Below are 57,671 nucleotides of genomic sequence, written 5' to 3' on the forward strand. Positions count from 1 at the left end.
AAATAGCAACGGCCTTCTGAGGCAATATGTGCCCAAAGGTACTGATTTAAGAAGTGTTACAGAGGAGAGAATAGACTTCGCGATGAGACGAATAAACAATCGTCCAAGGAAGTGTTTAGGGTTTAAGCAACCAGCCGTAGTTTTTAAAGACATGCGCTTAGTTGCTTGAAGTGAAAAGTGTCGCACTTCGGACTTGAATTCAGGCTTAATTTATTGATAGTTAGTTGGATTTAATTCATGGCTAGAAGGCATCGAGTGTCTAGTGCTGGAGTAGATGAACACATCATTCAAAGAGGTAATAATCGACAAGTCATATTTGCTTCTGAAGAAGATATACAAGCTTATGTAGGCTGGCTAAAAACCTATTCTAAAAAATATAACGTCAGCATTCATGCATGGGTTCTAATGACCAACCATGTTCATATTTTATGTACTCCAAGTAATATCAGCGGGATTTCCCAAATGATGCAGTCTCTTGGACGAATGTATGTGGCTTATTTTAATCGTCGTTATAAACGCACGGGTACATTGTGGGAAGGACGCTTCAAATCCTGTTTGGTACAAGAAGAAACCTATCTTTTGCAAGTTTCCCGCTATATAGAACTAAACCCTGTTAGAGCTTCAATGGTTGACGACCCAGCTGACTACTTCTGGTCAAGTTATCAATGCAATGCTCTGGGTAAAAAGAGTGAGTTACTGACACCTCATCCAATCTATACTCGGCTTGGGGGAAATGAAAAAGAGCGACAAGCTTCATACCGTAGCTTGTTTGCAAGTCAAATTGAGGATAAGTTGTTAGAGGATATTCGCCAGGCTACAAACAAAGGGTTAGCTTTAGGTAATGAACATTTTTTGGCTGACATAGAAGCACTAACAGGGCGTCGGGTTAGTGAAGGAAAGCGTGGTAGGCCAGTAGATTGGCGAAAGAACAAAATATGGGCTAGTACAAAGTAAAGCCTCGTCATTTGAAATTTAAAGTGACTCTGACCCTGTTATTTATGACCCTGTTATTTACATTTTATTACATCATGCTGCCCATTTAGGGTCTATCTATATAAAAAATTACATGGAAATTTCTTCGATACCCCCCATTGTACCCCCAGCCGAACGCTATTGGGTCTTTAGCCAAAATATTGCTTCTCTTTTGAGCTGAACAACACTTCAGAGCCAGAGTCTAATGTCTTGATCTCTAGCTAGTGGATCCTTCGAGCGAAGATGGCTTAGCCGTTCAATATTTATTTTGTTTAGGCCGTCTTAATTATTTGATCAACAATGCCTATCAAAACTGCTTTACAAGCATACTAATTGAAGTTAATAGCATAATAACCCCTGTTCCTTTAAACATAACTGTTTGCGACTTCTCGCTACCTAAGAAATGCCTAACCTTTATGGCGCCCAATATAAACAATGCTCCAACACTAATAAGTACGGCGATTGTTAACGGGATTAATGTTGTACTCCAGACTTCAAAAGATACAGTGTCTAAGGTGACGACTAGCGGTAAAATTGCTAAGTAAAACGCTATTGTCTTTGGATTCCCAAGGGTTATCACTAAACCTGAAAAGCCAGCGGAAAAAAGCTCTTTATTAGACTTTTGCTCACCAAATTCTTCGATTTTAGGTTTGTAAAACCAAAACTGCCACGCTAGCCAGCCCAAGTAAATTGCAGATACTATGCTAATAAGACTAAAGACACCATTAAAGTTTTGAACTAACAAAGCAAGCCCAAAGACAGCTAATGATAAATATATTAGATCTCCCAATATTAAGCCTATTAGCATAGTAAAGCCAACTGTTACCCCCCCACTTACACTCCTAGCAACTAGCGCTGTAATTCCTGGACCAGGAATAGCTGCTGCTACCCCCAGTGCAGTAACATACGAAAAAATCTGTGTTGTCTCAATCATATTATCCCCCTTACTAGTGCCAAATAAATATATTAATTATTATTTATTCCACAGCACTGGTTAACCACTTCTCGAGCAAAAACTAAATCTTGAACTGCTAATCCAACAGACTTAAACAGAGTTCGCCCTGAAAAAGAACATCGTTCTTGTTTTTTTGCTAACTGGCCTACTTCCATCCCACTATGGTGCCTTATTAACCCTTGTCGCTCCGCTTGCAACAGACAGCTTGACGAGCTCCAAACAGACTCTAAAGAATCAACAAAAAGTTCAACGCTAGGGTAAATGTCAGGCATTAACTCTTGAAAAACTGGCGCAGACGCTCCGACAGCATTTATGTGGCAAGTTTCAGGAAGATCTTTTTCTCGTAAAAACGGCTTTCTTGAGGCAGTTACTGTACATATAATATCAGCTCTCATAACTGCCTCCCTAGGGGTAGAACAGACCTTAACGTCTACTTCTGACTGAAAATCACTTAGCCAAGCCTTGAGTGCTAACGTTTTTTCTTCTTTCCTGCCCCAAAGAAATACTTCCTTTATTGATCTAATACTCAATATTGATAACAGATGAGTTTTAGCTTGAACTCCTGTACCCAGTATTGATAGCGTTTTCGCATCTTTATGTGCTAGAACATCCGTTGCCCATGCAGATGCAGCAGCAGTTCTCAGTTCGGTAATCGATGCTGCATCAATAGCGGCACTTTGTCCATCAGGAAGAGCATCATAAAGCAGTATAGAACCCTCATGTGACCGGCCCTGAGCTGTTCTATCAAAATCTACCAGAACAGATTTCACCCCAAAACCAGCATACTTCCCTTCCCGGATGTAAGCTGGCATCGTGCCTAATATTTTGCCATTTTCGGAAGGAATAATACTACGAAGAGGTTGCTCTACTTTGCCATCACTATGCAGCTCAAATGCAGTTTTGCTTAGTGCTAAACCTAAAGGTATATTTAATGTCGACTCGACTTTTTCCCTACCAAAATATCTCATGCCTCTTCCTTGGCCGATAAGAACTGAGTCTCAATAGCTGTATCAGCGATACTATTTAGCAAAGTAGACATTGTCTTTTGTGATACACCTAAAATTACGTCTAACATGTTTTCGTTGGTGTAGCCCGCCGTTAAAAAAGCAAGCTGTGATGGTTTAGAAATAATGCCGTTTGCACGAGCAACACACTTTGTGAACTCATACAAAGCATACAAACGTTTAGGTAACTGCTTTGGGGATCTAATCAGCAGCTGGAGCAAATCTGCCTTAACACCATTGTTTTCGGCAATCCAATAATGCGCTTGTATTGTATAATCACAATGATTCAGTAAGCCAACTGTTATCCAGACGATACTTTGTTCCTCTTCTGAAAGAGAGCTGGTTGCAAATAGACTATGAGCATGTTGATAAGATGATAATAGTGCTGGAGATTCAGCCATATAAGCACTTTGATTCGGTATCCAGCCAAAGTTGTCCACTGAACTTTGTAACAGTTTTCGACTCCCTATTGGCGCACTATCTAGATCATGAAGTGTTAAATTTGTCATAATTTTATCTCCTAATTAGTATTTCCAACGGTGCCAAAGACTGACCAAAGCATGTGTATTGAGCGGCACCTTGAAATAAACGTTAGCTCGTTGAGCCTTGCTGCAATCTCTGTTGTTAAAGCCATATCTACCTCACCACAGGCAACGGCTTTAGCAGCTGCACTTGTAGAGGACATTTTTACTACCTGTTCAACTTCTATATGCTCTGGTAATAACCCATCAATGAGTGGGATAGGTGCCTGGTGAGATGCAATTAAGGTTTTTTTCCTTAGCTAAAGATAAATCAATTGTAGAGAGGTAGATTACCTGTAAGTTTTGTGATTTTTTTCTTTGGCCCGACCAGACCAATCGCGACTAACTCTATGCTTTCGCTGTTAGTGGAATTGATCCGTTCTCCATATTCATCATACGTTTTACAAGACTGAGCTAGTGCACTAAAAGGCATACAGTGAATCTCCTCATCTTGTTCAGCAACAGATAGCAAGTCCATAACAGATTTTCTTGTAGTTTTTAGTACAGGCAATGGAGAATAAATTACACCTGGGTAATTAACATCATCTTGACTCTGCATGTCTGGTCCAACTATGTTACTTATCGTTTTACCAAAACTAATACCAATAACACTGGCCGCATTCATTGATAAACCAACATTAAGATCTTGATCTACCACAATAGTACATTTGTGCTTTTTAGCATCAAATTTCATAAACCCCCCTTTTTACAAATTATGATTTTTTACAAGTAAAGACTTAAATGTGCTCATAAGTTCTAATGCGTATGTAGCTTCATCATTCATATCAATATCAATAATTTGCCAATCTGCAACTGTCTTCCACTTATCGACTCCCTCTTGATGATTGGGGTGTTTAAGGTAGTTTTGTATATCGCCCATGTTTTTGAAAATCCCCAACACCATAAAATCTGCTGCTATTGTACGAGTAGAAACATTTCTACTACATAACCAGCCTTTAATCTGCTCTATATGGTTAGGGTGATCTTTTGTCGACTGTTCAGCATCTATTGCCTCTTGTGATGACCAATTAAAACCTTCTCTAAAGTTAAATAACACTATGTGTAAAAGCACTATTTTTCCTTTTCTGAATTGCATAAAAGCAATATTTTTGTGTGATTGTGAAATTTATTATACGAAAAAATTAATGAAAATTTTTTTCTTATTTATTGAATAAATATCAAAAAAAGAATAAATTTACCTTTTTTAAGATCAAAAAAGAAACAGATTGCCAGTTATGATATTTAAAAAAACAGATGTGGAAATCCTATCTAATTTACAATTAGATGCTCGTATTACAAATCAAACGCTAGCAGATCATGTCGGCTTGTCGGCTTCACCATGTTGGAGGAAAGTACGTCAATTTGAAGAAGATGGAATTATCCAAAGTTATAGAACGGTTCTTAATAGGCGTAAAATAGGCCTAGGTGTAATGGTTTTTATTAAAGTAACTATAGACAGTCACAACGAAGAAGAGGCAAAAAAGTTCGAGAAAGAGGTCCATGACCTCGAAGCCGTTGTAGCCTGTTACAGTATTGGAGGTGATGCAGACTTTTTATTGCAAGTCGTTTCACAAGACTTGGACTCTTATGCAGACTTTGCTATGTCAGTAATTCGCCGACTACCGAGTATAAAAGAAATGCAAAGTCTCTTCGTTTTAAAAGAGATAAAACCATTCTCTGCATTTCCTTTAAATCAATCTATAGCAAGTAGGTAGATTTAAAGGAAATATAAGTCAAAATAAATATGTGACTACAACTTTGCTAAAAAGAGATTTTTAGCAAAGTTGACCGTCCGTTCTACAAAAGAAACCTTCAGAGTCTATTCCGCTCTGATATTGAAAACGTCAGGTAAAATGCTAGTCAACTCAGTTTATTAATATTGCTTAGGTGTAAATAAAAGAAAGCCCAAACATTTCTGCTTGGGCTCTTCTTAAAACATTATTGGGTTCAGTTTAAAACTGAGAGCTAGACTCTCAATTTATTACATCATGCCGCCCATATCAGGCATGGCAGGTGCTGCTGCTGCCGCATCTTGTGGTGCGTCAGCAATCATAGCTTCGGTAGTAATCATTAAGCTTGCGATTGAAGCTGCAAATTGCAAAGCAGAACGAGTTACTTTAGTTGGGTCAAGAATACCCATTTCTAACATGTCGCCGTATGTGTCGTTGCCTGCATTGTAACCGAAGTTAGCGTCGCCGCCTTTCACAGAATTAGTTACCACAGATGCTTCTGCACCGGCGTTTGAAGCGATTTGACGAAGCGGGGCTTCCATTGCACGTAGTGCTAGTTTAATACCGTGAGTTTGGTCTTCGTTGTCGCCAGTAAGGTCAACAATTTTAGACGCAGCACGTACTAGCGCTACACCACCACCGGCTACTACGCCTTCTTCTACCGCTGCGCGAGTAGCGTGAAGTGCATCTTCAACACGGTCTTTCTTCTCTTTCATTTCAACTTCTGTGGCTGCGCCCACTTTGATAACCGCAACACCGCCAGCTAATTTAGCTAGATTGAAGTGAAAAGTGTCGCACTTCGGACTTGAATTCAGGCCTTTTGAGGTAGGAATTGCTACTATGTATCTCACTGTCTTCTATTGTGTATGACAGAAAACGGATACAGTTGAGAAGAAGAAAATGCTGAAACATTTCTGGTTCAATAGCATCTAAATGCCTTTTCAAAGGGGTTAAAAATACTTTCAAATATTCCATTTCCACAGACTCATCAGACAGGACAGAAAATTCCATGGCTCCGATAATGCAGTCTGTAAGAGGGTGCCCATAGTAGACATCGCCAAAGTCGATTACACCAATCATTTGATCACCCTCAACCAAGACGTTTTCGAAAAAATAATCTCCATGAACAAGGCCTTTAGGAGAGTTTCTTAAAACGTCCTCGTATTTTTTATGCTGCAAATGCTCTTCCATCTCGGAGAATACAGATTTGGAAAGGGCTTTTTTTAGGACATCTCTTTTCTCGCGAAACGCATCCTCTATCAATTGGTAGTCATTGACCGCGGCGTCTGGCGAAGCGTAGAGATGTGATACTTGTAACAAAGAACTTAATAACTTCCCTGCCTCGTAGGCCCACTTCTTAGATAAGTGTTCTTGTTCCAAAGAGGTTCCCGGTAAACACCAGTAGATAAAATAAGGGTATCCTTCAAAAAAAGAGGGTAACGGTGAGGCGTTTTTTTCTATTAGCAAGGGCACTGGCAGACCCTGGCTAGCAAAAAAGCGTAGGGCATCTATCTCTCTCTTAATTTGGGCTAGCTCGTAATCCTTTGGGTAAAATCGAAGACAAGTTTTCCCTTGATCTGTCTCTAATAGATAATTAGACGAAACTCGGCCGATATCGGAGATTTTACCTCCCTCCTTAATAGAAAGGTTGAGAGGAGTTACAATGTCTTCGATTTGATTAATAGTCAGCTCTACTTTGGAAAATATTCGGCTCATAGTAATACGCCTTCTACATCATCTACACTTTGGAGCCATTGATAAAGGTTTTTAATACCTTCTTCCAAGGACGTTTTTGGTTGATAGTTTAAATGTTCTTTGGCTTTTTGCGTATTTGGTCAACGAAACCGTACATCCGGTTTTTTATCCCCTATTATCTGTATCTCGGTGGAGGACTTTGTCACTTTTTTTATTACATGAGTGAATAAAATGAGACTGGTCTGTATAAGAATCTAAGTAATGTCGCTTGAATGACTGCTGTAACCATATTACGTTTAGAAAGTCGTGTGGAGAAAATCCCGTTGATTTTTTAAGGTTACGCTGTAATTGACGCGTTGACATGTGTGTTATCTCAGCCATATCTGCCACATTATGAATAGCATCCAGATTTAAGAGTATTTTCTGAATAACAGCATTACTCGCAACATAGTTAGATTCGATAAGTTGTGATACCAAATCTGAAAACACAGGCTGTTTAGCGAGAAAATCTTTTGTGGCGAGTGCTTCGCTGGTTTCAATCAAGGGTAAATTACCACCATAGGGAGTACCAACAAAGCGGTCAGACGTGTCTTGCAAGTTGCCTTGCCAGACGCCGAGAAAGAATTGAATAGCCGCGTAGTGAAAACCCTTCCCTAAATTCAAAACTTCGTACGTCGTTCGTAATGCAGTCACACCCGCAATGCTAGTATCTTGTTGATTGAATAGGATGTTTACACAACCATCAGTCACTGCATGCAGTAAAAAGTCACGCTCTAATGGCGCGTTTGTTTTTAACTCCCAATAATTGCGTACCAAGTCAGCCAGTTCACTTGGCGGTTCTACCTGATTGTAAACAACTGACTCTGTGCTTTTTTCCATTCCATCTTGTATAGGATCATACATATAATGACTCCATTTAAATAAAGATCATGTTAGCAAAAATAACCTCTCTTTATACTCACCTCCGTGTTTGACATAACCACTAATGCTAAGCAGAATCATAACAACATACAATGAGACCTTTGCACGAAGTCATGAGCGACGATAAGACGAGGCAAAAACAGACGAAAAAGCGGAGTTTATGAGTTATAAATGCGCATATTTGAGTCTGTTTTTAACAAAGTATTAACAAGCGTAGTAGTCGTGCAAAGGTCTCACAGTAATTTTGCTGAGAAGAGAGAATTTAAAACATGGCACCTAGCCAAGCAAGTACACCCGACACCCAAGTCATTAACGCAGAAGACCTTCCTAAGGCGATAACAAGCGTAAAAGAGCTGGCGGAATCTGTCAGTTACTCCTTAATGGACGCATTAAACTGCGACCCAGACGCAACCGAAACAGGTATCGATTATCGCCCCAGAGAAGTATTTACAGGTCACTATGTGACTATAAAGCCAACACCACTTGGTAACCCTGAATATATAGCACACAGTAAAACATTGTTTAGAGAGTTAGGACTTGCTGACGAATTGGCGCAATCAGAAGAGTTTAAGCGACTCTTTTCAGGGGATGTTTCGAGTGTTCCGAAACCGATGAAGCCTATTGGTTGGGCAACGGGGTACGCTTTATCCATTTACGGAACCGAATACACTCAGCAGTGTCCTTTCCAAACCGGTAACGGATATGGAGACGGTCGTGCTATGTCTATTTTTGAAGGCATACTAAATGGCAAGCGTTGGGAGATGCAGCTAAAAGGAGGAGGGAAAACGCCATATTGCCGTGGCGGCGATGGTCGGGCTGTCTTACGTTCAAGTGTTAGAGAGTTCTTAGCTCAGGAACATATGCATTCGTTAGACATACCAACATCTCGTTCTTTGAGTTTGTTTGTTTCCAAAACAGAACACGTCAAGCGCCCTTGGTATTTTGCAGGTTCGCAATCCACCGATCCAGAAATTATGGTTTCTAATCCTACCGCTATTTCAACACGAGTGGCCCCTTCCTTTCTTCGTGTCGGACAACTTGAATTGTTTGCTCGCCGTGCAAAAAAACAAGAACATCCTAACGCATTAAAAGAACTGGAAATGATTGTTCTGCATTTGATTGAAAGAGAATATAAAAGTGAAATCAATTCAGCGCTTACACTATCTGAAAAGATTATCTTATTAGCGCAAATATTTAGAGAGCGTTTAACCTCCCTTATTACCGATTGGTTACGTGTTGGCTATTGCCAAGGCAACTTCAACGGCGATAATTGTGCCGCAGGCGGATATACGCTGGACTACGGCCCTTTCGGATTTTGTGAGATGTTTGACCCCGTCTTTCAACCATGGACAGGTGGCGGACGTCACTTCTCATTTATCAATCAACCTCTCGCGGCACAGCAAAATTTCAACATGTTCTGCCTAGCGTTAAGCCCCTTAGTAGAATCAAATACAGACGCTCAAGACGCTCTGTTAACAATTCGTTCTGAGTTTTCCAGTGTCATGGAGCGCAAAATGGAAAGCATGTGGGCGACCAAACTTGGGCTAAATAACTACGATTCTGAGCTGTTCATTCAGCTTCTGAAATTAATGGTAAGCACAAAAGTCGATTACACCCTATTCTTTCGTGAGCTTTCACATATACCAAACGATCTCTCAACGTTTTCTAAAAGTTTCTATAAACAACCCAATGACGAACTGACATTGCAATGGGAGCAGTGGTTAAAAGATTGGTTATTATTGATCGATCAGTCTGGCGAACGTTCAAACATAAGCGAACAGATGAAAAGTGTTAACCCCAAATATACATGGCGGGAATGGCTTATTGTGCCAGCTTATCAACAAGCAGAAAAAGGCAACTATGCCTTGATTAAAGAACTGCAAGAGGTGCTAACTCACCCTTATGATGAGCAATCTCAAGACATTGAAGAGAAGTACTATAAACGTCGCCCTTCAGAGTTTTTTAGAGCGGGTGGCGTTTCTCACTACAGTTGTTCGTCTTAAAACTGAATAAGTATCTTTGACTTAAAACAATACAAAACGGAGCACCCAGCTCCGTTTTTTATTAATCTTCATCTTGCATTGCAATAGACGATTGCCCTGATATAAGGCTGGCTAACCGTTCTGCTATGCTGGATTTTTCAACATCCGTTAAGGCAATTGACTTATCTTCTGAATAGAAAGAATACTCATCTTTCGCGCCATCAAACTTTATCTTCCCAAGAATACGACCGCTATCACTAATACAATCTAACTCTTGCTGGGCGGGTAAAAACAACATGACCAATCACCTTTTTAAACTTATTTGAGAGCGATAATAATACTTAATTCACTAGTAGGTCGAGTGGGTGATTAAGGCAGTTAATAAGAAAGCAAAAAAATGCATTTTCCATTGCGTATTTTTTCTAGCCTCGTCGGCGGTTAAAAAAAGCGTCGAAAATTGAATGGCGGTTCTGTAGATTATAAACGTCACATCCGTTTACAATTAGCGTAGTTAATCAAACTAATTCCAATTACAAAGAACCAAAACTGTAACGTTGGAAGAACGTCTAAAACAGAGCCAATTAGTAATCCACTACCTAGACCCATTGCTATTTTATTGATATTCATTAGTAATATTCCTTTATTTAGTAAAGTTTCAACTAGTATAGACTCAACGTTATAAAGGCCTAGATGATTTTTTATGATTACACGGTTGTCCTGTATTAGCGTGCTCGAGGACTATAGTGATCTAAAGTCTTCGGAAGGCTAAGGAAGATGCGAATCTCATGCATTACGTACAGTTTATTGCCATCTAGATCTCGGCAATAGGCTCAGGCTCCGTGGTAGTGTTCTTTGTATCGGTATCCAAAAACTGCTATATCATGTCTTTAATACTCACTGAAAAACCAATACCCATTCGAATAACGTATTTAATACCACTGACTTAATAACATGATAAAAAATAGTTACACACAAAGAACAATACGGTCAGAAAGGGGAGACCCTCTGTATTGTTCTTAGATTTAAAACGCTATATTTACCGATTGTCTTTTCCATGACTAGAAATCGTAGTTAATACGAACTCGCTAAAGTAATAAAAGCATATCCCCTAATCGTTCTTTATGCCATATCAGGTATTGAATCATCGAATAATTTTGCATCCAGGTATAATTGCCCTGTACTGCCACGCTCTAGACTCGTTTCAACTTTATAGGCTTCTCCTAATAAAGGCATCGATAACACATCCTGAGCATTCCCTTGAGTTTGTATCACACCCCTATCAAGTAACAATATTTGATCACAAAATTTTGCAGCCAAGTTAACGTCATGTAATGCGGCAACCGTAATAAATCCTCTTTCTATTGTTAGCTTTTTAATGATCGTTAATATCGATAATTGGTGGTGTAAATCTAGCGCACTCGTAGGTTCATCTAATAAAATCACGTTCGGCTCAACAACTAAAATACGTGCAAGTGCCACTAACTGTTTTTGACCGCCACTGAGTTCACTGATGTCTTTCTCGGCAAGATGTCCAATATTTAACAGCTCCAATACTTGAGCGACTTGCTTAACATCAGATGGCTTTACCCTCCAACCCGAATGTTGTTTAAGAGACACTAAAACAGACTCAAATACAGACAGGGCTAAGCTGCTATAGAATGATTGAGGTAAATAGATAACGTTTCGTGATCGCTCCATTTTAGAACAAGTTCTGAGGCTTTTACTTCCCAAAAATATGTCACCAGAGTGCGCACCAATCAGACCAGCGATGGACTTAAACAAGGTAGATTTACCTGCCGCATTGGGGCCTAATAATGCAGTAAAACTCCCTTTTTGTAAGCTGTCTATATTCAATTCATTGAGCACAACATGCTTACCGTAGCTCACAGTCAAATTCGAAACAGATAAACTCATAGACTCCTCTCCTTTGAATGTTTAATGATGATCGCAAGAAAAACAGGGACGCCAATAAGCGCTGTTATAATTCCGATAGGATAAATAATCCCAGGAGTTAATGATTTACTAACAGTGGAAGTAACACTCAACATCAACGCGCCTAACAGAGCAGATAATGGAATAAAATAACGCTGATTTTCTCCTACTAACAACCGCGCAATATGTGGCCCAACCAAGCCGACAAAGCCAATCGTTCCTACAAATGCAACCGCTGTTGCTGCAAGCAAAGAAATGCAAATTAAGATCTCAACACGTAGACGTGAAATATCAACTCCCATACTTAGCGCACTTTCTTCACCTAACCTCAACGCGGTTAGTTTCCATGTTCGCATCATGCAAAAAGGCATAACAATTAAGAGTAAACTGGTACCCCAAAATATTTGTAGCCAACTGGCACGATTCAAAGATCCCAACATCCAAAAAACGATTCTTTGAAGTTGAGTTTCAGACGCACCATATTCCATCATTGCAAGCATGGCATTAAAAGCAAAAAAGATCGCAATACCAAACAGTATAATTGCCTGAGTGCCCACCCCTTTTAAACGCATGAGTAACAAGAGCAAACCGCAGGTCCCTAAGGCAAAAATAAACGCGTTCAAAGTGACTAACAACGATCCAATATTGTCAGCAAAACCAACCCCTGTCACTATCGCGAGAGCCGCACCAAAACTGGCAGCCGACGATACGCCCAATGTAAAAGGTTCCGCCAATGGGTTGTTCAAAAGCGTTTGCATCAGCGCACCAGAAACACCTAGCATAGCGCCAACAATTATGGCGGTTACAGCGATAGGAAGACGGTAATCCCAAATAATCACTTCCAACTTAATACCGTGTGATTCTCGATTCACAAGAACGTCAATAACCGTCTGCAAAGAAAAATCTCCCGGTCCTATACTGACGTCCACAACCAAACCAATGAGTAGCAAAGTAATAATCAGAACTAATATTTGTATTTTTTTACTTTCGTTTGCCACAAAACCATTAATCAAATCCTTCTGCTTTTGCAGTACTCCATCACCTTCGGTAAAGGCGTTTGTTTTACTGTCCATGACACTCACTTAACTTATAGAAATAACGTAGAGATTTAATAACAAAAATCACGATGAGAGCTCTCTCTCCCCTCAGTCTAAACTGTCTTCAGCCTAGGAAAGAGAGCACATGAAGGAGGTTACTTCAGCTTCTGCCAAAAAACGCCACTGTAATCAATAGGGAGGAATCTATCATGGAATTCAATGAATTTTTCTTCGGTATCTAGCCCTTTAAAATCCTCAGGATAAAACCACTTAGCAAAGGTTTGTAATGCTATAAAGTGATACGGGCTGTTATAAAATTGATGATAAATTGAGTAAAAGTTTTTTGATTTAACTGCGTCTAATTCAGACCATCCTTTACGATCAGCAAGTGCTTTCAAACGCGTTTGTGCTAACTCTTGAGTAGCTTCATAACCTAAAAGTACAGCTTGTGTATTTGGATTAGACTCAGCCCAATTTGCACCCGTTCCAATGATGTAATCGAGCTTATCGGAGAAAATAACTTCTGGATTCACTTTTCCACTGAATCCAGGGAACTTACGGCTCCCCCAGTTAATACCACCAGCCTCATCTACTAAACGCCCTAAATTAGCCCCGCCAAATGTGCTACAGCATTTATCGGGATTATAACCTGCCGCACTTTCAATAAAGACAATAGGGCGCTCTTCCAACTTTTTAGTCAACACGACTGAATTTACTAAGCGCATTTGTTCAACATAATAATCAATGAACTCATTCGCTTCTTTTTCACGTCCAAGCACCTTCCCAAGCATCAACAAACTTGGCACTGTGTTTTGTGTCGGCCTTTGTCGAAAGTCAACAAATACAACCTTAACCCCTACTTTTTCGAGTTTTGTTAATAATCCACTTTCTTGTGCTTTCAGCAAATTCCCTAGATTAAGAATGAATAAATCCGTATCCAATGTAATAATCTTTTCTAAACTGTAATCTCCAGTATAAGGGCTACCTAAATTTTCAATTTTAGCTATCTCAGGAAATACCTTAAGGTATTTACGATAAGCATCAGGATCGTATTTAATTAAATCATCTTTCCAGCCAACGACTCTAGACAGAGGTTTTTTCTTATCTAACAATGCCAGCGAGTAAGTTAGACGCCCTTCACCTAGCACTATATTTTGAACTTTTTCTGGGTCTAGGCTCACTTTGCGTCCTGCAATATCTGTCACTTCTATAACTTCTGCAAAAACATTAAAAGAAGCAGTTAAAACAATAGGTGCTAATACTTTTTTAATAAACGAACGATTTAAATTGATCACTTCTTTGCCCTTCATTGGATGACTTCGAAAGGCATTCTACCTATTAAAAACAATCATGTAAATCTAAATGATAATTATATTCATTTAGATTTACATGATTATCACTCTCTCGCTTGTTCAATACCCCAACGGCTTAAAATCAGCTGTTTATGGTCTAGCAGAGATGTTTGGACTGATGACGACTATCAGGTCAACAACAAGCGGTGGATGTTCAATTTAAACTCGCTTGATAAAAACCGTGTCGTTAAACTTGGCACTCACGAACGCCATTATGATGGTGTTATCATCCTACCATGCAGTATTGGAGATTATTATCTTCAGCCACATTCGTATTGACTGGAGTGGTTAATTGCCCTATCCAACAAAAACACGTTATTAGCCTTTGCCTGTGCAGGTACATTTATTCTTGCCGCCACTAACGTAAATAACCTAAATGAAAGGCGTTTAGTGTATTGAAACTTCTTAATCTCACCTTCCTTAGACGAGCAAGAAAACAATGGAGAACATACAAATGAATAAAACTTGTTTCATCAAATACCTAATGGAATCGATAAAAAAACAATCGACAATCCTTTTAAAGGGTTTAATTGATAACAAAACGAGACGCTGGGTGGAATTGGTATTAGGCAAATTCTTCACTTTTTCCGCGTTCAAACTAGTCACATCGCTAGGTTGAGAGCACTGCTATTACACTGAGAAATAACGGTCTCAATTGCATGTGACCTTGATGGCCTCGGCGCATCTATACATGGTCTGCAATAATATCGAACAGTTTTCATTCGATACTATTCTTAATTCTTTGATTTAATGCATCACAGAAGAATTACCACAGTAAAGTGACATAAAAGGTTATGTACTATTTCTTATCAGTAACCGATATTTTTTTCTTTTAGCCTTTTTTACGCGAATGCACTTTCGTAATCTTTTAACGGAATTTTTGAAGCAATAGCATACAGAGCAATGTTATGAATCATCTTATCGATGGTCGTACCACACTCTGGTCATACTGAAACGCGGTATTTATCGGCATCTCTTGAAATAGCCGTATGCGTGACACAATGTTGAGACATCATTACAATAGGCCCTTCTGTATCAAATTCTGTCAAGGTATTTGATAACGTCGTTTGCTTAAAACTGTCCGCAAAGGTTTTTATAACAATAGTCGCCCTTTTAACTGCCGCAAGAATTTTAGGATGAATATCAGCAGCCTCGGTGCCTTTGCTTGCTATATCGTGTCAACAATATTATTCCTCCATCAAAAAGCGTCAGCAAAAACATCCAAGTAAAAATAACCATTAATAGAATGGTTGTTTTCCTTTTTCAGCCAATCCCACCCTCTTTTTAATACTGGTGAATTCTGACTTTTCAGGTGTATCCGCACAGCTCGGATAGGGTTTTCTAGAGATTTAAAACGCCCTTCCCAAAATCGGCCTGTAGCGTCATCCTCAAAGTTAGTTAGTAGAGCAATCGGCTCGTTAAGCTTTCTTATAACCCAACTGATACCCGACACCTCTGACGGTAAGCCTCCGCAGACCGTTCCGCCGACTCGAGTAAATAACGTGTCTTTACTATAACAATCACATGTCTGTCCCATATAACTTCTTCAGAAAGGAAAAACTAACCCATTGAAATATATAAATTAAGTTAATGAATATCTTTGATAAATTTATTTATTTTATAAAGTTATTGATAAGGATTATTGAGTAAGACAGCTAAAAAGTATTTATATAAGATATTTTATTAGCTTACTCTTTATTTACGTGCTGGAGACTTTTGTTTTTTATGGTAATTATTTGTTTATTTTTTTAGTATTAAGTGATATTTTCTTAGAAATATAGATAATATCCTATTTCGGTATTTTACTGGTGCGACTCTCAAAGATAGATAAATTTAATTGAGATTTTTTACTTATAGGCTATATTATTTTTATTGATATTTATATTAATAGGGCTTGGTGAAAATTTACAGCATTTTAATGGAGTTATAAATGGCAGCTAAAACTAAATTGGTATTGTCTGTAGCAATACTACTTATTATCGTAATTTTTTCTATATCAACCATAGGTTTTATTAATTTTAAATCGTCATCGGTTGAAAATTATTCAGATAAACTTCAAACTCGAGCTTTTCTTGTCTCAAAAGCCGTAGAGCAAAATACTAATCGATATTTCTCTATGCTGAATATGGTCGCTTCTCAGATAGACGTAAAAAAAGACGGGACTTTAAATATTGATGCAGTAGTACTAGAAACAAAAAGATTAAAAAATGAGTTGCAGGCCCTGAACTCTTATATAGGCATGAAAGATGGAAGCACTTATTCCGCGAATCAGAACGGTCTTAATAAAAATTTTAACGCCGCAAAACTTAAAAGAGAATGGTATACCCGTATATTTGATGGAGAAAAAGCCATAATCACAACGCCTTACACGAGCCTTGGAGGCAATATCGTGATGGCATTAGCTGTACCTGTCATTCGTGATGGGGAAATCGTTGCAGCCCTTTGTATTAATCTGGGATTAGATAAAATCACTAAATTTGTGAGTAGCTTGTCAGAAGAAAATAATATATATGCAACGCGCGAAGACGGGTTTGTTTTAGCATCAGGATCTCCGGAACATATTGGTAGTAATCTGTTTGAAATCATCCCTTCTTTTGCACAATATAATTCCGCTGATGTAAGCGAGCATTATTACGAATACCAAGGACAAAATTATTTTGTTGCTGGTGCAAAGATACCCTCGTTAGGCTGGAAGGTTTGGGCATGGGATTTACAAGAGAGTATTAATTCGTCATCTAATGAAAATTTAATACATACTGGTTTAGTTGCTCTGTTTTTATTTTTTGTTTCATTAATTATTATCTATTTTATTGTTATTAAATTAATGTACATCCCCGTTGGTGGTGAGCCAAAAGAAATCGAAAGTTTACTAAGTCGAATATCTAAAGGCGATTTAGCTTGTGCTCCAGTTGCTACTGATAAAGATACGGGCATCTACGCTGAAATATTAAAAATGACCAGCAACTTGAGAAAGATTATCAAATCTATAAACAGTTCTGCAGGACAAGTCAATGTGTCGTCTGAACAGATCTCGACATCAACCATTGAAGTGAGTGAAAGCTCTACTGATCAAATGATACAGTTAGAGCAAACAGTAACAGCAATGAATGAAATGACCATTACTGTTTCTGAGGTTGCAAAAAATGCAGTACAAGCCTCCACGGCGGCAGAGCAAACAAGAAAGAATGCCATCCAAGGCACCGAAATTGTCCGCTCGATGGACGAAAACATTGACCTGCTACTAAGCAGTATTGATAAAATCGTTACTGTTACTAACAACCTAGATAGAGAAACGGGCAGTATTGGGAGCATATTAGACGTTATCGACAGCATTTCAGAGCAGACCAATTTGTTGGCTCTTAATGCGGCGATTGAAGCTGCACGGGCGGGTGAACATGGTCGTGGTTTTGCTGTTGTTGCCGATGAAGTGCGGAATCTGGCAACCAAAACAAAAGAAAGTACCAATGAGATTCAAGCGATGATTCATCAGCTACAACTTGAATCCAAAAACTCCGTACAGCTAATGAATGTCATTGTCTCTGATGCACAAAATACTAAAGGTAAATCAACCGATGCGAGTCAAGCATTAATCTCTATTCAAGAATCTATCAATGTTATACAAGAGATGAATATTCAGATAGCAACAGCCACTGAAGAACAAACGCATGTTGCATCTGAAATTAATCAGAGCGTAGTTGCCATTAATGATCTGGCCAAGTTTACCCATAAAGCATCAAGTAATAATAAAGAGATTTCTGGTCATCTTAATAAGGTTGCGCAATCTCTAAAAGAATCTGTTGTTACGTTTAAAATTTAATGGAGGTGAGAGTAGATAGGCCAGTATTTATAGCTTAGCCAATCTGCCCTAGAGTAAACGCCTAACCAACCATGAAGCAATCGCAAAGACCTTAACACTTCTTGTATTGAGCAATTTCTTGGTTTTTCTAGCCTAGTCGGCGGTTAAATAACCGCCGACTACTGGATGGTTATCCTGTAGATTTATAAACGTCACATCCGTTTGCAATTAGCGTAGTTAATCAAACTAATTCCAACTACAAAAAACCAAAACTGTAACGTTGGAAGCACGTCGACAACAGAGTCAGCTAGTAATCCAGTACCTAGACCCATTGTTATTTTACTGATATTCATTAGTCATATTCCTTTATTTAGTCGAACCTGAATAATGGCGTTTCAAACGTGGAACGCCATGCTTTTTTCACGTTCTTTTTCTGCTAATGCCATTTTTAACCATAATAGACTTAAAAATACACCAAAATATTGGGCACAATAAAGCCACTTGAGTCGCTTACGTAGATTTCGACCACAGGCACTTAAGATCACGTTGATCGCATCACCCAACACACCTTTCAGGAAACATCTGCTGAGTTTTTCATCCGATTTTAGATGGCCTATGATGGGTTCTACGCTGTGTCGCCTTCCCATCCAGCGTTTCTCTTTTTTTGGAACACCGCGTTTTTGACCCGCTATTAATATTCTCACGTCTTCTACGCCAGAGCCTTTATATCCTCTATCAACAAAACAGGTTTCCGGTTTTCGCCATTTGATCAGGCTAATTGGATGACAAGGGAAGTCATGTTGAAAAAAAATTTCCCCACAAAAGTGCTGGTAATAAGGCGATTCAAGCCACTGTTCTAAAACCCTTTCATCAGACAGATTATGTAAATGCTGCAAATACAGTCGCCCTATCATTAGCCGAGTAGGCAAAGCCGCTACCAAGATTTGAAAAATGAGAACTCAACGTGGCATCCAGCTGATTCCAATCAAGGGTCTGAGCCAATCGCATCAAGGGATGATTAGGGTTAATCATGTCAACGAGTTGAGGTTAGAATAAATCCTTTTGCGGTATGGTCTTTGTCTGACGAGGTTTCATAAAGCTCACCTATTTTGCAGCTTTTTGGGCTTGATAGCGTGTTTTGAGTAAGATTTAGGTATTAACTCTCTTATAAAAATATCATAAAATCAATTAGTTGGTTTTTTTCAGGGACGACTAGCCTTCCTGTTTTTACTAGTTTACTGAAATGACACAGATTTTTGAACACTACTTATGGAGACATGCCCTAGCTACAATTTTATTTCTGAACCTTCAAACAGCTTACCTAGTCTCAAGACTTAGGATCAATTCGCATATTTAAGTTGATGCTCACGAGCGAATTACTGGCTTAATAAAAACCAATAATTCGATCTATGCTCTGCATTCGTTCTACTTTATCCCTTTTTATCGCACTTACTTAACTGTTTTTTCTTGAGCGTATCGGAGCGTCCATATACCCCGATCCTGCCCTTAATTTAACTTACTTTTCATGTTATATACTAATTTAGCTGCCGCTAAATCTTCTAAAGCAGTCCCCACCGCTTTAAAGACAGTAATCGATTTCTCAGACTCTCTCCCACCATTTATTTTACATAATACTGCTAAGTCGCCCTTTATATCACTTTTACTTAACGCTCCTGTTTTCATCGGCTCAATAATATCCCCACTTTCCAAAAATGCGGTTTCTACATCGATATAGACATCAGCCGTTGACATTGCCGTATCATCTGTCTCTCTCATAGAAGGTGTGAAACTCCCTATTAGATCAAGATGTTGCCCTGGCTTTAACCATTCTCCCAATATCAGGGGAGTCGTTGAAAGTGTTGCACAACTAATAATGTCAGCGCCTTTTGTTCCTACTTCTAAATCCAATTCAACAGAAGCATTGAACCCTCGCTCAGAGAGTTTATCAACCAACCTTTGAGCGTTATCTTTGTTTAAGTCCCACACTTTAACATCTCTAATTGGTCTAATGGTTCTCATAGCCTCGGGGATTAAAGAAGCAACTCGGCCCGATCCAACAACAAACAATGTACTAGCATCTTGTTTTGCTAAGAATTTAGCCGCCAAAGCAGATGCAGCAGCGGTTCTACGAGCAGTCAAAATACCGCCATCTAACATGGCCAGTAACTCTCCCGTTTTACCACTGTATAGAAGGTAATCGGCATTAATGCTGGGTAAACTTATTGCATTATTATCGGGAAAGACATTAACAATTTTTAACCCTACATATTCCCCTGACTCAAAGGCAGGCATTAAAAGAAGAGTCGCATCGGATGCAGTCGTCGTCTCCATATAATGATGATGTCTTACAGGCACGTCACATCCAGCAATAAATTGTTTACGTATAGCATCGATGAGTGCTGGCCAAGGTAAAGACTGTTCTAATACTTCATTGGAAATTTTCATATTGTTCTCGTATTAATTAACATGATTTATGTTTAATTTATTAAATTCTGCAACATCACTTTTTTGCAAACTTACGCTTTACCGCTCCGAAGTAAGGAAAAAAAAGCATGACTAAAGCAATGAGCAACATAGTCACGGTTAGAGGATCACTATATAAAGGAGACCAGCTACCACCTGTAATTTGCAATCCTGTGCGCAGTTTTTGTTCCGCCAATGGAATTAGGATAAAACTAATAGCCATAGGGCCTTTTGGATAGCCTGCTTTATCCATGAAAAAACCCACCACACCAAAAGCAATCAATGCCCATACATCAAAAACAGAATTGTTATAAGCAAATCCACCAATGACACATGAAACAATTATTATGGGAAACAATACGGATCTAGGAATATGATTTATTTTTGAAACCCAACGAACACTCAGAACCATCACACCATACATAACAATGTTTGCAGCTAACACGGCAGCCATTAATGTATAAACAAGCTCGGGGTTATTAACAAATAATAAAGGACCCGGTTGTATCGAATGAATTAGAAGTGCGGCTAGAAGTAATACATTATTTAAGCTTCCTGGCAGCCCTAAAGCAACTAAGGGGATCATAGCGCCGCCGATAGTGGCATTATTCGCCGCTTCAGATGCAACAATACCCTCTTCTGCTCCTTTCCCGAATCTTTCAGGTGTTTTCGATGCAGATTTTGTCACCGCATAAGCAACCATCGAACCTATGACTGCACCGACACCAGGTAACAGACCAATCCATGTTCCAATAAAAGAAGAGCGAATAAGGTTTGTACCATGCTTTAAATAATCCTTGCATGACATAAGTAACCCAGCTGTAGAAGGCTCTACACCTTTCGTTCCACTGTCCTTGTCTAACATATCACTCAATACTGTTGCAAAAGCAAATAACCCAATGAACATAGGGATAGGGTCTATTCCGCCATTCAATTCAAGCAGACCAAGAGTCAATCGAGGAGTACCAGATGATGGATCTATTCCAGGTAACGCTAATAAAGCACCTATTAGTGCAGCTATAAGCCCTTTAATCATAGAGCCTTGGCTAATGACCGCAATTAACACTAACGCCATAACAATTAAAGAAAAGTAGTCGAAAGGCGTAAACCTTGTCGCCCAAATAGATAAAGGTTCTGCCAAGAGAACTAGAGCAACCCAAGAAATAACACCACCAACTAAAGACGCACCGATACCTAAACCAAGAGCACGCCCTGGTTGGCCATTAGACGCCATAGGATAGCCATCTAATGTTGTCATTATAGCGGCTTCTGTACCGGGCATTTTTAATAAAGTGGCCGTAATAAGCCCTCCACTAATTGCCCCTATGTATATAGAAATAAGTAGGATGATCGCGGTTTCTGGCGTCATATAAAAGGTTAAAGGTAAACAAAGAGCAATCAGCATCGTGCCTGTAAGGCCAGGAATAGAGCCAACAAAAACGCCAGCAGAAACACCTAATACCATTAAAAATAATGGCCACGGAGTTAAAATAAATAAAAACGCTGAAATTAAATAATCCATATATCACCAAATTGTTGGAAGGTCGACAAAGAACACTTTAGTGAAAAGCAACTCTCCACCAACGCCCAAACAGGTCCCAAAAATGAACCGTGTTAATACCGTTTTTTTAGACATTACGGGCTGCAATATCCAAGAGACAATCGGTACTAAAAAGATAGTGGAGATAGAAAAAGGAACATCGAATAGAAAGATTGATAAGCAATAGAGAATAGACATAGATAACACACTAATTACTGAAATAATCTCTGTAATTGAATGATTGGTATCATCTTTATTTGCTCTAAAGCCGTTGCGAATTAAATCCAATAAAAGCAAGAAGATTAACAAGCCACTAAAAGCATATGGCGCAGCCTTCGACCCTAATGGATCAAAAGAAATACTATTAATTTGTGATGCTTGCCAAGCAGCAACAATCCCTAAGGCCAAAAAACAAGCCCAAGGAATGAGTTTTAAAATATAATTATTCATATATTTTCCTTAAGGATAAAGGGTGTTCACAATATGAGAGTTGCAAACACCTAGTTTTTATTATTTTTGTAGTGCTTGTTTGGCAATCGGTCCTACTGTAGCAATGGTCTCTGTTAAATGAGTTTGAAATTCTTCTCCTTTTAAGAAGACAGGTGTTGTTAACGTATCTTTATAAAAGTTTTGAATACGCGCTGAATTAGCTGCTTTTTGTAACGTATTAGCCAAAGTATCTACAACTTCATCCGAGGTATTTTTGGGTGCAAACCAATAGTTTGTAAAACAAAATTCTACATCCGCACCTTGTTCGGCAGCAGTAGGGACTCCAGGAAGCCTTGGGTGACGATCCTTAGAAAGTAAAGCAATGGTTTTTACTCGGCTTTTATCTGACATTTTTCCATCTTTAGTCATAGTAAAGTTTCGAGCACCAGCCGCTCCCACTGAAGCAACAGCAATCTGACCTCCAGTCAAAGCGGCAAAATTATCAGCTGATCCACCTATTTGAACAAAACGGAATTTAGTGTCTGTTGAGTTTTCTAATAAAATACCTGACATGTGATTCAAGCCACCTAGATTTACGCCAAACAAAATTTCCCCAGGCTTTTTCTTAGCAGCATTCACTAAATCAGTTAGAGAGTCATACCCAGAATCTTTTCGCACCATAAGAGCCATACAAATGCTTCCTGTTGCTGCAACTGGTTTATAGTCATTAGGCCCAAAATCAATGATTCCTGCGGCATTCGCACCGATTAAACCAGTTTCATGTAATAAAAATTCATAACCATCACCCGTTGAATCCATCACTCTACGAGCACCTACTGAAGAGTGCCCACCAACATTCACAATAGAAAGAGGCTGATCGAGCAACTTTTGTTCTGCTATCGCGGCAGAAAAACTTCGCCCTACCAAATCAGTAGACCCCCCTGCCTTAAATGGTACAACCAACTTAATTGGTCGTTCAGGCCAATCTGCCAAAACAGGAAAGCTCAACGAAGACATAACTGCAGCCAAACATGCTTTTCTAATAAAAGTATTCATTATTTTCATTCTCCACCATCATAAACTATAAGACATAAATATCCTATACGACATTATTTTCTAAAACAACACACAAAAAAATATTATTTCGTATTACTGATCTGGAAGCGCTTCATTGCAATTAATTAATAACTCTAAAGGTGGCTCGAAGCCTAAACCTGAGTTATTTAAGAGTGCTATTTTTCCTGATTGGATTTTTTTATAAGAGGGGTCTGCAAAATCAAACATCATTCTATGAAATTGATGATATTCAACATGCTCAATATTGTCACAAGCACCTGCTAAATGCATAGAAATCAGCTCAGCTAACCAAGTTGACGAGCATTGTAATGAGACATTTTTTCCAAACTCTTTAGCAAGCTCTATCATATTGAGAGAAGCGTTGATACCGCCAACAGCAATAGGTGAGAATTGTAGGATACCAATAGCATTTTGTTGTAACAATGCACGAAATACTTCATACCTCGACTCAGCTTCAAACACCATCACAGGAATATGATTATTTAACCAGCTCATTGCTTCCCAGTCATGAGCCTTAAAAGGTGCCTGTATTGCCTGAATATTCCAGTTTTTCCAATAAGGAAGCCATTGACTGGCTTTATCTTTATCTAGACTGTACACCGCATCCAGTATGATCGATACGTTAGGCCCCACCATTTTTCTAACATGAGAAACTCTTGCGACATCTTCATCAAAAGATCTACCGCCAAACTTCATTTTTACCGTTTCAAACCCTTGATTTACATACCCCTCTACTACTGCTCCTAAACTTTCAGGGCTATCATCTTTTTGATACAAACCACCACTCGCATAGACGGGAATAATAGGCCTTTTAATACTTGAATTGAGAGTTTGATATAAGGGGCAGCCTAATGTTTTGGAGTGCATGTCCCATAAAGCACAGTTAACGCCACTCACAGCAGCAGATAACATACCGTGCCTACCTGAAAGCACGGAACCCGATAAAAGAAATTGGCTAAAATCTTCTATTGAATCTATTTGCGCACCTAATACCATGCTTTTAATTTCAGTTTGAATAAAGCGAATTAATGCATCGGCGGATAGATCAAATGTCCAACATTCACCCCATCCTATATTTCCTAAATCATCAATGAGTTGAATAAGCACAGCCTGTTTCCTATGCCAGACAATTCTAGGATTTGAGGCACTACCATCAAACTTTGATTCACCTAAATAAATGTTGAATTTTCTAATTATCACTTAAATTCCTCATAAAATGTCACATACGACATTTATGAATAATAATACAAAGTCAAACTTCCATTCAAGTTAATATTTTTTTACTATACTCCTCCACTATTCGATGACAGCCCTAAAGAAAAGATGGATATTAAGTTTCATGATAGATCAAAGTAAAAATGCATTAGCACATCGTTTAAAAACGATCCGCAAATCAAAAGGCTTGACACTAAGCGAAGTTGAAAAGAGATGTGGCGTAACGGCTTCTACTATATCTAAAATCGAAAATGAGAGCATATCACCTACTTATGCAAATCTTTTGAGACTTGTTAAAGGTTTAGAAGTCGATATGGTGGATATTGTCAGTAATAATAAAACGGTCAATACAACGAAAACCAGACGATCCATCACATACTCAGGAAAGGGCAGTGAGTATTCAGTTGGCACACATGACTATAGAATATTGTGCAATGATTTATCCGATAAAAAAATGATCCCCATGCTCGCAACCATTAGAGCTAAAAGTATCAATGAATTGTCTTCAAAAAAGAGCGATTACCTTGCCACCCACGATGGAGAAGAAGTTCTCTATATCGTATCTGGTCAAGTCATTTTGCATACAGAATGCTACACCCCAGTTACATTAAACCCCGGTGACTGTGCCTATATAGATAGTACGATGGGGCATATTTGCCTAAAAGGATCAAAGGAAGATGCCGTCGTCTTTTGGGTGTGCTCAGATAACCACTCATTATCTATTCTAGAACCAAAAATAGAATAAGCCGTTATTAGAGTCTCTGGTTTTCATCAAAGTAATCAGTAAAAAAACAGACTACTCTCAATTCAAATATCACTCATTATAGACCGTTTTATATGGTATTTTTTGACGTGTACTACCTTTACTATCAAGCTACTGACAAAAAAATACTAAAACGCATTAATTTACTCATGAAAGAGATCAAAAGAACGCCCCAAGAAGGCATAGGTAAACCAGAACCATTACAACATGGATTATCTGGATATTGGTCTCGTCACATCCGTTTGCAATTAGCGTAGTTAATCAAACTAATTCCAACTACAAAAAACCAAAACTGTAACGTTGGAAGCACGTCGACAACAGAGCCAGCTAGTAATCCAGTACCTAGACCCATTGCTATTTTACTGATATTCATTAGTCATATTCCTTTATTTAGTAACGTTACAACTGGTGTGGACCTAACTTTATAAAGGCCTAGATGATTTTTTATGATTACATGGTTGTCCTGTATTAGTGACCTTTTTAATCTATTAAAATATATAAATTAAATTCACGGATGGCCTATATAGTTTTTATATAGTTTGGTTTCCATTGACTTTAATATTTAGCCAAACTGTTTGCCAACGATCAATTTTCTCTTTTGCTCCCAGTGCTTTGGGTGAAACGATAGTCGGCTCTTGAAGCAAAGAAGAATTTGATAATAGCGTTGAGTTTAAAGCCCCAATAAGTCTATTTTCTAACTGTAAAGACGCTGCGATGACAGATTGACAAGAACTGCATGTTATAAAGCCAGCTTGGTTAGTCCCTTGTTTCTGTATATCAAGTGGTTCTTTACTTTCTATTTCTAGCTCTCCTAAGGGGTGTGAAAGATAGGCAATATTTCTAGAAATACAAAAATCACAGTCACATGCTCGAGGACTATAGTGATCTAAAGTCTTAGGAAGGCTAAGTGTTACCTTCGTTTGCCCGCAACTACATCTACCGATACTTGATACCATCGCTGACTCCTTCTTGATTTTGTTTTTCTAATCTAGTCAACGGTTAAACAATCACCCATAATTGGATGACGGTTTTGTATTGCTTTGATGCAATAGTCACCTGTTAGGTATTTTTTATGCCCAACCCAACTGTTGAAGACTAATAGAATCGTTCCATATTTTTGTCACATGAGTTATTAGTAGCCCTTCAAATTTCATTGCATAAACATAATCAGCTGCAATAACTTTACCTGTTGGTTCACTAGGACCGCCTGGTCCTGTTTGAGTCCCATGAAATACACCAAAAGCAGTTACACAATTGCGTTTTTCATCTGTTGAAAAACTTTTTAATTCATAATGGCCATCAGGAATCGGCGTTAAAAGCCCTTTCATCCACTCTGTGTAACCTTCTACATTATCTATATCAGCCAAGACTCCTGCCTGTGCAGAAAAGGTAGCATTAGGATGACAATACTCTTTGCATACATCCCACCCCTTTCCTGTTTCACAAGCATCAAAAAACAATTCGGCTATCTCTGTAATATTACTCATTTTGTAAACTCCTCAGTTGTATTTAAACTTTACGATTATGGCTGACGATATAAAAACCCAACACTGTAATAACTCGTATTCTCGTTTACATACTTTCTAAAACGTCAAAATATCTCTATAAAAACTTGAATAATAAGAAATTTATGGGTTTTCCAACAGAGCTAAAAGCAAGAAAAAACATGTGTGTTATAGTGTTTATCCGCAGCACGTTATTTATCAAAAAGAACGTTCCATAAATTCTTATTCACTGATACTACAGCACTTTTCACATGCCTACTAATACGATTCGGGCACATACATGATTATTTTTTAGGTAAGAAAAGCGAAATCTTGGTAAAAGCGTATGAGTCTTAGCAGGTTCATCATGTCCATAATGGGCAAAGTGACTCGCTGATCTTCAAAGCTTTTTGAATGTTCTGAGTGTTCCCAATCATGCAATTGGTATGTTCTCGTTGCTCTGATATTAGCCGATGGCCATATATTAACGTGGCTGCGCCAAAACTTAGTTTGGGTCGATAGAACCATGGGCTGCTTACTGATCTTGATAGGATTAACAGTCGTGTTTGAGTAAAGTTAGCGACTCAAAGCTGCGACCTAAACACAGACCCTCATACATTCCTTTATAAGGGTCTTTTTTCTGCTTCTTTAAATAGCAGTGGCTTGAGTGTTTTGGATTTTTTGGTTGAATTTATCATTAACCCAAAGGGCAAGTAAGATAATACTTGCTCCGATAGTAAGCCGTAGAATATCGGCATCACGGTTCCAAAAAATCACATTCACAACAATCCCAGCAGGAATCAGCAAGTTATTTGCTACCGCTAATGCACCAACATTGACTAACGTTGCACCTTTATTCCAAGCAAAGTACCCCACGCCTGAGGCCACTACCCCTAAGTAGGTTAAAATAGACCATTGCAGTGTCGTGGTTGGCAATTTATCCGGGTTACCCAGTATCAAATAGCACGGTGTCACCACGGTGAGTGCGCCAATAAAGAACCAACCAAAAACAGTTCGCTGAGGTAAATCTGGTCGTTCTTTCGCTATAATGCGTTTATACCCAACCTGTCCGATAGCAAAACACACATTCGCCCCCTGCACGATGAGCAAGCCTTTAATAAATCCGTCATCCATCCCTTGGTAACGAATAGAAATGGCCCCTACTACGGCCAGCAAGGCGCTGATAATAAAACCGACATTAAGTCTTCTATCAAGTAAGTCATTTAATAATGTAATGTAGATGGGTGTCATAACGGTGAATAACAAAACTTCTGGCACAGACAAGTACAAAAACGATTGGTAATAAAACCCGTACATAATGCCTAGTTGGAAAGCGCCACAAACCATCAATTGCAGAGCGACTTTACGACCAACCTGACCCAGTTTTAAAAAAGGCAGGAAAACCATGGCCGCAAGCGCCACCCGCATGAGCACAGAGAACCAAGCGTCCACTTGCCCAGCAAGGTACACACCAATCAAACTGAAAGAAAACGCCCACAAAAACGTGACGGCTATTAGTATTCGCATAAAGATCCATTCCATATCGATAAATTTTCGACAAGTTTACCTACTTATTTAATACACGTAAATTAGTATACTTAAATTAAGAAAAGTGTTTACCAGAGAGCAATAATCAACCCTTTTAAAATAAAATCACACTCTTTTACTTGATAGCTAATGGCCTTTTCTGTCGTCTATCTAAAATACAAGTACACATAAAGTTGTTGAAAGAGAATTATCATTCAAACGTTTTAGCCGATCAAAAAGTGATGAAAGCCTAGGGAAAGTATCTCGAAAATAGGCCAGCTATTCACATTCGATACTCGCCTCGAATAGCCGGCTTTTATCCACATGCTGAGACAAGAGGACTTATTCGTACCTTCCCTAGAGACGATTGGGCAAGCCATCCATACAGTTAATTTAATAATGCCATAAACAGCATGAAGTCTTTATTCTGCCGAATAGCATCTCCTACCACATTGATATGCACCACAGGGGATTATTAATACCTATCTAAGGAAATAGGTCTGTGTAGACAAAAGATAAAATGTAGTATAGTGGCTGAGATATGGGTATGGAGAGTGACTCCAAAACACTTGCCTCAGCAAAAAGTCATATACTATCAAATAAGAAGATGATCCCTAGTATTTAATCGATGAAGGACAGATGAAGATGATTCAGCCACAAAAAATTATAATAGCTGATGATCACCCCCTTTTCAGGCAGGCATTATTAGACACTTTAAAATCTCAATTTTTGCAAACACAATGGCTAGAAGCTCAGACAATTGATGCTCTTGAGCAACAATTACAGGAAAATACAGAGTGCGATTTGGTTCTGTTGGATCTACATATTCCCGGCGCTCATGGTTTTAATACCTTAATTCATATACGTAGTCATTATCCACAAATACCTGTAATTGTTGTTTCTGCTTTTGAGGATAATGATACCATTGCGAAATCCATGAAATATGGAGCAGCAGGTTTTGTCCCTAAATCAACTCAGGTCGATACAATTTTCACTGCTATTGAAGAAATATTATTAGGTAATGTTTGGCTACCAGAAAGCTACCGTTTATCAAATATTAGTCATAAATTTTCTGATACGGCGTCACGAATAGCGAGTTTAACTCAGCAACAACATAAAATTTTAATGATGTTCGCACAAGGCTTATTAAATAAACAAATTGCGTATGACTTGGGAGTGTCTGAAGCGACGATCAAAGCGCATGCAACTGCGATATATAAAAAACTCGATGTTAGAAATAGAACACAAGCAGTGATTGCATTAAGTGAATTAGATATTAATTCTGCTAATTTAGAAAGTTAATTTCGATAAAAGCAGCATCACCCGTTACGATAATTGTTCTGAAGGTATTGAGTGAGTTTGCTGCTCATTAATGCACGTAATGCGGCAGGTTTTACTGATTTTCTCATAAAACCAACGTTCAACTCTTCACATTTTTCTTGTAAGCCATGCTCATCAGAAGCCGTAATTAAAATGGCTGGAAGTTGCTGTTGTAAACAAGTTTGAACGTCACATATAAGTTGCAGACCTTTCATATTATTATCTAACTGGTAATCGGCTAGAATAATATTTAAATCATCACTATTTTGTTTCGCTAAGTCTAACGCAGCCTCAGGTGTAAAGGCGGATAACACATTACACTCCCACATGGTGAGCAGTTCTACCATACCATTTAAGACGTTTTTATCATTATCGATACAAAGAACTGTAATGCCTTTAAAGCCCATATTAAATTGAGTATTTTCTATCGTCTCATCTTCGGTTGGGTAGGGTTTTATCCCTTCCAGAGTTAAAGTGAATTTACAGCCTTCACCTAGTTCTGATTGTAAATGTAATGGATGATTTAATAGGTCTGCTAAGCTTTGTGTGATGAATAAACCCAGCCCCATCCCTTTAGACGAACCTTCTGACGCTGAATCAAGCTGTGTAAACTGCTGGAATACTTGCTTTTGCTTTTCTCTTGGAATGCCCGGGCCGTTATCTATTACTTGAATGATCACCTGCTTACTTTTCAAGACTGCATTTAAATAAACGTTACCAGGGCTTGCGTATCGAAAAGCATTGGCAATCAAATTTTGTAAAATACGACGCAATAAAAATTGATCAGAATACACCCATGCTTGAGAAGGAATCACACTAAAGGATACGCCTTTTTGTTTGGCTAGTTCACAAAACTCATGAAGCAGCTCTTGGAATAACGAATGTAATGAAAATGAACTTAAACTAGGTTGGATATTACCACTTTCAATCCTAGCCATTTCACCAAGATCTGAAATTAACTTACTGGCTACTTTTAAAGCGTGATCTATGTTATTTACCTGACGATATTGTGAATCACTTAAGTTAGAGCTGTTTGACAGAGCGGAGGTAAATAAACGAGCGGCTTCTAATGGTTGCATTAGGTCGTGTGTATAGGTTTTTAAATAAAGGCTTTTCTTAATATGAGCTTGCTCTGCCTTTCTTTGTGCAATGACCAGTTGTTCGTTAGTGTGAACTAGCTTTTGTGTTCTCTCTATTACTCGGGCTTCTAAATCTAAATTGGCTTCTTTTAGTACTTGCTCTGCTTGACGGTATGCAGTGACATCCGAAAACATCATTACAAATCCACCACCAGGTAACGGATTTCCTTGTATTCGAATTGTTTGCCCATTCGCATTTTGTCGTTCTGAACTATGAGAGGTAGATTTACGTAGGTGGCGTAACCGCTTATTTACTTGATCTTCTATATTTCTTGAGTCGAAAAAGCTGTGTGTGACATTATATCGAATGAGATCCTCAATTGGACTGCCCACATACACTAACTCAGAAGGGTAGTTAAACAGTGTTAAATACATTTTATTCCAAGCGACTAGATTTAAATTCGCATCGATAATTGAAATTCCTTCTCCAGCATTTTCAATTGAACTGTGAAGCAAATTATTACTAAATTGCGCCCGTTCATTCGATGCCTCTTCAACTAATACAGCGAGTTCATTTAAAGCAATGTCTCTACCATCCAAAGCGGATGATAATACTAAGCGAGCGGATGATGCGCCCATCACACTTGCCAGTGTATTTTCAGTGTGTTGAAGTAATGCTTGGTTATAGATGGCATGGCCTAATTTTGAACGATCGTTCGAGGCGATGAATAAATTGAAGCTTGCTTTGGACTTTTCCTCTCCTACAAAACGAGACAGTAATAACTGAAGCTCATTTATATTAATTTTACGCTTGCCTCTACTCGGTAACCCCTGAACAGGTTGCCATTCAATAAACAAAGAAGCTTGTACTTGTTCTTGTACACTTTGACGACTAATTTGAGATATTAGCCAGAGGGTAAACACATTTGCACTTAAGCTTAATAGGGTTGCCATTGTATTAGGTGCGATAAATATATCCATAAATGGCCGATGATAAAGCCCTAACTGAGGTAAAAAGTTAAGTATTAACCACAATATAAAGCCAAATAAAATACCAGAGTAAACACCAGCTAACGTTGCTCTTCTCCAATAAAAGGCCGCAATTAATGCTGGTGTTAACTGAGAAAAAGCACCGAAAGCTACCTCTCCCATAGAAGACAGTGTTTCAGGAGACACCATCAAAAACACACCATAGCTAAGTAAAATAACTAATAGAACCAGAACCTTACGAACATTCAGTAGAAATAGGCGGAATTTATCATAATCATTGTGTTGTGTTTTGCTAATTTTAAATAACACAGGAAATACAATTTCATTGCTCAACATTGTGCTTAATGAAATAGAAGAAATAATCACCATTGAGCTGGCGGCTGAAATAGCACCGATAAAGCTTAATAAGGTAAGCCACGTTTGTTGTTCATATAAAGGCAGCAATAAAACGTAAGAATCAGAAGGAACCTGACCCTCTAGTAATAAATGCCCAGCAAGCCCTAGTGGCGCAGCAAATAGAGCAAACACCAATAAATAAAGAGGAAATATACGTCGACTTAGCCAAGTGTCTTTTTCATTTTTAAGCTCAACAACCATAACTTGAAATTGACGAGGTAGTGATAAAAAAGCGGCCATTACTATGATTAACATGCCGAACATGGCCGTAATATTGGGGAGCTGTAATTGTTGATTGAGTTGTGTGATGCCCCCTGACTGTCGCCAAATATCCACGGGGGAGTCAAATAGGACAAAGCAGACAAAAATTCCAACAGCTAAAAAAGCAATCAACTTAATAAGAGACTCAAATGCAATGGCTAACATGACTCCAGGATGTCGTTCAGTTACATCTATGTGCCTTACGCCAAATAAAATCGTAAAACCTGATAGAACTAAACTAATAATAAGACCAAATTGCCACAGAGTAATACTATTGTCAGCTTGCAATTGTTGGAATGAATAAACAATACCTTTTAGTTGTAAGGCGATGTATGGCAGGGCTCCAGCAAGGGCCACTAAGGTTACTAGAATGGCTAAGTTATGAGATTTGCCAAAACGCGAAGCAAGTAAGTCGGCAATTGATGTTAAATTTAGCTTTAAGCTAACGTGAATGATGCGCTGAATGAATGGCCAAGCGAAAATAAAAAGTAAAATAGGCCCTACATAGATCGGCAGATGAGACAGGAAGTTATTAGACGCTTGTCCAGTGGTACCTAAGAAACTCCAAGATGTACAATAAACCCCCAAGGTTAATGCATAGATGATAGGTTGGCTTTTATGCGCAAGTCTATGACGAAATTTATCACCGAGAAAAGCAATCACAAACAGTAAGCCAATATAGCTCATGCTGATAAGGGCTAATTGCCAGTTTGGGAACATAAAACGTCTCTAGCTAAACATAAAAGTAACCCTACGAAACTCTTTTAGCTTGTAGAGAAATGTGTCATTCAAATTCACTCACATTATTTATTAGTTTGAGTATAAAACTCACTAATGTATTGCCCTCCTTTAATTTTTGCAATGACTCTTAATAAATACTGATCTCCCTTATTGGGAATGGTATTACGTAATTTTGTTGGACTTTCCTAATAATAGGCAGATTCTTTCATTCCCAAAGGGTAAGTTTCAATACTTTCTTTTTTTCCTACTAAAAATAATGTAACACTGTCTAGGGGGAAGCTTGAGTGTATTTTGGTTAGGCCATCCTTATCATAAACATTCATTTCTAGCTCACCAGATTTCAGAATGCATTTTTGATTAATAACATCACACTCTTCAAAAGGCAGTAATTGAAAGACTTTCGCTTTATCTGCTTGATATTCAATATAAAAGTCGGACGCGATAAACCCTCCTATAAGTAAAAAAGGTACAACAAAAATGGCAAGTTTTCTATGACTGTTCATTTTAGTTCCTGTCGATAAGTCGCCTCATTGAGGCATTGGTTTTTAGATACACAGATACTATGAAAAAAGAGAAGGACACATTTATCCTCCTCTTCTTTCGTGCTTTTAATGATTATGAGCTTCGCCCGCGCCCTTTGGTATGCGGAAGTTATCGACCATTTGTTGAATATGCTCTGGTGCAGGACCCGTTATTTTCAGTACAGAAAACGCTACTGCAAAATTCACTAATGCACCCACAGCACCGAAGGCATTAGGTGAAATGCCTAAGAACCAATTAGGCTCCATACCTCCCAAGAATGACGTTCCTGGAATAAACATAATTCCTTTATGTTGGAATACATACAGCATTGTTACACCAATGCCACAACACATTCCCCAAACAGCGGCAGTACCACTCATCCTCTTAGCAAAGATCCCCATCATTAATGCTGGGAATATACTAGAGGCCGCCAAACCAAAGGCGAGAGCTACCGTGCCTGCGGCAAAACCAGGCGGATGTAAACCTAGATAACCAGCAACAACAATGGATAGTGTCATTACAACTCGCCCAGCAAAAAGTTCATTTTTCTCCGACATATTAGGTGTGAGTATTCCTTTCATTAAATCATGTGAAATAGAAGAGGATATTGCAAGCAATAGACCCGCAGCGGTTGACAGTGCCGCGGCCAATCCACCAGCAGCTACCAGCGCGATAACCCAATTGGGTAAGTTTGCAATGGCTGGGTTTGCAAGTACCATGATGTCACGGTCAACTTTGACCATTTCATTTGTCTCTTTATCTGCAACATACTGGATTTTCCCATCACCATTTTTGTCTTCAAATTTTAACAGTCCAGTTTTTTCCCAATCTTTAAACCATTGAGGTCGTTCTGCATATGCTAAATTTTGCCCTGCTGCGGGTTCAATTGTATTCATAAGGTTTAAGCGAGCCATAGCTCCAACGGCTGGAGCAACGGTATAAAGTAATGCGATAAAGACTAAGGCATAACCTGCTGATTGACGTGCTGCTTTAACAGAAGGCACGGTGAAGAAGCGCATGATAACGTGAGGTAAGCCCGCTGTACCAATCATTAATGATAAGGTATAAGCAAACATATCCAACGTACCATTTATATTTCCTGTTGTGTATTCTCTGAAACCTAAATCCGTAACGACCATATCAAGTTTATCGAGTAAATAAACACCACTTCCATCCGCCAAAGTAGAGCCTAGCCCCAATTGTGGGATAGGGTTACCAGTTAACTGTAATGAGATAAAAATTGCAGGGATGGTATAGGCAAAAATCAATACACAATACTGCGCTATTTGAGTGTATGTAATGCCTTTCATCCCTCCCAATACGGCATAAACCCACACAACAATCATGCCGAAGTAGATGCCATTATCGTATTCAACCTCTAAGAAACGAGAGAAGGCAACGCCCACGCCCTTCATCTGGCCAATAATGTAAGTAAGCGACGCGATAATCAAACATACAACGGCTACGATCCGAGCAGTTTTTGAATAATATCGATCAAAAATGAATTCAGGGACGGTAAATTTGCCGTGTTTACGCATATAGGGGGCTAGTAGCATCGCCAATAAAACATAGCCACCTGTCCACCCCATTAGGAAAACGGATCCACCGTAGCCTAAAAAAGCAATCAGCCCCGCCATTGAAATAAACGAGGCAGCACTCATCCAATCTGCTCCAATAGCCATGCCATTTTGCATTGGTGTTACACCACCGCCTGCTACATAAAAATCACTTGTTGAACCAGCGCGAGACCACCAAGCAATGCCAAAATACATAGCAAAAGAACCAAATACCGCAATATAGGTATAGACCTTTAACTCATCCATTATGACTCCTCCACGTTATATTTTTTATCGAGCTTATTCATTTTGGCGGTATACCAAAAAATTAAGGCGACGAAAGTATATATAGAGCCTTGTTGGGCAAACCAGAATCCGAGCTTATATCCTCCTATTCGAATTGAATTTAGAGGTTCTACTAGTATTAAACCAAATCCAAATGAGACAACGAACCAGATGGCTAAGCAGATAAATATTAGGCGTAAGTTTTCATGCCAGTATGAGCTGTTTTTGTCCACAATATTCTCCTTGCAACGTAATCGTTTTTTTTATTTTTACTTGTTGTAAAAAGAACAAGATTGAATATTTTTTTGGTTAGAGGCGATCCTCTAAAAAAATATTCAAACCATTCTGCAACAGATCGTAGCAAGTTTTTAAAAATTACCCTATTCAACTTTAGTCTAACCAGCGGGTGTAATGGTCTTTCTTCATACGCGTCACTCAATCTTAGACTTAGGTCTAATTTCTTAATGGATACGATTTCTCTACTTTATATCTCATTCAACATGAGCATTAAAAAATACTTAATAAAAAATATAGAGGAGCGGGTAATATGAGTAACTCAGAAAAATCTGATTTTTTTTATCCTAATGAAGATGTTATTGCACAAGCAAATGTAAGTGAATACGACAAAATGTATGAGTATTCAGTAAACGATAGAGAAGGATTTTGGGAAGAGCAGGCAGAAAACTTAAGCTGGTATAAAAAATGGGACAGTGTTCTTGATGAAAGCGATGCTCCACATTACAAATGGTTTGATGGAGGTGAAATTAACATTGTTCATAACGCAATTGATAGGCACATAGTGGGCCCTAATCGTAATAAAATGGCGATTATTTGGGAAAGTGAAAATGGCCAAGTGCGTAATTATTCTTATAACGGTTTAAATCGTGAAGTCTGTCAATTCGCAAATGTTCTAAAAAGTATGGGGGTAAGCAAAGGGGATATCGTTACTATTTATATGCCTCAAATTCCTGAATTAGTTTTTGCCATGTTGGCTTGTGCCAAGATAGGTGCTATTCATTCTGTCGTTTATGGTGGCTTTAGTAAAGAAGCGTTGTCCTCTCGTATTGATGATGCTACTAGTCGAATTTTAATTACGGCTGATGGTGGTTGGCGTCGTGGTAAAAAAGTTGATTTAAAATCGATTGCGGACGAGGCAATGAAAAGAACACCGTCCATTGAAGTATGCATTTGTGTTAAAAACAATGAATTAGACATTGAAATGGAACCCGCTCGTGATTTTTGGTTGCATGACTTAAAATCCTTACCTATTGCGAGTTCTCAGTGTGAAACCGAACATACGGACGCGGAAGATCCTCTCTTCATTTTATATACTTCTGGTACCACAGGTAAACCAAAAGGAATGCTGCACACTCATGGGGGGTACGCTGTTTACACCTCAACAACCCATAGAATGGCTTTTGATATAAAACCACAGGATAGATGGTGGTGTGCGGCCGATCCAGGATGGATTACGGGTCATAGTTACATTGTCTATGGGCCCCTAATTAACGGAGCGACGATCATGCTATATGAAGGAGCGCCTAATTACCCTTACCCGAATAGATGGTGGCAAATTGTTGAAAAGTATGGAATTAATATCCTTTATACATCACCTACAGCAATAAGAGGATTAATGCGTTTTGGCGATCGATGGCCAAAAAAGCATGACTTATCTAGTTTACGATTATTAGGGAGTGTTGGAGAACCGATTAACCCTGAAGCATGGCGTTGGTACCACCACGTGATAGGCCAAGATAAGTGCCCTATTATTGATACTTGGTGGCAAACAGAAACAGGCGGTTTTATGATCTGCCCTTTACCAATCACACCATTAAAGCCAGGATCTGCGACGAAACCGTTTTTTGGAAATGAGATCGGTCTCATCGATGAAGAAGGTAATGAAACGCCCTTAAACGAAGAAGGTAAGTTAATTATTAAAAACCCTTGGCCTGGAATGGCCCGTACTATTTTTAAAGACAAAGAACGTTATGCGGATTTGTATTGGCTTAAACAAAATAATAATAAATGGCATTACTTAGCTGGTGACAGCGCAAAAATAGACGAAGATGGCTATATTTGGGTAATTGGGCGTATGGATGAAGTACTCAAAGTGAGTGGTTATCGTTTGGGCACGTCGGAAGTAGAAAGTGCGTTAGTCAGCCATCCTAAAGTATCAGAAGCGGCCGCTGTAGGGTTACCACATGAACTAAAAGGTAATGCCATTCATACGTTTGTTATTTTAAAAGAGGGGGTCCTTCCTGACCCAGATTTGGAAATAGAACTTAAAGCTCATGTAGGAGCAGAAATGGGCAAAATTGCGATACCAGAGCTAATCGAATTTGTTACCGTATTACCAAAAACGCGTTCAGGCAAAATTATGCGCCGAGTATTAAAAGCAAGAGCGTTAGGTCAAGATGAAGGAGATTTAAGTACACTGGAAGAATAAACAGTCTTCCTTAAAGCATGGCGTTTCAGCAATGGAGCGCCATGATTCTTTCTGTCTTACCTAAGAAACAGCTACTCTCATACCTAAATCGTAGAACAGGCAATATAACTACACCACGCCTCATTTCCTTTAGGCACTAAACACATACCTGTTTTTGCCATTCGCTTTGGCTTTATACATAGCATCATCAGACACTCTTAATAAATCTTCAACTTGAAGCGCGTGTTCAGGAAAAATAGCGATACCGATACTTACACCTATTTCTACCTGATCATATGGTGATTCAAGCAAACTATCCAATGAGTTTACTAGTTTATCAGCCATATCAGAACAGTCTTCTTGCGTTTGAATATTTGGAATAACTAACAAAAATTCATCGCCACCAATTCTTGCTACCATATCCTTCTCTCGTAAGTTCCGAGTGAAGCGCAAGCTCACTTCTTTTAATACTTTATCGCCAATTTGATGGCCATATTGATCATTTACACTCTTAAAGCCATCAAGATCAGCAAACATGACAGCAAAGCGCTTATCTGTTTCTCTGTGTGTTTCGATAATTTTATTCAAGTAGGTCATCGCATAATTACGATTGGGTAAATTTGTAAGCGAATCATATTCTGCTAGATAACTTAGTCTTTTCCGCATTTCTTCACGTTCAAGCGCACTGTTTTTAAAGAGTAGCAACGCTTGAGCCATACCACCCACCTCATCTTCACGTTCCGATACAGAAACATTAACACTTAAATCATTACGAGCTAACCTGTTCATTGCATTTGTCATAGTGACGATAGGTTTCGCCAGATCGATAGCCAAAAGATAACCGAGTACAGTAATAGCGACAGCAATGATTACACCGCTAATCATTAAAAAATGATTTAATATAATGACAGGCTCAAGCACTTCTACTTCATCAATTTCAGCTAGAATAGCCCAACGTGTATTAAGAAAATCAATTGATTTATACGCTGAAAATACCGGTACATTTCGGTAATCTAAAGTGGCCTCCACACCCTCTTGACCTGCTAAAGCACTTTTTACTGACGTGGTTTCTACTCGCTTTTTAAGAATACTGGGAGACGAAAAGAATCGTGAATCACTCCTCATTAAATAATCCATGCCTACTAAGTAAGTTTCACCCGTTTCTCCCATACCCGCTGTAACTTGCATGACATTATTAAGTTCATCTATCGACATTTGAAAAGCAAGTACACCTATGTAATGTTTATCTTCATCGAATATCGGTGCTGCAATAAAACTAGCTGGGGCCCCATCACTCGGTTCATAAGAGGCAAAATCTGCAAAAAACAAAAAACCTTGAGTCTTATTTTGACTCACATTCGCGAATGCTTCCGCCAAGTTTGAATGCCTGTATTCACCAGTACGTAAATTACTTGCAAAATCCAGCTCTTTCTTTGCAGAATAAATAATGCTGCCTTGAACATCTATAAGAAAGACATCATCGTATGCACGCGCTGCGATTAAATTAATAAATAAAGAGTGATATTTTTTATGTGTTTGACTGTAGTCTGAGGCATCGTCTGCATTGAGTAAATTGGCTTTTAGACCTAAAGAAAAAGGATTATTCTTAATATAGTGGGATTGTAAATACCGTGTTTTATCATTAGGTAATGCTTTCCATGCTGCATTAAATTCTTTTATCGCTGATGGAACCAAAGGCCCCTGTGAATGATAAGTGACATCTTGACGTATGGTTTTAAAATATTTTTTCAAAGCCGATTCACGCGATTCTAAGAGAGAATATAACTTTGCTTTAGATTCACTGCGCATCGCTTCGGCAGCATGCTGATAGACGATAACCCCCGTCACCAATGCAGATATCAGTGCCAGAAAAATCATAATTAAAGGTAGTTTTCTAGGTAATAAGATATTTTGTAACAATACGAGTCTCTTTTTTAGGCTTTCACGTTGCGATCATCTACAGAGCATAACCGGTTAAATTCACACTGTTTTTTTGTTAGTTAATTTTATTAAGATCATTGCGAATTTTCGCTTACCTTGCCCTGTCCTACTTTGCCCTAAATCAATAAGATTTTCAATTACCCGTGGAGCATTTCACCCTCGATTAAATGTGCCAAATCACTCATTGCAGTTTCCTGTTAATAGAGTTTGATACTTGCTGACATTGTGCCAGAAATGCAGCCAATTCTGCACATTCCATCCTTAAAATTCTTAATTAGTACTAATAGATATTCAACGAAGTAACAAACTGGGAAGCGGCTCCCAAAGGCTATTTTTATGTCTTCGCTTAGTGAATAATCACTCCATCGAAACGCAACAGCGATTCATTTTTTTATACATTTTGGAGATTTATTATGAACACATTTACTAAAGCATCTTTGGCTCTTTTGACTTCTTCTGTTATCACGACGTCTGCTTTTGCAGCAGGTTCTACTGGTGAAACGTCTTACGAAGATTACCGCACCAACGTTTCCAGTGTTGAAGCGTTGTCTAACACATTAGAATCTAAAGGCATTGAGTTTAACGCTGATGTGAACCTTCAAGGTGCGAACACTTTCGCTAAGAAAGCCGACGCTTACAGTGACAAGTACCAAGAATTGCAAACGATTTTCAATACAGCGCACTTCTCTAACTAATTTCTAACGCACTTTTAAAAAGCCAGGCTTGTGTCCTGGCTTTTTTGCCTTCAATTCTTCACACATTTCATTCATTCAAGTAACTCATTTACATGCAGTGGAGCCTTATGTAATTCAACTGCCAACCCTTGATAATGACGCAGTAATCGTAATAAACCCATCATGTCCGCTGCGGGCAACGCAACTAAGTTACGGTTTTGTTTCATAGCGTTCTCGGAGTGTGCAAAATGATGCAAATCATAACTTAGCTGCTTCTCTTTTGTATAGAAACAACGTATCCCTTATTCCTGTTAGTCAGCCTGAAAACTACCCACAGTTAGCTTTGTTAACTCAAATACCGGTCATCACTCTGAATTCGATTCATCCCTATCCAAACCTATCAGCCCATTTGCCATTGTGACTTTTCTGGCAGTTCTCTTCTGTATCATAAGAAATATGTTGACTCGCATTCTTTAAATTGATTCCAATTTCACACAATTTCGTTTGAATAATAGCGCTTAACTCCTGACGCTTACCCGCTTCCAAGAAAGCAGCAAGATTGTCATTGGTATCAAACACACAAACCACATTTAAGCTTTTGGGGAAATTTGAGTAATGCACGAAATGCGTTAACCATTGAAACCCAGTAAACGCTTTTAACGAGATCTCACATACATCGGTTAGTGATGCGATTAGCTGCTTTTCTATTTTTTTATCTGTTTTACGCATAGTTGAGTTACTGCTTATTGCCTTATGATGGCGTATCTTATGATAGAGAGCCTTAATGTCAGACTCAGTTTTAATCTTGATTCAAACCGAGCTCTTTTTGCTTCCTCTTTGTAAGTCCTAATGACACCAAACGATAGGATTCCGTCAGGTAATACATCAGCTCTTCATCTTTCTCTGGAAGGCTATCAAATTGCTGTATCCATTTCATTCCACGATTCGCAAAATACGGCGCGGGTCTATACCCTTCGCATTCACTTAAAAAATCAAAATTCTGTTCCGATGTTTTAAAAGTAAAAGCAGGCGATTTATCTTTTGCCCAACCACCGATGGCAAACACCTTATCCCCCACTTTCCAAACATGCGAGTCCCCCCATTGAATAATATGAGACGTGGCAGGTAAGGAACCACAAAACTGATTAAATTCATCGTAATTCATCTGTCCTCCTTTTAGTCTTTTCTTTCACTATCTTCTCTCGCATTTTTCTTTAAGACATGCCGTTACGACTCGATCTTATTTATAATACTCGTAAGGTCATCCATTGAAGAAGAAAATATTTTCTAAATTCGCTAAATCGCACACAAACATCATTTTGAAATGTGTGCAAAATACCGTCAAACCTGCACATTCCATCCTTTAAATTCTTAATTAGTACTAATAGATATTCAACGAAGTAACAAACTGGGAAGCGGCTCCCAAAGGCTATTTTTATGTCTTCGCTTAGTGAATAATCACTCCATCGAAACGCAACAGCGATTCATTTTTTATACATTTTGGAGATTTATTATGAACACATTTACTAAAGCATCTTTGGCTCTTTTGACTTCTTCTGTTATCGCGACGTCTGCTTTTGCAGCAGGTTCTACTGGTGAAACGTCTTACGAAGATTACCGCACCAACGTTTCCAGTGTTGAAGCGTTGTCTAACACATTAGAATCTAAAGGCATTGAGTTTAACGCTGATGTGAACCTTCAAGGTGCGAACACTTTCGCTAAGAAAGCCGACGCTTACAGTGACAAGTACCAAGAATTGCAAACGATTTTCAATGCAGCGCACTTCTCTAACTAAGCACTGACTGAACAGCACTCCCTTTTTTCCAAGGTTCCTTTTTAAGCCAGATTGTTTACTTTAAACAATCTGGCTTTTTTTGCTTATTACTTTTTCATATTTACTTTTGTGTAACTTGATGACGATTTGATGGTGTCTATGGAGCAGGTACAACATCCAACGAATTCACTCTATCCAATGTCGCTGGCACATCTTCTTTTACATTTAGCCAACCCTCTGCGGGATTAGACAGTGGATTGTGTGCCTTTCAACAAGCCTTCAATCAATTCACACTAGCAGGTTCTGGTGGTGATGCAGGACTAATTCAGGACAGCACCTGGAAAGCATTGTATCGAGGTGTTGCGTGTCAAGGGGATTCAACACCGCAATTACCGTAGGAGAATCCACCGCCACATGGAACACAAAGTCAGATTGGTATCAGGAGAATGGTATTTTTCATTATTATGCTCAATTTTTACATTACTCAGATATTGATGGCAAGAATTCAAAATGGACATAAACCATCCTTGTCTCGAAGTACATGGAAATGAACTTCAGGTCGTTTTCAATTTTTCCATGATTCAGGCCTCATACTGTTAGTAATCTCTGTCTATTTCCTCCCTTAATCTGTCATAATGACCCTACTTAAAAAATGTTATTACATAAATTCATGTTGGGGCGATTTTATGATCACTATGGAATTTCTTGTTAGACACCATATTATCTATTCAGAAAAAATGAGCATAATCATGCAAAGAGTGTTTGCAAGCAGCTTTACAATTTTAGGCGCTAAATTGGCATTAACAGAGCAAAAGTAAAAAGCCGTTTATTTTTAAAAGGACGCTAAGAAAAGTGCCTAAGGGATTCCACAGTATTCAACAGAGCAAGACTGAAAAAACCGTCTTGCTTAGCTTATGCTCAGTACTGATCATTTATTTTGCGCCGTTCTTTTGGCAAATCTGCTCTGCTCTGGTTCATCCCCACTCAACTTACGAACACACACTTGAAGAAGTTCGTAGTGCAGAGAGCCAGTCACCTAGCCATTACATTTTTGTGGGTCATGATCATCATCACTACGCTCAGTTTGGTTTCACTCCAAATGTTCATCAAGGTACTTTAAGTCCTGCATCACACATTAATTTGTTCGAAGCCTGCAGCTATTGCTCGCTACTTTTTCATCTTAATTGGATCGATGTAAAGCCTTTTGAACTCATTGCATTAGCAAAGCCCACCTACCTAATTCTGTTTCTTGCGACTTTATCCGCTCGGTTACATCCACGCTTTACGCCATTAAATCCACGCGCACCACCTACACGTTTCCACCAGATTAATCTATAAAAATACATAACTGCATTTTCTTAATTCTTTTTTCGAATGGAAGATGTGGCCCCTTATTTTTGTCACAGTCTATTTTGACAAAGCACGGCTAGAGCACGCTTTAACATTTATTTTTAAAGCGGTTTTTTGGTCGATTATTTTATGGTTGAAACGTTTATGTCTACACAAAAAAATACAGGTTCAACGGGCGCTCAGTCGAACGCTCTGCTTTTATTAATTACTCGTTTGCATTTTTATATTGGTTTATTTGTTGGGCCTTTTATCTTCATCGCCGCATTCACCGGTGTGTTGTATATCATTACCCCTCAGTTAGAAAGCGCTCTTTATAGTGACGCTTTAACTACCCAAAGCATTGGTGAATATAAGACGCTTACCGAACAAATTGCCGCTGCAAAATCAAACCTTGATGAAGAACTTACCTTGTTTGCGGTACGCCCAGCACCAGAACAGGGAGACACTACCCGCATCATGTTTTTAGACCCAACAGCGGGATTGTCAGGCGCAAGAGCCTTGTTTATCGACCCTGTTACGTTAGAGCTAAAAGGAAACCTAGCGGTATATGGCACCAGTGGGATTTTACCACTGCGTACCACCATCGATTATTTACATCGCCAATTACTCTTAGGTGAGTTCGGTCGTTATTACAGTGAACTGGCGGCTTCATGGTTGTGGTTTGCAGCGCTTGGTGGTCTTTTCCTTTGGATGAAAGGAGGAAAGAAAAACCAAACTGAATTCGCTTCTCGAACGCTTCACTTAACCAAACGTAGGCGGCATGGCCAGCTGGGTCTTGTAATATTTATGGGGCTATTATTTTTTTCCGCCACTGGCTTAACCTGGTCAAAATGGGCAGGCGGTAATATAGGAGACGTTCGTAAAACCCTTGGATGGGTCACGCCATCTGTATCCTTATCTTTAACTGCAATTGAAGAGAATTCAGATGAACATGCTGACCACATTCAACATACCGATCATCTACCTAAGCCAACAACAGAGGTACCAAATGACCGACTATTTGACCAAATATTAGCAACCGCAAAATCCGCTGGCATTAATGCGCATAAGCTTGAAATAAAACCACCTAAAAGCATCGATAAAGCGTGGTACGTACGAGAAATAGATCGCTCGTGGCCCTCTCAGGTAGACAGTGTTGCTATTGACCCTCGTAGCATGACGGTCACCAGCCGTTCAGACTTCGAGACCTATCCTCTGATCGCAAAATTGATTCGTTGGGGAATTGATGCGCACATGGGAATTTTATTCGGCGTCGTTAATCAAGTCATTTTAACCTTCTTTGGTTTGGCATTATGCTTAATGATTATTTGGGGCTATAAAATGTGGTGGATGCGTCGTCCTACCGCAGGCCAAACAGTAAAACCGCTATTACAGGCTTGGAACAGGCTGTCTGGTTTGGGAAAGATCGTTACCTTGCTGATAGCGATACTCCTTAGCATCAGTTTACCTGTAATGGGTGTCAGCCTGATTCTTTTCCTTTTGGTAGATTTGTTTCGCTGGCAACAACAAAGCAAGCAATAAAGAGTCAATTAACATACTTTAAACGTCATATTTAAATAAAAAGGAGAGCCGAGGCCCTCCTTTTTATTTGCTTATCAACACGTAATTTTTACACCATTAAAAACGATCTAAGTTTTCTAATGGGTAAAAATCTGGGTATGGCAAAGAAGCGACACCCGTATCAACCGCAGCCTGAGCCACCGCCGCAGAAACAATGGTCAACAAACGTGAATCCATTGGCTTAGGTAAGATGTATTCATTACCGAATGACAACGCACCACCACCGTACGCTGCAACAACATCAGCAGGCACATCTTCTTTAGCAAGATCTTTTAAAGCATGTACTGCTGCGACTTTCATTTCTTCATTAATCTTCGTCGCACGAACATCTAATGCACCGCGGAAAATGAATGGAAAGCCAAGTACGTTATTTACTTGGTTTGGATAGTCAGAACGACCTGTCGCCATGATCAAATCATCACGTACCGAATGAGCTAATTCAGGGCTAATTTCTGGATCTGGGTTTGAGCAAGCAAAAACAACAGGATTAGCCGCCATTTTTTTCAATTGATCAGCTGACAATAAATCAGGGCCAGATACGCCAATGAAAACGTCGGCGCCGTCGATTGCATCATCCAATGTACGCGCGTCTGTTTCAATCGCAAACATCGCTTTGAATTGGTTCAAATCATCACGTCCAGAATGAATCACACCTTTACGATCCAATACAAAAATATTGTCACGTTGAGCACCACAAGCAATGATTAATTTCATACAAGCAGTTGCAGCAGCACCGGCACCAAGACAAACGATTTTTGCATCTTCGATTTTCTTGTTTTGCAATTCAAGTGCATTCAAAAGGCCCGCGGCCGTTACAATCGCTGTACCGTGTTGATCATCATGAAATACTGGAATATTGCAACGTTCAATCAGTTGTCGTTCAATTTCAAAACATTCCGGCGCTTTGATGTCTTCTAAGTTAATGCCGCCATACGTGTTTGCAATACGAGCAACAGTATCAATAAAGGCCTGTGGGCTTTCTGATTCTACTTCCACATCAACAGAGTTAACGCCAGCAAAGCGTTTAAATAAAACCCCTTTGCCTTCCATAACAGGTTTACTTGCTAAAGGCCCAATGTTCCCTAGACCTAAAACAGCAGTCCCATCAGAAATAACAGCAACAAGGTTACCTTTACCAGTATATCGATAAGCGTCTTCAGGATTTTTTGCAATTTCGCGGCAGGGTTCAGCAACACCTGGGCTATACGCAAGGGATAAATCACCTGAGGTCGCGGTTGGCTTAGTAATAGTTGAACTTAGTTTGCCTGGAACTGGATGCTCATGGTAATCCAGAGCAGCTTGCTTCATATCTTCTGCCATTTTGATGTTTCCGTTTATTATTTGTTTATTAATTTTAGAAAGCATATGCACGGCAATAAAATTGCTCAATGCATCATATTGCTTTTATCGCCTTCACTTATACCAGAGTAATTGAAAAGCATTCTTCTTTAAAGTCATGCTTTCAATCAAATACACTCGTTTTCATGAATTGTAAGCTTAATCAATCGCAACCAAATCGTATGGGTGTTTCACTTGCCATACCCATTTTGCTTTATCGGGTTGCTTGTTTTTTCGGTAATGTTGCCAACCACGGGCTTCAATAAGATGCCCTTCAAGTGAGTATAATTCTTGAGGTGTCCATTGATTAGCAACATTAGCAGGAATGTTAATCGCTAAATTACGGTTTGTATTTAGCCACCACCCTCCTCTGTTTCTGTAAATAGAAGTCAGTGTTACGCGAGATAATACAAAACCAGCTTTTGGCTGCCATTGTTGTGCTTGTTCCCAAACTCCCATCTTTTTTTGCCGAGCTACGTTTTCAGAAGCCTGTAAACACGTTTGGTAATGAGTGTTGGGAGGAACCGCAATGCGATAACCCAATCCCTGGGATAATAACTGACTTGATATTGAAATTCGACGTTTATCAAACAAGTAATACAAATAACGACCGTAACGGTCTCTTTTATCCAAACCTTCTTGATAAAAGACCGTTTTACCGACAAGTGTAGATAACAATTGTTTTGCTTCAACAGCAAAGGCATCGTGCTTTTGGTGCTTGTAATCCAATTCAGGTGTATTGATACCAATCAATCGGACTTTACGTCCATCCTGAAAATGCACGGTGTCCCCATCTACTACTTTTTTCACTTTAGCAGAGGATACCTTACCTACGGCCAAACAAGATGCATAACTGCCACTTGTTATTAAGCATAAAAAAAGCGCCGAGCAGAGCTGACGCTTTTTTATTGAGATCATCACAATTCTGCGAATTATTTCGTAGAACGACGAGCTCCGAAGCGTTTGTTGAAACGATCAACACGACCACCAGTATCCATCATTTTTTGCTGACCTGTGTAGAAAGGGTGGCATTGACTGCATACGTCGATGTGAAGATCTTTACCTAAAGTTGTGTTTAGGCTTAGTGTATTACCACAAGTACAAGTTGCAGTAATGGCTGAATAGTTAGGATGGATATCTTTTTGCATTTTAATCACCTTATAGTTTGGTGTGCCGCCACCTGATCTAGTCTTAAATTCATTGCTGCTATCAGTTAGCAATAATGAAAGCAATTTAAGAGGTCAAGCACCGCACGATTGCGTTGTACAGACATTGTACAGTGGTTCCAAGAGGCGCCTATTTTAGGCATGAAATGACACTCTAGCAACCTTTTTTAGTAATAAATCGAATTCCTTCCTTAAAGTAATTTTCAGTGCAGCTGAAAAGATAAAGTAAGACAAGTGCTTACCGTTCTGTTACAAAAACAAATTCGCACCGATAGTCAAAGTTGGCGTACACTTAGATAAAATAAAACGTTGTTTTTTGTCACTTTTCACACAGAGGAATTCATGCAGGAACCGCTACTCACACCAGAACCTTACGTCAAAGTAGCCTTACCTGTTCCTATGCGCACTTTATTTGAATATAAAGTACCAAAAGCCATCGCTCTACGTCATACACTCTCACCGGGAATGCGATTAAAAGTTCCTTTCGGCAAACAAACACGTTTGGGCATTATTGTTGAACTTTGCTATCAAACAGATTGGGATGCAGAGCAAATAAAGCCTTTCACATCATTACATGACGAAACGTCTATTATGCCTGAACCCATCATTGATTTATGTAAATGGGCGAGTCGTTATTATCACCACCCTATTGGTGACGTCTTTTTTCATGCTCTGCCAGCCATGCTACGTAAAGGTGAATCCGATAACTTCAGAAGTGAAATATGGTGGGTAATAACAGAAGAAGGTAAAAAAGTACAACTTGACGAATTAAAGCGAGCACCGAAGCAACACGCTTTTTTTGACGTATTAAAAGCACACCCAAATGGTTTAAGCCCTCATATCATGCGTTTGCACGATTTGCAGAGTCCAGTGGCAAAAGCACTAGAAGATAAAGGCCTCATTCAAAGAGACCTTAGGCATTTCAGTAAAAATGCCGAACATCATGGTCATCAAAAACACGTTCCACCGACGTTAAATCATGAGCAAACAATTGCCGTGAGAGAATTAACATCGCAACTCGGGCACTTCAACGTCACCTTACTCGATGGCATTACTGGAAGCGGTAAAACCGAAGTCTATCTACGGCTAATCGAGCAAGTGATAGCAAAAGAACAGCAAGTTTTGGTGTTGGTTCCAGAAATCGGGCTAACACCGCAAACACTCAGGCGCTTTGAAGATCGATTCAATACCGACATTGTTTTACTGCATTCTAATATGTCAGATAGGGAACGATTAGACGGTTGGTTAATGGCCCGTTCAGGCAAAGCTAAAGTGATTATTGGCACTCGCTCTTCTATCTTTGTACCCGCACCATACCTTAGTCTACTTATCTTAGACGAAGAGCACGATGCATCTTATAAGCAACAAGATGGTTTTCGATTCCATACCCGAGACCTCGCACTAATACGCGCAAAAAGCATCAATGCCTGCGTCGTCTTAGGGTCTGCGACCCCCTCTTATGAAAGCTTACATAATGCCAAACAAAAAAAGTTTCACTGGATCAAATTAAGGTCGAGGGCAGGCAACGCCAAAATCCCCTCAATGGAACGAATCGATTTACGTGGCAAAACACTCATAAACGGGCTTTGTGAATCCTCTTTAGAACGAATTAATACCCATTTAAATCGAAAAGAGCAGGTATTAATTTTCTTAAATCGTCGTGGTTACGCGCCCACTCTTATGTGCCATGACTGTGGTTGGATTGCTAACTGTAAACATTGCGACGTGAATTTAACCGTTCATAAACGAGCAAATAAACTGCATTGTCACCATTGTGGTTATCAAGAAGCCTTACTAAATCAGTGTGGAGAATGCCAGAGCCATGAGATTTTCACCATCGGTGAAGGCACTGAACAAATAGAGTCTCAACTATCTAACGTATTTAAAGAAACACCTGTTTTAAGGATCGATCGAGACAGCACCTCTCGAAAAGAGTCATTAAATACCATCACGCAAAAAATACATGAACACGATAAAGCCATTTTAGTCGGCACTCAGATGCTCGCTAAAGGGCACCATTTCCCCAATGTCACCTTGGTGATTGTAATGGATGCTGATGTCGGTCTATTCTCATCCGATTTTCGAGGCATGGAAAGAACAGCACAATTGATTACCCAAGTTGCAGGGAGAGCAGGACGTGCCTCAAAACCAGGTCATGTATTACTGCAAACCTACCACCCAGACCACCCCTCTATTGAGAGTTTGTGCTCTTTAGGCTATGAGTACTTTGCAAATCAGGGGTTACAAGAAAGAAAAGCGCTTGAAATGCCGCCTTATTTACATCAAATTCTCATTCGCAGCGAATCAGCCGATGAAGAACAATCCTATTTACTACTCGAGCAATTACGTGATGAAGCAGAACGCCATATTAAACACTTTAATTACCCCATACGATTACTCGGCCCTTATTCTGCCATCATTGTACGCAAAGCTGGGCAACATCGATATATTTTGACGTTTAAGTCGGCAAACAGAGCACCTTTACATCAACTAATCTCACAATTAGCTCAATCGCTTGAACGAAATCCACTTACACGTAAAGTTAGATACGCTATTGACGTTGATCCACTGGAAACTTATTGAATCAAGTCCCATAATAAAGCGAATTTTCTAAGACAATTCTAGGATAGCGTTACCCCATGGCTTCAAAAAGCTCAGCATCGAAAAAAGGCGCAACGCGAAAAGCCAAGCAGCCAGTAAAAAAAGCAAAACCTAAAATCAAATGGTGGTTATGGTTATTTGTGCTTTGTTTAGCGGGCGCATTTATATTCGGTTTATCTCAATTAAGCAAAGTGCAATCGTCTTCTACACAAATACAGGTAAAGACCACACCAATAGCTGCGGAGACAAAAAAAGCCGCACCAACACCTGAAAAAACAGCTCAGACAAAACCTAAAAAAACAGCACCAAAAAAAGCTGAACCTCAAAAAGATACTTTTGAGTTTTATCAAATCTTGCAAGACAGCGAAGTAGATACAAGTCATGTAGATGCTTATCAGTCTACCCCACGCGGAGAACAAGATTTTCTTTATATGATCCAAGCGGCTTCTTTTAGAAGTAGCAGTGATTCAGATCGTATGAGAGCAAAATTAATTTTGTCTGGTTTGGATGCGAAAATTCGTAAAACGGTAGGGAAAGACGGTAGACCTTGGTACCGTGTGATATTGGGACCTTTTGAGTCTCGTTCGAAAATGAGCCGGGCCCAGGATAAATTAGTGTCTTTGGATATCCAGTCTTATACCTATCGGGTGAAAAAAGAACAATAAATAGAACATTTTTAAATGTGATGCTCTCTCTATTAATTAAATATAGGCTGAATCAAATCAATACTAATAACTTTGATCCAGCCTTCAGTTCATTTCCAACACACTTTTTCGACTCTACTCTTTTACCTATTAACAATTAATGTACACGAGTTTGTTTACGTACATCCACCTGCAACCCTTGAACTAACGCCTCTAAATCGGTTGCCAACTCCTGTAGATTTTTACTGGTTTCTGAGACTTGATCCGCTCTTGTTTTTGAACGATCTGTCGAATTAATAAACCCATCTATGCTTTTATTAATGTCGCCCACCTCTGAATTTTGCTGTGACGTTGCATCTAAAATCAACTGAGACCGACTCAATAAGTGCTCTACAGATTGGGCTATGTTTTCGAGTGATTGATAAGTTTCTTGTGCCATTTTTACGGTATTGTTAGCTTCGTCATTACTTTTTTCAATCATATTTTTGGAGTGATCGGTGGATCGTTGAAAGTCTGTGATAAGTTCGTTAATTGTTTCAGTTGCTGCAAACGTGTTTTTCGATAAATTCCTCACTTCGTCAGCGACAACAGCAAAACCTCTTCCAGACTCCCCTGCTCTTGCTGATTCAATGGCTGCATTTAAAGCCAACAAGTTGGTTTTATCCGAAATACTTCTTATGGTTTCCACAATGTCTTCAATATTTTTCATTCGAACCTGTAAACTCGTCATTTCAACAAAAGAGCTCTCAACGTTGACAGTCAAAGTTTGAATCGAGTCAATGGCTTTTTGAAGATTAGTTTGCCCTGTTTTTGTCCTCTCGTTGGCTTTTAATACTCTCTGCGCCACATCCTCAGTGCTTTTACATACATCATCAGACGAGTTTGAAATATTCTGAATAGCGTTTACAAAATTTTCGGTATAAGCATATTGAGACTCCGCATCTCTTTGCATTTCTTGACTGGATTTTTGTAACAATTCAGACGCTTGAATTACATCACGCACGCCCTTTTTTAGATCAAAAACAATGTCGTGAAAATAATCCATCAAACGATTAAACAACACAGATATTTCATACCCTTCGGACCCAAAATCCGCATCGATACGCTGTGTTAAATTGCCGCTGTCTGGATCATTTGATGTGGAGCCATACGCATTAATCACTCTATCCATTGCTTGCATAGTATCCAACAATCCAGAACTGGCATCATGTTCATGAACATTTAACCCCACTTTTTCCGCTTCTTGAGACACTCTTAAAAACGAAAACATTCTCATTAAACCAAATAAAATTACGCCTAATACAAATCCCCAAACAAAAACAGCTAATACGCCTTGTAACTGCACAATAAACTGATCCCATCTATTATCTAATGGTAAATTCATAACTGGAGCAAACATCGCCAATGACAACGTCCCCCATGCGCCCGCTACGCCATGAGCTGAAATAACATTCACAGGATCATCAATTTTAAAAATATAAAGTACAATCTCTTCACTAAAAAAGACGATGACACCACCTAAGAGCCCAATCAATAATGCCCCCAAAGGCTCTACAACGGCACAGCCTGCGGTGATAGAAACCAATCCACCAACTATACCATTTAACATTTTTTCAATAGAAACGGAGCCTTTATGGAAAAAGAGAGACACGATAAAACACGATAATCCACCCGCTGCGGCTGCAAGTAAGGTATTAGCGACAATCTTAGCAATGCCCCCAGTTACCGACAGTGTGCTGCCTCCATTGAAGCCTATCCAACCAAACCATAAAATCATGACACCTATCACAGCCATAACAAGATTTTGTCCATGGATTTTTCTAGGGTTGCCATTTTCATCAAAACGCCCTGTACGCGCCCCAAGCATCAAAGCGCCAGCCAAGCCAACCCACCCGCCTAAAGAGTGAACGACTGTTGAGCCGGCAAAGTCTACAAAGCTTTTTTGAGCTAGCCACCCGTCCGCATTCCAAATCCAATGTCCTGATACCGGGTAAATAAAGCCGATCGTTATAATGGCAATTATTGCGTATGCAGCAAACCTCATACGCTCGGCAACCGCACCAGAAATAATGGTTACAGCAGTACCTGCAAAGGTTATTTGAAAGACAAAAATCGCCATATCTAACGGATCATCAATTCCATCTAACATAAACATTGAAGAACCTAGAAACCCACCCTCAGAAGAACCAAACATCAACCCATAACCAATTAACCAAAACACCAAAACTGAAAAAATCAAATCAACCAGATTTTTCATGGCCACATTAATTGAATTTTTTGACCGTGTAACACCTGACTCTAAAGCCGTAAAACCAGCTTGCATAAGAAGTACTAAAGCGGCCGCAACAATGATCCAAATTAGGTCTAAGTTACGTTGCATTGCTTCAATTACATTTATTTCCATATAATCCTCACAGTGGACTAGGTAATGATTCTATTAGATTGCGATATTCGAATTGCCTAAATACAAAAAGTACGCCTGCCTCTAAAACTAAGTATCTGCCTATATTTTTGTGTCTCAGTATAGAAAGTGACCTCCAAAAAAACCAGATCGCGCCATAAAGAACAACCAATAATTCATTAAAATGAGTGAATATTTTTTCATTTTTACATTCGCTAACATTCGCTAACATTCGCTAACATTCGCTAACATTCGCTAACATTCGCTAAATGCTGTTATTTTTTTATTTAGAGTGGAAACCAAATACGTCCACTTCCCATAGAAAAATCAAAAAAATGCTCAAATTCCAACTTAGTTCTCAGCAAGATCTCTTCTACGCTTGAAATATCATACCTCGCCCCCATTTTTTAATAATCGAAAATGGAGTAAAGCATGACAACTATTCTGACAGTACGTAAAGGTAACCAAGTCGTCGTGGGTGGCGATGGTCAAGTTTCTCTTGGCAATACAGTAATGAAAGGCAATGCCCGTAAAGTACGTCGCTTATATAAAGGCGAAGTAATTGCAGGCTTCGCAGGGGGAACAGCCGATGCATTCACCTTATTTGAGCGTTTTGAAGGCCAATTAGAAAAGCATCAAGGGCAGCTTGTCAGAGCGGCAGTTGATCTTGCAAAAGACTGGCGCTCCGATAAGGCTCTGAGAAAACTGGAAGCCATGTTGATTGTTGCGAACAAAGACAGCACTTTAATTATCACTGGCAATGGTGACGTGGTCGAACCAGAGCATGGAGCATTAGCCATTGGTTCTGGTGGTAATTATGCCGAAGCAGCCGCACGTGCACTGATTGACAATACCGACTTATCTGCTAGAGAAATTGTCGAAAAAAGCTTAACAATCGCCGCAGACATATGTGTATTTACCAATCATAGCCTGACTATAGAAACAGTGATTGTAGACTCTAAAATTGAAGACCAATCTTCAAAATAATACAGCAGGAGAACCCTTTCTAATGACCATGACCATGACTCCTCGAGAAACAGTAAACGCGCTTGATAAACACATTATTGGCCAACAAGGTGCAAAACGTGCGGTAGCTATTGCACTCCGTAACCGCTGGCGCAGAATGCAATTACCTGAAGAAATGCGTGCTGAAGTCACACCGAAAAATATTTTGATGATTGGCCCTACAGGGGTGGGCAAAACAGAAATTGCTCGCCGTTTAGCAAAACTGTCAAATGCACCTTTTATTAAAATTGAAGCAACTAAATTCACAGAAGTAGGTTACGTTGGCCGCGATGTTGAATCCATCATTCGAGATCTTGTTGAAATGGCGCTAAAAATGTTTCGAGAACAAGAAACAGACAAACTACGCCACAAGGCAGAAGATGCCGCAGAAGATCGTATTCTCGACGCGTTACTACCACCCGCTCGTGGCACGGAACCAACAGAGGACAGCAGTACTCGGCAGGTTTTTCGTAAAAAACTACGTGAAGGCCAATTGGACGACAAAGAAATCGACATTGATTTGTCCGCTACGCCTGTCGGTGTTGAAATAATGGCACCTCCTGGTATGGAAGAAATGACCAATCAGCTGCAAAGCATGTTTTCCAGTATGGGAAATGATAAAACCCGTAAACGCAAAATGAAGGTAAAGCAAGCTTATCGTCAAGTATGTGATGAAGAAGCGGCAAAACTGATCAATGAAGACGAGTTAAAAGCCCGTGCTGTTGATGCAGTGGAACAAAATGGCATCGTATTTTTAGATGAAATCGATAAGGTTGCTAAAAGTTCAGAACGCAGTGGCGGTGAAGTCTCACGCGAAGGCGTTCAACGTGATTTATTACCGCTTGTAGAAGGTTGTACTGTCACGACTAAATATGGAATGATTAAAACAGATCACATTCTATTTATCGCATCAGGTGCATTCCACTTATCAAAACCATCCGATTTGATTCCTGAATTACAAGGACGCTTACCTATTCGTGTTGAGCTTGATGCTCTGACGACAAATGACTTCAAAAGAATTTTGGTTGAACCTAATGCATCATTAACCAAACAGTACGTTGCCTTAGCCGCCACAGAAGGGGTAAATCTAAATTTTGCCGATGACGGCATTCAACGCATTGCTGAAATTGCATTTCAGGTTAATGAAACAACGGAGAACATCGGCGCTCGACGCCTGCACACGGTTCTAGAGCGTTTACTGGAAGAAGTGTCTTATTCGGCCAGTGATATGCCAGAAAACCAAATCATTGACGTTACCGCAGCGTATGTTGATGAACATTTAGGCGACATTATAAAAGACGAGGATTTAAGTCGCTTTATTTTATAAAACCTAATAAGAGTGACACGGATGTCACTTCTTTCTGAGATTACGCATTATGTCTCCTCTTTTACCAACTAAGATCCATTACCACAAACAATCCAAAGAGCTCGAAATTGGCTTTAACAACGATGAGACTTATCGGCTCAGTGCCGAGTTTTTGCGGATTCATTCCCCTTCTGCTGAAGTGCGTGGTCATGGACAGCAAATTCCCAAGCTACAATATGGCAAAAAAAATGTCGGCATTCTAAATGTTGAAGCCGCTGGAAACTACGCATTAAAGATTTCCTTTGACGATGGGCACGATACGGGCCTCTATACTTGGGACTATTTGTCTAATATTGGCAAGAATCAACAGGAACTTTGGGAAATCTACCTGCAACGTCTAGACGCAGCAGGCCAAAGCCGTGAGAATAGCATTATTCAAACTCATCAAATCTAAGAGACTGCTATGAGCCTAATCAGTTTAAGTGCCATTCATCTGGTTGAAAAAGCGATCAATGCGGCATTATTGCAAGATCAACCGTCACAAATACGCTTAGGGAAGCTTGCAGGCCAAAATGTACTTTTAGAAATTGAAGATTTTTCTCTTTTGATTTTAATTCAAATTCTTGAAGAAGGTATTGCACTTAGCTTACCTACCGAATTAGCCGATGCGGACTTAGATAATCGAAAAGACACACACGTATCAGGAACAAGTTCAGCCTATCGTAAATTGCTGGATGGGAACGGTTTCTTTGAAGGTGACTTACTGATTCAAGGCAACGCACAAACCCTGATGACCTTACATAAAGTATCTGAGAACTTTGAACTGGATTGGGAAGGCATTCTTGCCGATAAAATCGGTGATTTATCCGCTTCCGTTGTTGCTGAGCTGCTGCGTAAAAAGTGGGACTGGAGTAAAAACACCAGCCATTCGTTGAAGATCACGTTAATTGATTACTTACAGAATGACAGTGATTTACTGCCGAGCAAACTGGAGTTTACGAATTTCGTCGAAGATTTAGAATCCTTCGATACGCAACTTGATAGACTGGATGCTCGCCTTCAGTTATTAAAGAAGAAAGTCAAACCCGACTAACATTCTATAAACCGAATTCTAACCTAACGCTATTCATAATGAATGCATTAGTATCAATTTTTATCGATGGAACGTTGATACAGAGTATTCGCTAACCTAGTTACGACAGGCCCAATACTAAACGCAATTAGAAATGCCGCAGGCCACGCGAATATAAACGACATAAACCAATGGTAAAAGTAATCAGCCGTGATGCCTAAATTTAAAAATGTGACCCACGCGGTCATGAAGAAAGCTAAGCAGAATGACATGCATAGTCTTTGTATCTATTGTATTAAAAATGCTGACATTGAATTGCTATAAAATATCGAATGCCAGTGTTTTAGAAAATGTATTTTTGATCTCAAGAGCAGGTAGCCCTAAGGCAATCAAAAAATGTAATTTAGTGAATGCGGCTTCAAACGTCATATCACGCCCTGAAATCACACCCACGCGCTCTAGAGCAGAACCAACCGCATAAGTACCAGAAGAAACCGCACCTTTCCCACATTGACTTACCTTCACAATGACCACACCTCTATCATTGGCTTCTTGCAGAAGGTTCAACAAGTTAGCATCCTGATCTGGTGCGTTACCAGTACCATAAGAATATAAAACAGCGCCTTTAACAGGCTTATTAAGTAAACCTTCCCAATGGGTTGCTTGTACCCCTGGAAAAACAGGCAGTATTGTCACATGACCTGACGCCATAGGTGGGATCTGAAAACACTCAGGCTGCTTAGGAAGGTGCATCTTTCTCCATTCCCATTCTATTCCAAGAACACCTCTTGGCAAGAAATTAGGCGATTGGAATGCGCTTAGAGCACTGGTATCGATTTTACGAGCACGGGTGGCTTCTAACAACTTTC

The 57,671-nt window shown here is 39.3% G+C and carries 55 protein-coding genes and 4 pseudogenes (1 of these 59 running past the window's edge); 20 read left to right on the forward strand and 39 right to left on the reverse strand.

What is annotated here, in order from left to right; translation table 11 throughout:
* Both ACMUMJ_RS13150 and ACMUMJ_RS13155 read left to right on the forward strand, forming a co-directional pair.
* Nucleotides 1–169 (forward strand): annotated as a pseudogene (locus ACMUMJ_RS13150) (IS30 family transposase); the annotation flags it as partial.
* A 68-nt stretch (nt 170–237) separates the two neighbouring features.
* On the forward strand, nt 238–954 hold the full coding sequence (locus ACMUMJ_RS13155) for a transposase (RefSeq protein WP_414679314.1): 717 nt from the start codon (nt 238–240) through the stop codon (nt 952–954).
* A 325-nt stretch (nt 955–1,279) separates the two neighbouring features.
* Here ACMUMJ_RS13155 and ACMUMJ_RS13160 read toward each other — a convergent pair whose 3' ends face one another.
* The 6 genes from ACMUMJ_RS13160 to ACMUMJ_RS13185 all read right to left on the reverse strand — a co-directional run bounded on the left by ACMUMJ_RS13160 (nt 1,280) and on the right by ACMUMJ_RS13185 (nt 4,524).
* Nucleotides 1,280–1,906 carry a LysE family translocator gene (locus ACMUMJ_RS13160; RefSeq protein WP_414679315.1) on the reverse strand — a complete coding sequence of 209 codons (627 nt, stop codon included), beginning with the start codon at nt 1,904–1,906 and terminating at the stop codon, nt 1,280–1,282.
* 32 nt (nt 1,907–1,938) lie between these two features.
* Nucleotides 1,939–2,895 (reverse strand): ornithine cyclodeaminase family protein, encoded by a 957-nt coding sequence (locus tag ACMUMJ_RS13165; protein WP_414679316.1) that lies wholly within the window; start codon nt 2,893–2,895, stop codon nt 1,939–1,941.
* Complete coding sequence (locus ACMUMJ_RS13170) at nt 2,892–3,440, reverse strand: carboxymuconolactone decarboxylase family protein (RefSeq protein ID WP_414679317.1); 549 nt, start codon at nt 3,438–3,440, stop codon at nt 2,892–2,894. The genes ACMUMJ_RS13165 and ACMUMJ_RS13170 overlap by 4 nt, the downstream gene beginning before the upstream one ends.
* Nucleotides 3,441–3,451: 11 nt before the next feature.
* A complete protein-coding gene (locus tag ACMUMJ_RS13175) occupies nt 3,452–3,616 on the reverse strand; it encodes a type 2 periplasmic-binding domain-containing protein (protein ID WP_414679318.1) in 165 nt (54 codons plus the stop codon).
* A 107-nt stretch (nt 3,617–3,723) separates the two neighbouring features.
* The gene (locus ACMUMJ_RS13180) at nt 3,724–4,146 is read right to left on the reverse strand and encodes a PTH2-like family protein (RefSeq protein ID WP_414679319.1); all 423 of its coding nucleotides are present in this window, start codon (nt 4,144–4,146) and stop codon (nt 3,724–3,726) included.
* Between the two features lie 12 nt (nt 4,147–4,158).
* On the reverse strand, nt 4,159–4,524 hold the full coding sequence (locus ACMUMJ_RS13185; RefSeq protein WP_414679320.1) for a Dabb family protein: 366 nt from the start codon (nt 4,522–4,524) through the stop codon (nt 4,159–4,161).
* 163 nt (nt 4,525–4,687) lie between these two features.
* Between ACMUMJ_RS13185 and ACMUMJ_RS13190 the strand changes: the two genes are divergently transcribed.
* A complete protein-coding gene (locus ACMUMJ_RS13190) occupies nt 4,688–5,167 on the forward strand; it encodes an Lrp/AsnC family transcriptional regulator (protein WP_414679374.1) in 480 nt (159 codons plus the stop codon).
* A 266-nt stretch (nt 5,168–5,433) separates the two neighbouring features.
* Here the strand turns inward: ACMUMJ_RS13190 and ACMUMJ_RS13195 are convergent.
* The 3 genes and pseudogenes from ACMUMJ_RS13195 to ACMUMJ_RS13205 all read right to left on the reverse strand — a co-directional run.
* A pseudogene (locus tag ACMUMJ_RS13195) lies at nt 5,434–5,958 on the reverse strand (TCP-1/cpn60 chaperonin family protein); the annotation flags it as partial.
* On the reverse strand, nt 5,951–6,898 hold the full coding sequence (locus ACMUMJ_RS13200; protein WP_414679321.1) for a phosphotransferase: 948 nt from the start codon (nt 6,896–6,898) through the stop codon (nt 5,951–5,953). The gene ACMUMJ_RS13200 and the pseudogene ACMUMJ_RS13195, both read right to left, overlap by 8 nt.
* A gap of 144 nt (nt 6,899–7,042) precedes the next feature.
* Nucleotides 7,043–7,780: a helix-turn-helix domain-containing protein gene (locus ACMUMJ_RS13205; RefSeq protein ID WP_414679322.1), complete on the reverse strand. Its 738-nt coding sequence runs from the start codon at nt 7,778–7,780 to the stop codon at nt 7,043–7,045.
* A gap of 287 nt (nt 7,781–8,067) precedes the next feature.
* Here ACMUMJ_RS13205 and ACMUMJ_RS13210 point away from each other — a divergent pair, with 287 nt between their 5' ends.
* Nucleotides 8,068–9,801 carry a protein adenylyltransferase SelO gene (locus tag ACMUMJ_RS13210; protein ID WP_414679323.1) on the forward strand — a complete coding sequence of 578 codons (1,734 nt, stop codon included), beginning with the start codon at nt 8,068–8,070 and terminating at the stop codon, nt 9,799–9,801.
* Nucleotides 9,802–9,862: 61 nt separating this feature from the next.
* On the opposite strand, the gene ACMUMJ_RS13215 is transcribed toward ACMUMJ_RS13210, so the two are convergent.
* From ACMUMJ_RS13215 to ACMUMJ_RS13235, 5 genes are all read right to left on the reverse strand, one after another.
* Nucleotides 9,863–10,078, reverse strand: coding sequence for a hypothetical protein (locus ACMUMJ_RS13215; protein WP_414679324.1), 216 nt, complete (start codon nt 10,076–10,078; stop codon nt 9,863–9,865).
* Between the two features lie 821 nt (nt 10,079–10,899).
* Nucleotides 10,900–11,694 (reverse strand): ABC transporter ATP-binding protein, encoded by a 795-nt coding sequence (locus tag ACMUMJ_RS13220; RefSeq protein WP_414679325.1) that lies wholly within the window; start codon nt 11,692–11,694, stop codon nt 10,900–10,902.
* Nucleotides 11,691–12,785: a FecCD family ABC transporter permease gene (locus tag ACMUMJ_RS13225; protein ID WP_414679326.1), complete on the reverse strand. Its 1,095-nt coding sequence runs from the start codon at nt 12,783–12,785 to the stop codon at nt 11,691–11,693. Before ACMUMJ_RS13225 ends, ACMUMJ_RS13220 begins: the two co-directional genes overlap by 4 nt.
* 119 nt (nt 12,786–12,904) lie before the next feature.
* Entirely contained in the window at nt 12,905–14,044 is a 1,140-nt protein-coding gene (locus tag ACMUMJ_RS13230; RefSeq protein WP_414679327.1) for an ABC transporter substrate-binding protein, read from the reverse strand.
* Between the two features lie 1,255 nt (nt 14,045–15,299).
* Nucleotides 15,300–15,638 (reverse strand): hypothetical protein, encoded by a 339-nt coding sequence (locus ACMUMJ_RS13235; protein ID WP_414679328.1) that lies wholly within the window; start codon nt 15,636–15,638, stop codon nt 15,300–15,302.
* A 393-nt stretch (nt 15,639–16,031) separates the two neighbouring features.
* Here ACMUMJ_RS13235 and ACMUMJ_RS13240 point away from each other — a divergent pair, with 393 nt between their 5' ends.
* A complete protein-coding gene (locus tag ACMUMJ_RS13240) occupies nt 16,032–17,918 on the forward strand; it encodes a methyl-accepting chemotaxis protein (protein WP_414679329.1) in 1,887 nt (628 codons plus the stop codon).
* Between the two features lie 191 nt (nt 17,919–18,109).
* On the opposite strand, the gene ACMUMJ_RS13245 is transcribed toward ACMUMJ_RS13240, so the two are convergent.
* From ACMUMJ_RS13245 to ACMUMJ_RS13275, 7 genes and pseudogenes are all read right to left on the reverse strand, one after another.
* Nucleotides 18,110–18,250, reverse strand: coding sequence for a hypothetical protein (locus ACMUMJ_RS13245; RefSeq protein ID WP_414679330.1), 141 nt, complete (start codon nt 18,248–18,250; stop codon nt 18,110–18,112).
* A 42-nt stretch (nt 18,251–18,292) separates the two neighbouring features.
* Nucleotides 18,293–18,992 (reverse strand): annotated as a pseudogene (locus ACMUMJ_RS13250) (transposase).
* A gap of 411 nt (nt 18,993–19,403) precedes the next feature.
* Nucleotides 19,404–20,342, reverse strand: coding sequence for a bifunctional Delta(1)-pyrroline-2-carboxylate/Delta(1)-piperideine-2-carboxylate reductase (lhpI, locus tag ACMUMJ_RS13255; RefSeq protein ID WP_414679331.1), 939 nt, complete (start codon nt 20,340–20,342; stop codon nt 19,404–19,406).
* 55 nt (nt 20,343–20,397) lie between these two features.
* Nucleotides 20,398–21,882 (reverse strand): tripartite tricarboxylate transporter permease, encoded by a 1,485-nt coding sequence (locus tag ACMUMJ_RS13260; protein WP_414679333.1) that lies wholly within the window; start codon nt 21,880–21,882, stop codon nt 20,398–20,400.
* Nucleotides 21,883–21,885: 3 nt separating this feature from the next.
* Nucleotides 21,886–22,350 (reverse strand): tripartite tricarboxylate transporter TctB family protein, encoded by a 465-nt coding sequence (locus tag ACMUMJ_RS13265; protein ID WP_414679335.1) that lies wholly within the window; start codon nt 22,348–22,350, stop codon nt 21,886–21,888.
* Nucleotides 22,351–22,410: 60 nt separating this feature from the next.
* A complete protein-coding gene (locus ACMUMJ_RS13270) occupies nt 22,411–23,385 on the reverse strand; it encodes a Bug family tripartite tricarboxylate transporter substrate binding protein (RefSeq protein ID WP_414679336.1) in 975 nt (324 codons plus the stop codon).
* Between the two features lie 93 nt (nt 23,386–23,478).
* Nucleotides 23,479–24,606, reverse strand: a complete 1,128-nt coding sequence (locus ACMUMJ_RS13275) for a mandelate racemase/muconate lactonizing enzyme family protein (RefSeq protein WP_414679337.1) — start codon at nt 24,604–24,606, stop codon at nt 23,479–23,481.
* 139 nt (nt 24,607–24,745) lie between these two features.
* Between ACMUMJ_RS13275 and ACMUMJ_RS13280 the strand changes: the two genes are divergently transcribed.
* Both ACMUMJ_RS13280 and ACMUMJ_RS13285 read left to right on the forward strand, forming a co-directional pair.
* Nucleotides 24,746–25,366 carry a helix-turn-helix domain-containing protein gene (locus ACMUMJ_RS13280; protein ID WP_414679338.1) on the forward strand — a complete coding sequence of 207 codons (621 nt, stop codon included), beginning with the start codon at nt 24,746–24,748 and terminating at the stop codon, nt 25,364–25,366.
* Nucleotides 25,367–25,458: 92 nt separating this feature from the next.
* Nucleotides 25,459–25,623: pseudogene (locus ACMUMJ_RS13285) on the forward strand (Txe/YoeB family addiction module toxin); the annotation flags it as partial.
* Here ACMUMJ_RS13285 and ACMUMJ_RS13290 read toward each other — a convergent pair.
* From ACMUMJ_RS13290 to ACMUMJ_RS13305, 4 genes are all read right to left on the reverse strand, one after another.
* A complete protein-coding gene (locus tag ACMUMJ_RS13290) occupies nt 25,617–25,757 on the reverse strand; it encodes a hypothetical protein (RefSeq protein ID WP_414679339.1) in 141 nt (46 codons plus the stop codon). The pseudogene ACMUMJ_RS13285 and the gene ACMUMJ_RS13290 sit on opposite strands and share 7 nt — an antisense overlap.
* Before the next feature lie 157 nt (nt 25,758–25,914).
* A complete protein-coding gene (locus ACMUMJ_RS13295) occupies nt 25,915–26,340 on the reverse strand; it encodes a hypothetical protein (protein ID WP_414679340.1) in 426 nt (141 codons plus the stop codon).
* 114 nt (nt 26,341–26,454) lie between these two features.
* Nucleotides 26,455–26,871 carry an ester cyclase gene (locus ACMUMJ_RS13300; RefSeq protein WP_414679341.1) on the reverse strand — a complete coding sequence of 139 codons (417 nt, stop codon included), beginning with the start codon at nt 26,869–26,871 and terminating at the stop codon, nt 26,455–26,457.
* A gap of 645 nt (nt 26,872–27,516) precedes the next feature.
* Nucleotides 27,517–28,395, reverse strand: coding sequence for a carboxylate/amino acid/amine transporter (locus ACMUMJ_RS13305; protein ID WP_414679342.1), 879 nt, complete (start codon nt 28,393–28,395; stop codon nt 27,517–27,519).
* Nucleotides 28,396–29,040: 645 nt separating this feature from the next.
* Here ACMUMJ_RS13305 and ACMUMJ_RS13310 point away from each other — a divergent pair.
* Nucleotides 29,041–29,697 carry a response regulator transcription factor gene (locus ACMUMJ_RS13310; protein ID WP_414679343.1) on the forward strand — a complete coding sequence of 219 codons (657 nt, stop codon included), beginning with the start codon at nt 29,041–29,043 and terminating at the stop codon, nt 29,695–29,697.
* Nucleotides 29,698–29,714: 17 nt separating this feature from the next.
* On the opposite strand, the gene ACMUMJ_RS13315 is transcribed toward ACMUMJ_RS13310, so the two are convergent.
* The 4 genes from ACMUMJ_RS13315 to ACMUMJ_RS13330 form a co-directional block, all read right to left on the reverse strand.
* Entirely contained in the window at nt 29,715–33,161 is a 3,447-nt protein-coding gene (locus tag ACMUMJ_RS13315; RefSeq protein ID WP_414679344.1) for a hybrid sensor histidine kinase/response regulator, read from the reverse strand.
* A gap of 206 nt (nt 33,162–33,367) precedes the next feature.
* A complete protein-coding gene (locus ACMUMJ_RS13320; RefSeq protein WP_414679345.1) occupies nt 33,368–33,685 on the reverse strand; it encodes a hypothetical protein in 318 nt (105 codons plus the stop codon).
* A gap of 105 nt (nt 33,686–33,790) precedes the next feature.
* Nucleotides 33,791–35,527: a sodium:solute symporter family protein gene (locus tag ACMUMJ_RS13325; RefSeq protein WP_414679346.1), complete on the reverse strand. Its 1,737-nt coding sequence runs from the start codon at nt 35,525–35,527 to the stop codon at nt 33,791–33,793.
* On the reverse strand, nt 35,527–35,778 hold the full coding sequence (locus ACMUMJ_RS13330; RefSeq protein ID WP_414679347.1) for a DUF4212 domain-containing protein: 252 nt from the start codon (nt 35,776–35,778) through the stop codon (nt 35,527–35,529). Before ACMUMJ_RS13330 ends, ACMUMJ_RS13325 begins: the two co-directional genes overlap by 1 nt.
* Nucleotides 35,779–36,092: 314 nt before the next feature.
* On the opposite strand from ACMUMJ_RS13330, the gene acs reads away from it, so the two are divergent.
* A complete protein-coding gene (gene acs, locus ACMUMJ_RS13335; RefSeq protein WP_414679348.1) occupies nt 36,093–37,991 on the forward strand; it encodes an acetate--CoA ligase in 1,899 nt (632 codons plus the stop codon).
* Between the two features lie 129 nt (nt 37,992–38,120).
* Here acs and ACMUMJ_RS13340 read toward each other — a convergent pair whose 3' ends face one another.
* The gene (locus tag ACMUMJ_RS13340) at nt 38,121–39,890 is read right to left on the reverse strand and encodes a diguanylate cyclase domain-containing protein (protein WP_414679349.1); all 1,770 of its coding nucleotides are present in this window, start codon (nt 39,888–39,890) and stop codon (nt 38,121–38,123) included.
* Between the two features lie 434 nt (nt 39,891–40,324).
* On the opposite strand from ACMUMJ_RS13340, the gene ACMUMJ_RS13345 reads away from it, so the two are divergent.
* A complete protein-coding gene (locus ACMUMJ_RS13345) occupies nt 40,325–40,606 on the forward strand; it encodes a hypothetical protein (protein WP_414679350.1) in 282 nt (93 codons plus the stop codon).
* A gap of 71 nt (nt 40,607–40,677) precedes the next feature.
* Here ACMUMJ_RS13345 and ACMUMJ_RS13350 read toward each other — a convergent pair whose 3' ends face one another.
* The 3 genes from ACMUMJ_RS13350 to ACMUMJ_RS13360 all read right to left on the reverse strand — a co-directional run bounded on the left by ACMUMJ_RS13350 (nt 40,678) and on the right by ACMUMJ_RS13360 (nt 41,750).
* Nucleotides 40,678–40,812 (reverse strand): hypothetical protein, encoded by a 135-nt coding sequence (locus ACMUMJ_RS13350; protein WP_414679351.1) that lies wholly within the window; start codon nt 40,810–40,812, stop codon nt 40,678–40,680.
* Nucleotides 40,813–40,972: 160 nt separating this feature from the next.
* Nucleotides 40,973–41,314, reverse strand: a complete 342-nt coding sequence (locus ACMUMJ_RS13355) for a Fis family transcriptional regulator (RefSeq protein WP_414679352.1) — start codon at nt 41,312–41,314, stop codon at nt 40,973–40,975.
* A 70-nt stretch (nt 41,315–41,384) separates the two neighbouring features.
* The gene (locus ACMUMJ_RS13360; protein WP_414679353.1) at nt 41,385–41,750 is read right to left on the reverse strand and encodes an MmcQ/YjbR family DNA-binding protein; all 366 of its coding nucleotides are present in this window, start codon (nt 41,748–41,750) and stop codon (nt 41,385–41,387) included.
* 348 nt (nt 41,751–42,098) lie between these two features.
* On the opposite strand from ACMUMJ_RS13360, the gene ACMUMJ_RS13365 reads away from it, so the two are divergent.
* The 4 genes from ACMUMJ_RS13365 to ACMUMJ_RS13380 all read left to right on the forward strand — a co-directional run bounded on the left by ACMUMJ_RS13365 (nt 42,099) and on the right by ACMUMJ_RS13380 (nt 45,230).
* A complete protein-coding gene (locus ACMUMJ_RS13365; RefSeq protein ID WP_414679354.1) occupies nt 42,099–42,380 on the forward strand; it encodes a hypothetical protein in 282 nt (93 codons plus the stop codon).
* 236 nt (nt 42,381–42,616) lie between these two features.
* Nucleotides 42,617–42,757 carry a hypothetical protein gene (locus ACMUMJ_RS13370; RefSeq protein ID WP_414679355.1) on the forward strand — a complete coding sequence of 47 codons (141 nt, stop codon included), beginning with the start codon at nt 42,617–42,619 and terminating at the stop codon, nt 42,755–42,757.
* 454 nt (nt 42,758–43,211) lie between these two features.
* Nucleotides 43,212–43,697, forward strand: a complete 486-nt coding sequence (locus ACMUMJ_RS13375; RefSeq protein ID WP_414679356.1) for a DUF2946 domain-containing protein — start codon at nt 43,212–43,214, stop codon at nt 43,695–43,697.
* Between the two features lie 156 nt (nt 43,698–43,853).
* Entirely contained in the window at nt 43,854–45,230 is a 1,377-nt protein-coding gene (locus ACMUMJ_RS13380) for a PepSY-associated TM helix domain-containing protein (protein ID WP_414679357.1), read from the forward strand.
* A 96-nt stretch (nt 45,231–45,326) separates the two neighbouring features.
* Here ACMUMJ_RS13380 and ACMUMJ_RS13385 read toward each other — a convergent pair whose 3' ends face one another.
* The 3 genes from ACMUMJ_RS13385 to rpmE all read right to left on the reverse strand — a co-directional run bounded on the left by ACMUMJ_RS13385 (nt 45,327) and on the right by rpmE (nt 47,755).
* On the reverse strand, nt 45,327–46,589 hold the full coding sequence (locus ACMUMJ_RS13385; RefSeq protein WP_414679358.1) for a malic enzyme-like NAD(P)-binding protein: 1,263 nt from the start codon (nt 46,587–46,589) through the stop codon (nt 45,327–45,329).
* Between the two features lie 177 nt (nt 46,590–46,766).
* Nucleotides 46,767–47,525, reverse strand: coding sequence for a thermonuclease family protein (locus ACMUMJ_RS13390; protein ID WP_414679359.1), 759 nt, complete (start codon nt 47,523–47,525; stop codon nt 46,767–46,769).
* A 14-nt stretch (nt 47,526–47,539) separates the two neighbouring features.
* Nucleotides 47,540–47,755, reverse strand: a complete 216-nt coding sequence (rpmE, locus tag ACMUMJ_RS13395; protein ID WP_414679360.1) for a 50S ribosomal protein L31 — start codon at nt 47,753–47,755, stop codon at nt 47,540–47,542.
* 360 nt (nt 47,756–48,115) lie between these two features.
* Between rpmE and ACMUMJ_RS13400 the strand changes: the two genes are divergently transcribed.
* On the forward strand, nt 48,116–50,356 hold the full coding sequence (locus ACMUMJ_RS13400) for a primosomal protein N' (RefSeq protein WP_414679361.1): 2,241 nt from the start codon (nt 48,116–48,118) through the stop codon (nt 50,354–50,356).
* 56 nt (nt 50,357–50,412) lie between these two features.
* Nucleotides 50,413–51,039, forward strand: coding sequence for an SPOR domain-containing protein (locus ACMUMJ_RS13405; protein WP_414679362.1), 627 nt, complete (start codon nt 50,413–50,415; stop codon nt 51,037–51,039).
* Between the two features lie 136 nt (nt 51,040–51,175).
* On the opposite strand, the gene amt is transcribed toward ACMUMJ_RS13405, so the two are convergent.
* A complete protein-coding gene (gene amt, locus ACMUMJ_RS13410; protein ID WP_414679363.1) occupies nt 51,176–53,422 on the reverse strand; it encodes an ammonium transporter in 2,247 nt (748 codons plus the stop codon).
* 429 nt (nt 53,423–53,851) lie between these two features.
* Between amt and hslV the strand changes: the two genes are divergently transcribed.
* From hslV to ACMUMJ_RS13430, 4 genes are read left to right on the forward strand one after another with little or no spacing between them, the layout of a single operon-like run.
* On the forward strand, nt 53,852–54,406 hold the full coding sequence (hslV, locus tag ACMUMJ_RS13415; protein WP_414679364.1) for an ATP-dependent protease subunit HslV: 555 nt from the start codon (nt 53,852–53,854) through the stop codon (nt 54,404–54,406).
* 22 nt (nt 54,407–54,428) lie between these two features.
* On the forward strand, nt 54,429–55,751 hold the full coding sequence (hslU, locus tag ACMUMJ_RS13420; protein WP_414679365.1) for an ATP-dependent protease ATPase subunit HslU: 1,323 nt from the start codon (nt 54,429–54,431) through the stop codon (nt 55,749–55,751).
* A 49-nt stretch (nt 55,752–55,800) separates the two neighbouring features.
* Complete coding sequence (locus ACMUMJ_RS13425) at nt 55,801–56,184, forward strand: gamma-butyrobetaine hydroxylase family protein (RefSeq protein ID WP_414679366.1); 384 nt, start codon at nt 55,801–55,803, stop codon at nt 56,182–56,184.
* A gap of 9 nt (nt 56,185–56,193) precedes the next feature.
* A complete protein-coding gene (locus tag ACMUMJ_RS13430) occupies nt 56,194–56,823 on the forward strand; it encodes a ubiquinone biosynthesis accessory factor UbiJ (protein ID WP_414679367.1) in 630 nt (209 codons plus the stop codon).
* A gap of 53 nt (nt 56,824–56,876) precedes the next feature.
* On the opposite strand, the gene ACMUMJ_RS13435 is transcribed toward ACMUMJ_RS13430, so the two are convergent.
* On the reverse strand, nt 56,877–57,074 hold the full coding sequence (locus tag ACMUMJ_RS13435) for a DUF2798 domain-containing protein (protein ID WP_414679368.1): 198 nt from the start codon (nt 57,072–57,074) through the stop codon (nt 56,877–56,879).
* A 46-nt stretch (nt 57,075–57,120) separates the two neighbouring features.
* Nucleotides 57,121–57,671 carry the 3' portion of an asparaginase domain-containing protein gene (locus ACMUMJ_RS13440; protein WP_414679369.1) on the reverse strand. The gene runs 439 nt beyond the window's last position, so the window shows 551 of its 990 coding nt (coding positions 440–990); the start codon falls outside the window, past its right edge; its stop codon occupies nt 57,121–57,123.

The sequence above is a fragment of the Marinomonas phycocola genome, assembly GCF_047525455.1.
Classification (GTDB): Bacteria; Pseudomonadota; Gammaproteobacteria; order Pseudomonadales; family Marinomonadaceae; genus Marinomonas.

Coding starts and splice junctions, on each gene's coding strand:
- ACMUMJ_RS13245 (WP_414679330.1), bottom strand. CDS start 18,250: ATGAATATCAGTAAAATAACAATGGGTCTAGGTACTGGATTACTAGCT.
- ACMUMJ_RS13200 (WP_414679321.1), bottom strand. CDS start 6,898: ATGAGCCGAATATTTTCCAAAGTAGAGCTGACTATTAATCAAATCGAA.
- ACMUMJ_RS13355 (WP_414679352.1), bottom strand. CDS start 41,314: ATGCGTAAAACAGATAAAAAAATAGAAAAGCAGCTAATCGCATCACTA.
- ACMUMJ_RS13205 (WP_414679322.1), bottom strand. CDS start 7,780: ATGTATGATCCTATACAAGATGGAATGGAAAAAAGCACAGAGTCAGTT.
- ACMUMJ_RS13210 (WP_414679323.1), top strand. CDS start 8,068: ATGGCACCTAGCCAAGCAAGTACACCCGACACCCAAGTCATTAACGCA.
- ACMUMJ_RS13320 (WP_414679345.1), bottom strand. CDS start 33,685: ATGAACAGTCATAGAAAACTTGCCATTTTTGTTGTACCTTTTTTACTT.
- ACMUMJ_RS13215 (WP_414679324.1), bottom strand. CDS start 10,078: ATGTTGTTTTTACCCGCCCAGCAAGAGTTAGATTGTATTAGTGATAGC.
- ACMUMJ_RS13365 (WP_414679354.1), top strand. CDS start 42,099: ATGAACACATTTACTAAAGCATCTTTGGCTCTTTTGACTTCTTCTGTT.
- ACMUMJ_RS13240 (WP_414679329.1), top strand. CDS start 16,032: ATGGCAGCTAAAACTAAATTGGTATTGTCTGTAGCAATACTACTTATT.
- ACMUMJ_RS13190 (WP_414679374.1), top strand. CDS start 4,688: ATGATATTTAAAAAAACAGATGTGGAAATCCTATCTAATTTACAATTA.
- acs (WP_414679348.1), top strand. CDS start 36,093: ATGAGTAACTCAGAAAAATCTGATTTTTTTTATCCTAATGAAGATGTT.
- ACMUMJ_RS13345 (WP_414679350.1), top strand. CDS start 40,325: ATGAACACATTTACTAAAGCATCTTTGGCTCTTTTGACTTCTTCTGTT.
- ACMUMJ_RS13315 (WP_414679344.1), bottom strand. CDS start 33,161: ATGTTCCCAAACTGGCAATTAGCCCTTATCAGCATGAGCTATATTGGC.
- ACMUMJ_RS13400 (WP_414679361.1), top strand. CDS start 48,116: ATGCAGGAACCGCTACTCACACCAGAACCTTACGTCAAAGTAGCCTTA.
- ACMUMJ_RS13175 (WP_414679318.1), bottom strand. CDS start 3,616: ATGTCCTCTACAAGTGCAGCTGCTAAAGCCGTTGCCTGTGGTGAGGTA.
- ACMUMJ_RS13310 (WP_414679343.1), top strand. CDS start 29,041: ATGATTCAGCCACAAAAAATTATAATAGCTGATGATCACCCCCTTTTC.
- lhpI (WP_414679331.1), bottom strand. CDS start 20,342: ATGAAAATTTCCAATGAAGTATTAGAACAGTCTTTACCTTGGCCAGCA.
- ACMUMJ_RS13300 (WP_414679341.1), bottom strand. CDS start 26,871: ATGAGTAATATTACAGAGATAGCCGAATTGTTTTTTGATGCTTGTGAA.
- ACMUMJ_RS13260 (WP_414679333.1), bottom strand. CDS start 21,882: ATGGATTATTTAATTTCAGCGTTTTTATTTATTTTAACTCCGTGGCCA.
- ACMUMJ_RS13165 (WP_414679316.1), bottom strand. CDS start 2,895: ATGAGATATTTTGGTAGGGAAAAAGTCGAGTCGACATTAAATATACCT.
- ACMUMJ_RS13290 (WP_414679339.1), bottom strand. CDS start 25,757: ATGAATATCAGTAAAATAGCAATGGGTCTAGGTACTGGATTACTAGCT.
- amt (WP_414679363.1), bottom strand. CDS start 53,422: ATGGAAATAAATGTAATTGAAGCAATGCAACGTAACTTAGACCTAATT.
- ACMUMJ_RS13390 (WP_414679359.1), bottom strand. CDS start 47,525: ATGATCTCAATAAAAAAGCGTCAGCTCTGCTCGGCGCTTTTTTTATGC.
- ACMUMJ_RS13385 (WP_414679358.1), bottom strand. CDS start 46,589: ATGGCAGAAGATATGAAGCAAGCTGCTCTGGATTACCATGAGCATCCA.
- ACMUMJ_RS13425 (WP_414679366.1), top strand. CDS start 55,801: ATGTCTCCTCTTTTACCAACTAAGATCCATTACCACAAACAATCCAAA.
- ACMUMJ_RS13220 (WP_414679325.1), bottom strand. CDS start 11,694: ATGAGTTTATCTGTTTCGAATTTGACTGTGAGCTACGGTAAGCATGTT.
- ACMUMJ_RS13435 (WP_414679368.1), bottom strand. CDS start 57,074: ATGTCATTCTGCTTAGCTTTCTTCATGACCGCGTGGGTCACATTTTTA.
- ACMUMJ_RS13180 (WP_414679319.1), bottom strand. CDS start 4,146: ATGAAATTTGATGCTAAAAAGCACAAATGTACTATTGTGGTAGATCAA.
- ACMUMJ_RS13280 (WP_414679338.1), top strand. CDS start 24,746: ATGATAGATCAAAGTAAAAATGCATTAGCACATCGTTTAAAAACGATC.
- ACMUMJ_RS13295 (WP_414679340.1), bottom strand. CDS start 26,340: ATGGTATCAAGTATCGGTAGATGTAGTTGCGGGCAAACGAAGGTAACA.
- ACMUMJ_RS13265 (WP_414679335.1), bottom strand. CDS start 22,350: ATGAATAATTATATTTTAAAACTCATTCCTTGGGCTTGTTTTTTGGCC.
- ACMUMJ_RS13305 (WP_414679342.1), bottom strand. CDS start 28,395: ATGCGAATACTAATAGCCGTCACGTTTTTGTGGGCGTTTTCTTTCAGT.
- ACMUMJ_RS13155 (WP_414679314.1), top strand. CDS start 238: ATGGCTAGAAGGCATCGAGTGTCTAGTGCTGGAGTAGATGAACACATC.
- ACMUMJ_RS13360 (WP_414679353.1), bottom strand. CDS start 41,750: ATGAATTACGATGAATTTAATCAGTTTTGTGGTTCCTTACCTGCCACG.
- rpmE (WP_414679360.1), bottom strand. CDS start 47,755: ATGCAAAAAGATATCCATCCTAACTATTCAGCCATTACTGCAACTTGT.
- hslU (WP_414679365.1), top strand. CDS start 54,429: ATGACCATGACCATGACTCCTCGAGAAACAGTAAACGCGCTTGATAAA.
- hslV (WP_414679364.1), top strand. CDS start 53,852: ATGACAACTATTCTGACAGTACGTAAAGGTAACCAAGTCGTCGTGGGT.
- ACMUMJ_RS13170 (WP_414679317.1), bottom strand. CDS start 3,440: ATGACAAATTTAACACTTCATGATCTAGATAGTGCGCCAATAGGGAGT.
- ACMUMJ_RS13270 (WP_414679336.1), bottom strand. CDS start 23,385: ATGAATACTTTTATTAGAAAAGCATGTTTGGCTGCAGTTATGTCTTCG.
- ACMUMJ_RS13380 (WP_414679357.1), top strand. CDS start 43,854: ATGTCTACACAAAAAAATACAGGTTCAACGGGCGCTCAGTCGAACGCT.
- ACMUMJ_RS13405 (WP_414679362.1), top strand. CDS start 50,413: ATGGCTTCAAAAAGCTCAGCATCGAAAAAAGGCGCAACGCGAAAAGCC.
- ACMUMJ_RS13350 (WP_414679351.1), bottom strand. CDS start 40,812: ATGAAACAAAACCGTAACTTAGTTGCGTTGCCCGCAGCGGACATGATG.
- ACMUMJ_RS13225 (WP_414679326.1), bottom strand. CDS start 12,785: ATGGACAGTAAAACAAACGCCTTTACCGAAGGTGATGGAGTACTGCAA.
- ACMUMJ_RS13325 (WP_414679346.1), bottom strand. CDS start 35,527: ATGGATGAGTTAAAGGTCTATACCTATATTGCGGTATTTGGTTCTTTT.
- ACMUMJ_RS13235 (WP_414679328.1), bottom strand. CDS start 15,638: ATGGGACAGACATGTGATTGTTATAGTAAAGACACGTTATTTACTCGA.
- ACMUMJ_RS13430 (WP_414679367.1), top strand. CDS start 56,194: ATGAGCCTAATCAGTTTAAGTGCCATTCATCTGGTTGAAAAAGCGATC.
- ACMUMJ_RS13160 (WP_414679315.1), bottom strand. CDS start 1,906: ATGATTGAGACAACACAGATTTTTTCGTATGTTACTGCACTGGGGGTA.